Source organism: Propionispora hippei DSM 15287 (genome assembly GCF_900141835.1).
GTDB lineage: Bacteria > Bacillota > Negativicutes > Propionisporales > Propionisporaceae > Propionispora > Propionispora hippei.
Genome location: NZ_FQZD01000005.1, coordinates 1 through 57,671, shown reverse-complemented (window position 1 = coordinate 57,671; position 57,671 = coordinate 1). Strand labels below are relative to the sequence as shown.

The window sequence follows — 57,671 nt, the reverse complement described above, 5'->3', positions numbered from 1 at the left end:
CACCGTCTTGTACGTCCAGGCAAAACCGGCCGCTAGCATAGCAACAATAAGCAATCCGCAAAGATACAATATTGTTTTTCGGCTTAATTTTGACTGGATAGTCTGAAAGTCGGTCATTCAATTCCTCCTTTTTTGGCACCTGTGGAATATACCATAATTATCCCTAGTTGTCAACAGCAAGAGCGTCACACGACATTCAAATTATATGCCGGTCCTGGGTTATTTATGCAAAAAAACTGCAGAGCATCCATCGGAGCCGCAGTTTTTTTATCACATAAGCTACATCTTCATACTACATCATGGATCGTGGATCATAAATCTTGACTAATGGCGAACAGACGCCGCACATTGTCCGACGTAATCCGGGCCAGTTCGGCCAGTTCCATGCCGCGTAACCCGGCAATACACTCAGCCACCAAGCGCACATGGGCCGGCTCGTTTCGCTTTCCCCGGTAGGGGTGCGGTGTGAGATAAGGCGAGTCGGTTTCCACCAGCAGCCTTTCCAGGGGAACCTGGCAGGCAATTTCTTTTAGCTTGGCTGCATTGGTAAATGTCACCGGACCGCCCAGCGACACATAAAAGCCAAGCTTAATCACTTCCCGCGCCATTTCCAAACTGCCGGAAAAACAGTGCAGAACTCCCTGCACCCCTTTTCCCTCATGCTTTAAAATGTGCAGCGTATCCTGATGGGCATCACGGTCGTGGATGATCACAGGCTTATGACACTGCCGCGCCACATCAAGCTGCCGGACAAAAACAACCTCTTGAATCTCACGGGGCGAAAAATCATAATAATAGTCCAGACCGATTTCGCCAATCGCCACTACCTTATCCAGTTCAGTCCATGCCGCCAATTGCTCGTAATCTTCCCGCCGGGCATCCTTAGCATCATGGGGATGAATGCCGACGGCAGCATAGACCATAGCATACTTTTGGCTCAAGGCAATGGACTGCCGGGAAGACTCCATACAGGTTCCGACATTGATGATGCCGCTTATTCCATTGCTGACAGCCCGTTCAATAACCGCCGCCTGATCATCCGTATATTTTTCATCATCAATATGCGCATGAGAATCAAATAACATAACCGCCACCTACTTTACTTTGCTGCCGGGCGGCATATCGGGAGCCGTTGCCAGGGTCAGTTTTTCACCGTCGGAAGCAGCCAGTACCATTCCTCTTGACTCGATGCCGCGAATCTTCGCCGGCTTTAAGTTAACAATCATAACCACATTTTTACCCACCAGTTCTTCCGGCGTGTAATGTTTGGCAATGCCGGACACAATGCTGCGCTGTTCGGAACCCAGGTCAACCGTCAGCAGCAGCAGCTTATCCGCACCTTTAACTTTTTCCGCCGCCAGAACCTTGGCAACCCGCAAATCCAGCTTGGCAAATTCATCAATGGTAACTTCCGGTGTAGCCGGAACTGCTTCTACTGGTTTCTTTACTTCGACGTCAGCGACCGCTTTTCCTGCTCCGGTATCGGCAGTCTTAGTTTCAATCCGGGGAAAGATGGGTTCGGGATGGGCCGCTACCTGTGTACCGGAAGGCAACGAACCCCATTGTTTAGCCGTTTCCAACGTAACCTTGGTAAAATCTTCCGCCAGTCCCAACTGGCTGTATATCTTGGGGGCGGTCAACGGCATAAAAGGAGAAATCAAAATAGCAACAATTCTGAGCGTTTCCGCCAAATTATACAAAACGGTATCAAGACGTTCTTTCTTTGCCGGGTCCTTGGCCAGTGCCCAGGGTCCGGTTTCATCAATATATTTATTCGTGCGGCTGATCAGGGCCCACACATCCTTAATCGCTCCGTTAATATCAAGCTGCTCCATCATGGCCTGATAGGACGACACGGTCTGTTTCGCCAAGCTGATCAGCCCGTCATCAATGGCTTCCGGCACTTGGCCGTTTTGTACCACGCCGCCGTTGAACCGGTGTATCATGTTCAGGGTCCGGTGCAGCAAATTGCCCAAATCATTGGCAAGATCAGAATTGATGCGGTTGATAAGCGCGTCCCGCGAAAAATTGCCATCCATGCCCAGATTGATTTCCCGCAGCAAAAAATAGCGAATGGTGTCGGCGCCAAATTCGTCAATTAAAGCCACCGGATCGATAACATTGCCCTTTGACTTGGACATTTTATCGCCTTCGACTACCAGCCAGCCATGGCCATAGACTTTCTTCGGCAAGGGAACGCCCAGCGCCATAAGAATGACCGGCCAAATAATCGAATGAAACCGGACAATTTCCTTGCCGACCAAATGGATGTCGGCCGGCCAGTACTTGGCAAACTTCTCCCGGTCGTGCATATAACCGGCAGCGGTAATATAATTTGTCAGTGCATCAAACCAGACATACACTACATGTTTGGGATCAAACGGTACCGGAATCCCCCAATCAAAGGTTGTCCGGGATACGCACAAATCCTCCAGTCCGCCTTTAATGAAATTGATCATTTCGTTACGGCGGGAGGTAGGTTGAATAAAGTCAGGGTTTTCTTCAATAAATTGGAGCAGCCTGTCCTGATATTTGGACATGCGAAAGAAATAGCTTTCCTCACCCAGCATTTCTACCGGCCGACCGCAGTCGGGGCATTTGCCGTCCTCTAGCTGCCGCTCCAGCCAGAAGGTTTCACAGGGGGTACAATACCAGCCTTCGTAGGAAGCTTTATAAATATCGCCTTGGTCATAAATTTTCTGAAAGATCGCCTGTACTACTTCCCGGTGACGTTTTTCTGTGGTGCGAATAAAGTCGTCATGGGAAATATGAAGCTTCTGCCATAAATTTTGAAAAGACGCCACGATTTTATCCACATAGGCAATCGGGGTTACCTGTTCTTCCTGTGCTTTACGCTGAATCTTTTGTCCATGTTCATCGGACCCGGTCAAGAAGAATACATCAAAGCCCGCCAGTCGCTTATACCGTGCGATGGCATCGGCCACCGTAGTACAATAGGCATGTCCGATATGCAACCGGTCACTGGGATAATAAATCGGGGTGGTGATATAAAACGTTTGTTTCTCCATCGTAATCCTCCTTAATCAACCTATAAAATTTACCGCTAAAAAAAGCGAAAATTCGAGTTCCAAATGCTTTATTATTTACCAACAAAATACAACATCTAATTTCCAATTATAGTAATCGTATTTCAGCTTGTCAAATCGCTTTTCCGCTATAATACGAGTTTATTCGACAAAAACAACCGTCTTTTGACGACACTATTCGACTTTTCATGGTAAATATATTTTTATATGGAAAAATAAGGTTGACAGCTATTGTAATATTTGGTATCATTTAGTCAGACAAGTTTTGTCGAATAATGTTGTATTTGAGAGGGGAATTTTCAATTATGAAATCAACAGGAATTGTACGCAAAGTGGACGAGTTAGGAAGAGTAGTTATTCCTATCGAACTAAGACGCACACTAGATATAGAAGAAAAAGACGCTTTGGAAATTTATGTAGACAGCGATCGGATCATTCTTCGGAAATACGAGCCTTCCTGCGCCTGTGTATTCTGCGGCAATGCAGACGAAGTAACCGTTTTCAGAAACAAAAACATTTGCAAGGAATGTCTAACCGCCATGACAGAAAAAGCCATCTAACGCTTTTTCCTGGGACAAGTACTTACGCCAGTTTGGACCCCATGTTTTCGCTCAGGAGACCGCTGCCGGTCAGTAGCCGTCAGTGGTCCTTCAGTTCAATGACAGCCTGGTATACCTCACGCTTAGGAAGTCCCAATTCAGATGCCACCAGTCGGATGGCATCTTTTTTATTTTTACCGGAGCGGATTAATTGCTCCACATAGGAAACAGGCGAGAGATTTTCTTGCCGACTTTCCGTCTCTCCTGTAGCCGGACATCCTTCCACAACAAGCGTAAACTCTCCCCGGGGAGACTGCTGTGTAAAGTATTCTGCCAGGCTCTGCAAATCACCGCGCACAAACTCCTCGAATTTTTTGGTAAGTTCCCGGGCGGCAACCGCCCGGCGGCGGCCAAAAGACGCTTGCAATTCGGCCAGCGTTGCCATCAGCCGATGCGGCGATTCATAAAATACCATGGTGCAGGAGTGTGTCGCCCAGCGGCCTAATAACTCCTGCCTTTTCTTTTTTGTCTTGGGCAAAAAACCGAGGAAGGTAAACGCCGTGGTATCCAGCCCGGAACAGACCAGTGCCGACAAGGCCGCATTGGCTCCCGGTACCGGTATAACCAAAATCCCCTGCTCAATCGCCAACCTGGCCAAATCAACACCGGGATCGGAGATTCCCGGCATACCGGCATCACTGACAGCGGCAATATCCTCGCCGTTAAGCAGGCGGGCGACAAGCTCCGGTCCTCTTTGCTCCTTGTTGTGCTCATGATAGCTGACTAGCGGTGTATGAATATCAAAATGGCTAAGCAGTTTCCTGGTGTGTCTGGTATCCTCGGCGGCGATGACCGTCACCTCTTTCAGAGTGCGGACCGCCCGGTAGGTCATATCCTCCAAATTGCCAATCGGGGTGGCGCATAAAAAAAGTCTGCCGTATTCTCTGGTCATCTAAGCATTTGCCTGCCTTCCTTAACTGCCATTTGCCGGATTTCTTTCGGATAATACTGCAACAGGTCCTCCGTATAGCTGCCGTCACCTTCATAGACAATGAGCGGCGGCAGTACCTCCAGGCCTGGTCTGGCACCGCGGATGCCTTCTACCAGCAGCATATTGGGCCCTTTGTTCAGATGAGGATGCACCAGTTGCAACCGTTTTGGCTCCAAACCGGCGGCCCCCATAACACTGAGAATTTCTGCCATCCGTTCCGGCAGATGCACCATGGCGAAACGGCCCCGATATTTTACCAGATAACGGGCCGCCGCCACAACATCCTGCAGCGTAGCTGTAAGCTCATGACAGGCCCGGGCAATCCCCGCCTGGGGACTGATATAGCCGCCACCAACCGGCCGGTAAGGCGGATTGGCAATGACAACTTCATATGCGCCGGCCGCCAGCACACCCTTTAGCTGCCGAAGATCGCCCTGCAAAATAGTAACCTTATCCTGCAGGTAATTTAGGGCCACACTGCGCGCCGCCCTTTCCGATATTTGACGATCAAGCTCAATGCCGGTTACGGAACCAACGTCCCGGGTGGTAAGCAAAAGTGGCATCACGCCGGTTCCCGTACCCAAGTCGACCACCCTGTCACCGGGCCTCAGCATCACAAAATGCGACAATAAGACGGCATCCAAAGAAAAGCAAAATTCATCAGGATGCTGAATAATTTTCAAACCATTGATGCCAAGATCATCCAGCCGTTCTTTTGGCTGCAGCCAGTCTTTATGCTCCATTCGTTTCTTTTTCCACTACATCTTCCCAGGGCACATCAACGGTTTTACCGTCAGTCAGGACTACGGTAGCCAGCTTCTTATTATGGTTGACAGCCACCACCTTCCCCTCGCCTTCAATCGTAACTACGTCAACCCCCACAGGCGGCGGCGTAATCTTCTTGCTGGAGGAGCTGTAGCGGTCGCTCTCATATTTCAGACAACACATCAAGCGCCCGCAAATGCCGGAAATTTTGGTCGGATTGAGCGATAAATTCTGGTCCTTGGCCATCCGGATGGATACAGGCTCAAAGTCCCCCAGAAAGGTTGCGCAGCATAAAGGACGCCCGCAACAGCCAATCCCGCCCATCATTTTGGCTTCATCCCTGACACCGATCTGCCTAAGCTCGATGCGGGTACGAAAAACCGAGGCCAGATCTTTAACCAGTTCTCTAAAATCAATACGGCCGTCGGCGGTAAAATAAAATATGATTTTATTTACATCAAAAGTATATTCTACATCAACCAGATTCATCGGCAGGCCATGGGCCGCGATTTTTTGGCTGCACAGGGTAAATGCTTCAACTTCCTTGGCCCTGTTTTCCTTCACCTTTTCCTTATCGGCCTCCGTCGCCTGACGTTGAACGGTTTTTAACGGCGCAACAATATCCTTGTCGGCCACTTCCCGCACCCCAATAACAATTTCTCCATATTCCAGCCCTCTGGCCGTCTCGACAATCACATGATCACCGGCAGCCAGCTTAAAGTGTCCGGGATCAAAATAATATATTTTTCCTGCTTTCTTAAATCGCACTCCCACTACTACTTGCAAAATGCTGTCCTCCTTTCATCATTTCCATTATATGAATCAATAAAGCTTCCAGGACTAAACGAATATTGCCATTACCCGTCAAGGCCCTTTCCGCCTGGCGAATTTGTCCAAAGGCCGCCAGCAAGGCCGTCTCTTCCCAGTAAAGAGCCTGTTCAGCCAGTTGCTCGGTCAGGTCTATATTAAACAGCAGGCTTTGCTCCCAGTTTACCCGGTATACTAATATATCCCGCAGCAGCAAAGTCACATAGTGCAAAAGCTCCAGCACATCCTGCCTTGTATACTTTTCCAGTTCCTCCGGCAAAGTCCAAAGGGCTTGTCCGCCGGTATCCGTCAGAGCGGCTACCAGGGTAAACGCCTGGTCGCGGACCCGCAAACCGTCCGGCTCCAGCAGCCCCAGTGCCGTGCCCATTTTACCGTTTCCCAACCGCACAGCCACTTCTGCCTCTCTGGCCGGATATCCCTTCGCCACCAGTGCCGCCAGTAACTCTTGCCAGGGCTGAGCCTGAAACCAAACGGTCAGGCAGCGGGATATAATCGTATCCAACAGCATTTGCCGTCTGGCGGTCACTAAAATAAACACAGCGCGTCCCGGCGGCTCCTCCAGAACTTTTAACAGGCTGTTTGCCGCCTGAGTTGTCATTTTATCCGAATTTTCAATAACCACAACGCGCCGGTCTCCTAAATAAGGCACCAAGGACACCTGATGCTGCAGCGCCCTGATTTGTTCAATGCGGATACTGGCTCCTTCCGGGCGGATTAGACTGAAATCCGGATGATTATTCTGGTCAAACTGCCGGCAGGACGGACACCTTCCGCAAGGCTTGTCCGCCGACTCGCATAGCAAGGCGGCGGACAACACCCCGGCCGTAAGCATTTTACCGACCCCCTCGGGGCCGGCAAACAACAACGCGTGGGGCATTCGGTCCGCCTGAAGCATCGCCCGCAAGTTTGCAATTGTAGCTGTATGACCAATTATGCTATCCCAGTTCAAAGTTTGTTCATCCTTACATATATAAATCTACCAGCATGCCGCGAATCGCATCCTGTTTAGCCATAATATCCAACTGGCGCTTCTGCCCCTGCCGTACATCCTCCGCCAATTCTTCCAGTGTGGAATCCACCTTTTTTATAATGGTATATACTTTCTGCCGCCCATAGCGATCCCAGCCGGCCTGAGATTTCAGGCTGTACATATTGCCTACCGCTTCGCCGATAAAATTCCGGACCAATTCACGGTAAGTCTTAAGCTCGGAGTAGGTGGGCACTTGTCCCAACCGCTTTCCCTGCTCGGTAATCTGCTCGAGTAATGCATTCAGCCGTTCCTTAGACTGCCCATCCTGTATTTTCAATAGATCAGAAGCAAAATGGCCATCCGTTTTTTCCGCCTTCCCCCCGGTATCGCGCTCGGTTACAGGAAGTGGATTGCCTGTTCCCATCTTATTAATTTTCACAAAAGAGCCTGCCTTTCTTCTAGCTAATAACAAAACGGTTTACATACTTTTATTGATTATAATTATAATTGTTTTATTTAAAATAAGCAAACCATCCGCTCAGCCGGGGTTATTGGCACCGGTCAGCAGGCTGGCCACCCGGGCATACACTTCTTCGTGAATGTCATCAATGCTTCTTAGCGTTTCATCCTTTACACAGGGTACGATCTGCCAGCCGTAACGTTCGGCAATTTGCCGGTAACAGTCATAACAGCGCGTCAGGTAAGCCTGGTCCTGCTCATGAATATCCTTTTCAGCAAAGCCCGCCTTGCTGGTCCGTTCGGCCAGCAACTTTTGGCTGTAGGCAGGCGGCATATCCAGCAAGATGACCGCATCAGGCACAGGCAGTCCCATTTTAACAAACTCAAAATCCCACAGCCAGTCCAGAAAGCTCTCTCTGGCCGCCGCATCGGCAAGCTTCACCGCCTGATGCACCATATTGGAAGTGGTATAGCGGTCGCATACTACAATCCCCCCGGCCTTCAAAAAGCTTTCCCAGTCTGCCTTGTAGGAGGCAAAACGGTCCACCGCATAGAAGGTGGATGCTGCATAGGGATTGACTGCTGCCGCATCCCGGCCGAAATGTCCCTGCAGGTACATTTTTATCAGCGCCGAAGACGGGCTTTGATAATCGGGAAATTCTACTTTTCTAACCCGGCGGCCTTCCTGTTCCAGCCGGCGGCAGAGCGTTGCCGTCTGTGTCGCTTTGCCGCAGCCGTCGCCGGCTTCAATAATAATCAGTTTTCCTGTCACTTAGTCCACCACTTTTATTGTTTTTAGCGTATAGTCTTCCGGGCCGGAAATATGAAGTCCCGCTGCCTGAAGCTGTGTGCAGTAGTCGATAATATCCTGTGAAATCCGTTCGCCCGGACATAAAAGCGGTATGCCCGGCGGATAAAAGGTAACAATTTCGGCGCAAACAAACCCGGCGGATTGTTGGAACGGCACCATGCAGGTATTGCCAAACAGCGCATCCCGCGGCGATAAAACTCCTTCCGGCGGCGCCGGGTAACGAGTGGCGGCATAGACATCTTCCATAGCGGCAAAATCACTTTTGCCTGAATAATGCTCCGCCATATCCCGCAAAGCCCGCACCAGCGTCTGTACCTCCAGCTCACCGTCGCCCAGGGTGATCAGGAACAATACATTATACATATCGGAAAGCTCTACCTGAATATTATACTTATGACGCAGTATCCGCTCGGCTTCGGCCCCTTGCAGGCCCAGACCCTTGACAGTTACCGTAACTTTAGTCGGGTCGATGCTGTGCACCCCGGGATTGCCGATTTTTTCCCGGCCAAAGCAATACAGCCCCGGAATTTTATTAATTTCGGTCCGCGTCCACTCCGCCAGCTTAATCGCCCGGTTTACCAAATCATAGCCCTGGGTTGCCATCTGCATCCGGGCAACATCGAGCGAAGCCAGCATAATATAGTTAGGGCTGGTCGACTGGACCAGTTGGAGCATGGATTTCAAGTGCGGCACCCGGATGCGCCCCTCCCGGCAGTGTACAATAGAGCACTGGGTCATGGCACCAATAATTTTATGTGTACTTTGAGCGCACATATCGGCACCGGCATCAAGCGCCTGAACCGGCAGACAGTCGCCAAATTTCAGGTGCGGTCCGTGCGCCTCGTCCACCATAACCACCATATTGTGGGCATGTACAATATCAACGATCTTTTTAAGATCGGTGGCTACCCCGTAATAGGTAGGATTGATAATCAGAACACCCTTGGCTTCAGGGTGCAGTTGCACCGCCATTGCCACCGTTTCCGGCGTAACTCCCATCGCCAGACCCAGCTCGCTGTCAACCTCGGGCTGCATAAACACCGGAATTGCACCGCTCAAAATAATGCCGCCAATAATCGAACGATGAGCATTGCGTGGCACGATAATCTTGTCTCCCGGTCCGGCCACTGCCAAAATCATGGCATATATGCCACCGGTAGTACCGTTGACCACAAAAAAGCTATGGTCGGCCCCGTATAACTGAGCGGTCAAATCCTGAGCTTCTTTGATACAACCATGGGGTTCGTGCAAATCATCCATATCTTCCATTAATGCCAAGTCCAGCGCTAAGGTAGCTCTACCCAATATGTTTTCCAGGACGGGATGCATGCCCTTGCCCTGTTTATGTCCCGGTGTATGAAAAGGCATAACGCCATCGGCCACATATTTTTGCATGGCTTTTAATAGCGGTGTATCTGTCTGTCTGGAGTACATCCAATCCCCCCGAACATTGTTAAAATTTGGCTAATTATCTTTCTCGAATATTATATCCTATTTTATTACGCTAATGTTAGAAAAAAATCAATTTAACACAATTTCTTTTCCCTTCGGCAAAGCAAGCAAAAAAAAGTGAGTACTCACAATTCTGTAAGAACCCACTTTATCAATTATTCTACTGTTGAACGTCAATTTGATGGGCCAGCCGGAACTCCAGCATAATCCGCGTCCGTTTAACACCAATCAGCAGGGAGGATGTATTCCGGCTAATCACGCGAACCAGCGCACCGGTTGTCAACCCCATATCCAGCAGACGGATACGATGATCACCGCAATGTCTTATATCAACTACTTTAACTTCCTGTCCGGGACTTGCCATAGTCAGCGGCATATGAGTATCCTTCCCTTCTTAAGCTCCTTCAAGCTGAATCATGGATGCTTCCGATTTACGCAAGGATAAGTTAAACCCTTTTACCTTGATTTCAATCGGATCGCCCAAGGGGGCATATTTCAACACCGTAATATTGGCACCGGGGACAATTCCCATATCCACAATCCGACGGTAAACAGGTCCGTTGCCTTTTACCTTGACAACAACTCCCTGTTCGCCAGGCTTCAACTCGCTCAACTGCTTAGACATACCGCACTCCCCCTACTTCCTCTGTGATAACCATGAATATGATATTCATTATCAACTGAACATATATATTATAAACAAAATGTTCCACCCGTGTCAACAGCCCGGTTCAAAAATTATTAATAAATATTGCTTCAGGTCATAGGGCCCCACTTTCAGCCAATAAAATTTGAACTCAACAATGGCACAGCCGTCAATCCCGCCATTGCCCTATGGGAAAAATCAAAAGGAGCTGCCATAATATTTTTATTACGGCAGCTCCGTTGTGTCAAGGCGTATCTGAAAACTAGCGAAAAGCCCTAAGCAACCTCTATTTTATTACATCAACACCCATATACGGACGCAGCGCTTCCGGTACAACCACCGAACCGTCATCCTGCTGGTAGTTTTCCAATATGGCGGCTACCGTCCGGCCAATAGCCACACCTGAACCATTCAGAGTATGCACAAACTCGGGCTTGGCCTTGGGTTCGCGACGGAACTTGATATCCGCCCGGCGGGCCTGGAAATCCTCAAAGTTCGAGCAGGAGGAAATTTCCCGGTATTTTCCAAAACTCGGCAGCCAGACCTCCAGGTCATAGGTCTTAGCTGAGGAGAAGCCCATGTCGCCGGTACACAATAAAACAACACGATAAGGCAGTCCCAGCAGTTGTAAAACCCGTTCGGCATTATTGGTGAGCTTCTCCAGCTCCTGGTAGGAATCTTCCGGCTTGCTGAACTTAACCAGTTCCACCTTATTAAACTGATGCTGGCGAATGAGACCCCGCGTGTCTCTGCCGGCGGCACCGGCTTCAGCCCGGAAGCAGGCACTGTAAGCCGTATAGCACAGCGGCAGGTCCTTGCCATCCAGAATTTCACCACGATGCAAATTGGTAACAGGCACTTCGGCAGTCGGGATCAAATAGTAGTCCAACCCTTCCAGCTTAAACATATCCTGTCCGAATTTGGGCAATTGTCCTGTTCCGGTCATACTGTCCTTATTAGCAATAAAGGGCGGAAAAAACTCGGTATATCCATGCTCACGGGTATGCAAATCCAGCATGAAGTTAATCAGCGAACGCTCCAGGCGTGCTCCCAGCCCCCGGTAAAAGGTAAACCGTGCGCCGGTTACCTTGCCACCCCGCTCAAAATCCAATAAGCCGAGCTTTTCCCCAATCTCCCAATGAGCCTTGGGTTCCGTGTCAAACTCACGGGGCGTCCCCCAGCGGCGAATTTCCTGGTTCGCCGTTTCATCAGCGCCGATCACTACCGATTGATGGGGGACATTGGGAATATTCATAACAATATCGCTAATGGCACTTTCCATTTGCTTTACCTGACCATCCAATACCGCAATCCGGTCGCCTACAGCCCGCATCTCAGCCACCAGCTCATCGGCATTTTCCTTAGCTTTTTTCAGCTTGCTAATTTCCTGCGATACAACATTTCTTTTATTTTTGAGACTTTCGACCTCGCTTAACACTTCACGGCGCTCTCTTTCCAAAACAATGAATTCGTCTAAATTCATTGTGGAAGCACGGTTTTGCAAAGCTTGCAGCACGGTTTCCGTGTTATCACGGATAAACTTGATATCCAACATTGTTACCCCTCCTAAAACAAAAACTCTCGCCATTGGTAGGGACGAGAGCCTATTCCCGCAAACGGGCGCCGCCATAACCGGCATTTAAAACATAGTATGTAATCGCTCGTAATGTAAGAATATTCTATCCTAATACATTCTACAATATACGCCAAATATTGTAAAGTCTATTCCACTAGTACTTTACAGTAACTAGTCCCCAAGCTGCAACATTTTCAGCAATAGAAAATCTTTCGGCAATAATCAGAAACCCCTGCATACACTTTATTAATTTGATGGATCACCGGGCAAGGAGGGCTTATATGCATTTCAAAAAGGTACTGGCCGTTTTTAAAATTGCCGCTGCCTATGCGGGCACCATCATTGGCGCCGGCTTTGCTTCCGGCCAGGAACTGCTGCAGTTTTTCGTCGTTTACGGCGCCACAGGGCTTTGGGGCATCCTGCTGGCCGGCGTTTTGTTCTCCCTGCTGGGCTATTGCATTCTGGAACTGGGCTACCGGCTGCGGGCCACCGGCTATCATCAGGTGTTATATTACGTATGCGGCCAGAAAATCGCCGTCTTTTTTGACATCATCATTGCCGTATTTCTGTTTAGCGTATTAACCATCATGCTGGCCGGCGCCGGAACCATGTGCGAGGACGTGTTTGCCCTGCCCCGCTTTTATGGCTTAACCGCCATGGCCCTCCTCGCTTTTGGCACAGCCGTCTGCGGCATCCGTGGCATTACCTTCATTAATATGTGCATGCTGCCGCTGCTGGCTTTATCCACATTATCCGTAGGGCTGTATTCTATCGTATATCACGGCATTACGGCCGATCTACTGACGTATTCCATACCTGTCAGCACCTATGATCAGCCGCATTGGATTTTATCCAGCGTATTATATGTTTCCTATAACTTGATCATGGGCTCCACCGTGCTGGCGCCGCTGGGGCCGTTTATCCCCACCCGGCAACTACGGTTTTGGGGCAGCCTGACCGGCGGCTTTTTTATAACCCTGCTGGCCGGCTTTGTCGCCTTTATCGTCATGCTGCACTATCCCGATATTCTCAGCTACGAAATTCCCATGCTAGAAATTTCCAGCACTCAGCCCAGCATTAATTCCATCGCCTACGCCTGCATGTTTCTGACGGCCATGTATACCACGGCGGCCACCACGCTCTATGCCTGCGCCGACAAACTGCGCGTCACTTCAGGTCTGGGGCTCGGCAAGGCCGGTATATTGATTGCCGCGGCCAGTCTTTACTTGAGCCAATTTGGCTTTTCCACACTGATCTCTTTTGTGTTCCCTCTCGTCGGCTATCTGTCGCTTTATTTTATGTTTCGTCTCTGCTATATAGGTTTTTTATCCAAATAGGAAATGGCGCTCAGTACGGCAATTAATCCTTCGCCGGTAGCCTTGGCTATCTGCCAGGGCTTGCCTGTGCAATCACCGGCGGCAAAGACACCGGGAATATTGGTCGACATATCCCTGTTCACCTGGATGACCTCACCGTCCAAGACCAAACCAGGCAGTACATTTTCCACCGGGTCGGACTGGCGTATGATGAAAATACCGCTGACCTTATGCTCCTCCTTATCGGTAACCAATTTTTCCACCTGCGTGTCACCCTCGATAAACCGCGGTCTGCCCGGTACAATCTTGACCTGGGACCGCAGGGCGGCCGGCTGTGGCCGGTATTGGGGAAAATAGAACACGTTACGGCAGATCTCACCAAGAAACTCGGCCTCCGGCTCACCCTCACTGGTATAAGATATGACAGCTACGTCTTTATCCTTATAGAACATGCCGTCACAGGTTGCACAGTAGCTGACACCGCGACCCAAGAAGCTTTTTTCCCCTTTAAACAGAGGCGTGCTCACCACGCCGGTAGCCAAAATGACCGACCTCGCTTCATAGGTGTTAACAGGAGTCAGCAAGGTAAATCCGTCGTCTCCCGGAAAAACAGTAACCACCTTTTCCTGAATCAAGGCAGGCTTCTGGGCCAGACAATGGGCCACAAACTGCTGCATCATTCCCTGCCCGGTAATCTGTGGCATGCCCAGATAATTATCGACAATATGGGCTTTTTGCAATTTTTCACTGTGATTCAAGTGTTCAAACAGAGCAACCTGTTTGTTGCGGACCCTGCCGGTCAAGGCTGCCGACAGACCTGCCGGACCGCCGCCGATGACAGCAATATCAAACTTTTGTGTATCCATAAGCTCCTCCTGGTTTATCAATTTAATGTGAGGTGATTAAAGTGTCGGATTATAACCATATGCTTACGCGCGTGGCCTGTTTTCCTGTATTTTACCTGTTTTTTGCCGCCGGAACCATCGGCGGCGGCCTGCTCGGTCTTGGCCTGGGCATTGCCAATTACGAAACCGTTGGCCTGCTGGGCGGCGCCTTCATCGGCCTGTTTATCGGCCTATTTCTTGGCCTATCCGCTCTAGTGCTGGCCGTCATATTCAATCTGCTGGCCCCCTGCCTGGGCGGCATCCCGGTCAGCCTGGCACCGCTCCCCTCAAAACAAGAGCGGTCCGGCCACACTCACCCGGACGATATCTAATTTTAGACCATTAGTTTCACCGCAATGAGAATTGTTCTTTATTACATATTATTTACGCAACACAGCCGGTGAATCCTGCTGCGCAAAAAAATAAAAAACTGCTATAGTAAGAGTATGCTCCTACTATAGCAGTTTCACATTAGTGCTCCACCAACTCTGAAAGTACAATTTTTTACGGATCTTTTTCCGTAAGCCTTCGTTATTGCCGGCTTGCCCTGCGAAAGAATTGCCGCAAATTCAATTCTTATTTTCAAGTTGATGGAACACTAAGGCATGTATTCAAACTATCCGAAACACTCCCTGGCGGGTGCTCTTTGTGCCATACCTCAATATTTTTTTAAACTGGAGGCCACTATGCGGGCAAGGTTCCGCATACCCTTTAGGGTGTGCGTCCGGCACCAAAATCGCTGCATGAATCATTCCGTCAGTTTGAATACCCGCCTTAGTCACAGCTACCATCCTATTTCTTTGCTTCCAACAGCGCCGTCTTAGCCGCCTCAATAAATTGTTGATACGATATAGTCGCCCCGGAAATGGCATCTACCTTGGCCAGCTCCTGCACCTGAAGCAGTTGCTCAGCATAAGCCGTATTTGCCTTTACGGCAGTTTGTGCTTTCTGGTAAAACGCCGGATTCTCAATCTTGCCGTTAGTTTTTCCATAGTCGGCTCCCTTGAGTTTCCCTTCCGAATCGACACCGACATAGTTTACCGAAACAATTTTGTGATCTTTAACCGAAATGGCAATCCGGCCCTTTCCCATCGAATCATCGGACGAGCTTTCCCCCGTATACGACCCGTCTTTCGTATCAGATAAATCACAACAGGGTGCTTTCTTAGGCGAAGCGGTGTCTTTCACGGCAATATCGGTGGCCGGCTGCTGCCCGCAGCCGGCCAGAAACTGCGCCGACAAGGTCCCGGCCAGCATCAGAAGGGTATATTTCTTCTTTAGCTTCATACTGCTTTACTCACCCCGCTCTCTACAATGCGGCCATGGTCCATGATAATGGCCCGCTCCGCCTCGGCGCCGACTTCCGGCGCATGGGTAACAGTCAAGATCGTATGGCCTTCATCATGCAGTTCATGAAAAATTTGCATAACCAGCTTTTCATTTGCCTCATCCAAATTACCGGTCGGCTCATCAGCCAGAATCAGCACCGGATAATTGATCAGGGCGCGGGCAATGCATACCCGTTGCTGTTCGCCACCCGACAACTGGCTTGGCAGATGCGAAGCGCGGTCTTCCAGCCCGACCCGGGCCAGGGCGGCTAGCGCCTCTTTTTTGTCCGGTATGCTGTGATAGTACTGGGCAACCATAATATTTTCCACAGCCGTAAGATAAGGAATCAGATGGAACTGTTGAAATACCATACCGATTTTATCACGACGCAGCATGGTAAGCTGCCGGTGGCTAACCTCGGTCAGGTCAACCCCATCCAAAATGACCGAGCCGGCTGTAGCTTTATCCATACAACCGATGATATTCATCAAGGTTGTTTTCCCTGAGCCGGAAGGCCCCATCACGGCCAGCCATTCTCCTTTTTCCACCGTCAGATCAACATTATTTACAGCCAATACTTTGCCGCCATAGGCCATTGACACATTTTTCAATTCCAATAAGCTCATGAAAATCCTCCTTATTCACCACGCAAAACAGTGGCTGGCTCAACATTTGTAGCAATGCGTACCGGCAAGAGACTGGCCGCTCCGGTTACGGCAATGGATAGCAAAACGGAAAGCACCGCAATGAGCGGCACAAAAGCAATCGAGCGGTTAAACACCTGCAGGCTGACACTTTGGGCAAACAAATAGCCCAGACCGCTGCCAAGCATCCCTCCGAACAGCCCCAGCACACAGCCTTCCCCGAGGAACTCCAAAATGATATGGCGATTTTCCGCCCCTAACGCTTTCTTCAAGCCAATTTCCTTGCGCCGTTCCGTAACAACGGCCATCATGGTCGTCGCCACACATATCAGCGTAAGCAGCAAAACAACCGCTGTAACCAACAGCACCAGGGCCTGCAATTTACTCAGGACAGTTTCTTCCGAACTGGCAATTTGCTGGACAAGCTGCGGTTCCACGGCAGGAATTTTTTGGCGAATTTCCTGCTGAATGCTTGCCAAGCCGGCGCCGTCGGCAACAACACTGAGCTGCACAAGACTAATTTGCTGCGGTTTTTGCAGTAACTTTTGCAATAGGCTAAGCTCCATAAAGGCAAATTGTTCTTCTTTGCCGCCAGTATGGACAATACCGGAAACAACCATTTGCACTTCCGGCAATTCCGCCCCGCCATTTACAAGAACGGTCTGCCCCGGCTTGATGCCCATCTGCTGAGCAATTTCATCGCCAATCAGAATTTCCTGCTTGCCCGGTTCCGGCCAGGTTCCGTTGATTTGCCAATAAGGGCTGACCTTTCGCAGCGTCGAAAAATTAGTACCTCCCGTAAAAACAGGTTTCTCGTTAATCTTTACCCGCTCATACAAAAAAGGGGCCATCCCGACAATTTCATACCCGTTCAACAGTTTGCCAACTTCCTGCACCGTCGCCTCCGGCAATACCGTCTGATCCTGCCCCGGCAATAACAGCAAATTGGCCCCGTAGGCCCGGAATTCCCGGCCCAGTTGCTGCGGTACTTCATTATAAACGGTAATCATACCCGAAATAATCGTCGCCCCCACAGCAACGGCCAGCAATGCGATCAGCATGCGGGAGCGCCGGCGCAGCAGTGCGTTGACAACCAGAATAACATACATCCTATACTTTTTAATCATTTCTCCTTACCTCCCGTGCAGTACAATAGCCGGACGCAAGGACAACAACATGCGAATGGCCGGCAGACTTCCCAGTAACAGTACGAAGGCCATGAGCACGGCAACGATCGGTATAACGGCCAAATTAACCGCAATGCTTGAACCGAATACGGTATTGCCGATAATTTGCGCAAACCCAAGTCCCATAAAATACCCCAGCGTACCACCAATGATACCGGCGATAAAAATTTCCGTCAGTACCAGCAGGACTACGGCCAGATCTGTCGCCCCCATAGCCTTTAAGAGACCAAGTTCGCGACTTCGTTCCATAATATTGGCGCTTACCAGATTGGAAACCCCCAGAGCCGAACTTAAAAGGCTTAACGCAGTAATGAGCAGCATCAGCAGTTGCGTCTTATCCAAAATTTTTCCTTCCGACTCGGCGATCTGCCGGACAGGATGAGCCACCGAATTTTTCACGACTTCCTCAATCTGAAAAGCAATAGAGCTTACATAGGCCGTACAATACCAAATTTCATATTCTTTTAGCGACAGGCTTTTGGGGTTGACGGCTGCTTTCCGGGCCAGCTCATTTTCCGGTGTGGTAATCGCACTGACTTCAATTTGATCGATTTTCCCCGCTAAACCGGCAAGCTTCTGTACCAAAGCTAACGGCGCCAGAATTCCCCCCTCTTCCGCACCACCACCGCTTACAATTCCGCTTACACGCAACGTTTCCATCTTGCCGTTTGCTTCATATAAGATATCGGTGCCAGGCTGAACATCCAGCTCCTTGGCCAGCTTTTGCCCAACCAATACTGAGTTTTCCTGTTGCTCATCGGGCCACGCCCCATCAATTTTCCACCATGATTTTAAATATTTTTCTCCGGTCGAAATATATTCGCCTGTAGGCAACAGCATGCCATGGTCGAACCATGTGCCATGAATGCTGACCTGGCGGCCATCTTTCAGCGTTAAGGAAGCGTTAAGCTGCGGCGCAAAGGCAACAATATTATTCGTCCAGAAAATTGTCTTAATCTTGCCGACATCGGCTTCTTCCAGGTACTCCCGGTGCGCCGTTGTCGTATCCAGCCCATACACATCTTTCAGTACGGACGAGTTTTTCGGCGTTACCGTAATATTCGCCCCATAGGCCTTCAATTCCTGATTTACTTTCTCACCCACATCGAACATAACATTCAGCATGGCCGCGGCCAGCGATACGCCCAGTGCTACGGTAAGTGCAACCAGCAGCAGCCGGCGTCCTTGCCGTACGACGGCTCCTTTCACCATTTGCCAGAACAAAGCATTTCACTCTCCTTTCTCGCCGCCTTATCTAAAACGCTTGCGCTCCTGTTCAAGACTGGCTTGCGCGATACTGATCCGGCCGTTATCCACTTTATATTCAAGCGGAATCGGATTGCAGCCGCCGCGCATTCCGATGGTAGCCTTATTCATCATCACTTCGCATAATTTACAGATAACCTGACCATCCTTTTCATAGTAGCCGGTAGGACCGCATATTTCGCAGGCATCCAGGCCTACACCATAAGCCGAGCCACCCTTTTGAATGACGATAAACCGCACCAGTTCACCGCCTGAAGCTTTATATACATAACGGTGCAAATGTCCGTCACCAACTTCTGACAAGGGCACCCCCACCTTACCGTCAACCGCATTGATTGGCAGAGCCGGCACCAATTCCATCGTTTTATTGGCATAGACACTGCCAAAGCTGGAGAAAAAAACCATAAAAGCCAAGCAGAAAACGGTGGCGGTTCCCCAACGCAGTTTATGCTGCGCTTGCATGAGAATCTTGCGGTATTGAGCCGGATTGGCATCGGCCGGACGCTCCGGCTTCTTCTGTAAAAATAAAGTCAGCGGCACTAGCAAGGTAACAAAGAACACGACAAAAATAAACCAGGACTGCCGGTCAATCAACGGTGCCATAATTTGCATCAACACACCGCCCGGTAAAAACTGCCGGGCCATCAGAATTTGGGTTATAAAAATGATCTGCTGTAAGAGAATAGCTACCATTTGTACGGTAAATACAAACAGCAACCGGCGATAATATAATGCCGCTGCCGCCTGATGTACCAGATAACCGCCGAGCACCGCCAGGCCGATGCCGCAAACAACGCCCAGCGATTTCATTAATACGGTCAGTGTAAAATAGTCGCCCACCGCAGTGATGGCGATGTTCACCGGCAACAGCCAGATTTCCATCCCATGATACCAAAACAGAGCAATCACTACCGCTAAAATAGATACTTTCAGTTTCTTTTCTACCTGAACTGATTTCTCCTGATTTTTCCGAAAGAAAAGTGCTAATAAACCAAGTTCACCAAAGATAGCAATGCAAACAGCAATCCCTTCAAAAACCTCCCGGCTCACCGCGTTACGGGTGCCGACCTTTACCGCAATAATAAACACGGAACCCCAAAATCCCCAGGACAGAGCACGCCAAAAAACAGTCTTATAGGTAAAAATATTCATCCGCAATAGAATGGCCAGTAAAATTCCCAGCGGCACAGCTAACGCAACACCCTGCTCCATCACCGGAATGAACTGTTGTAAAAAGGTTTGTATCATAAACACTATTCCTTTCTATGAAAAAAGTCCTGTCCGCCAAAGGTTTGCCTAAAACAAACCCTCGCCGGACAGGATACTGCTTCTTCATTTATACCCGTTTACCAATGTCTGGGCACATAATTGAAGGTCCAGTGCATAACAACCGGTTTTTCCCAGAAACGCCCTTCCACGCCGGTTTCTTTATCTACATGCAAGCCATAATTCATCCGCAGCGGGCTGTCAATGGTAAATTCGCAATCGTATGTACCGGCGCCCAGCATTTTGACGTTTGCTCCATAGTGGGGCCCATCATCGGCATTCATCGGCATCAATACGCCTTCCAGCGTTTGTCCGGTTTCTTTTTTCGTCATTTTATAATGTACAGTCAGATAAGGAATCCACTCGCCAACGCCAAAACCTGTATTATTGCCTTCTGTTGCATGGATATCTGTTTCTATATGAATATCGGCTTTATCCGGATCAAGCATCATGCCTGCCGGTTCCATCTGAATCGGTTGGAAATAAACAAGGGCCACTTTAAAATGTTCATTCACTGCTTCTTGCTCATCCCCTATGGGATATTCCTGGAATCCGCCTGCCGAAACAATCCCGCTGAAGGAAAAGAACGTAGCAAAAGCTGCACAAATAGTAAATAACATTTTTAACTTTTTCATAGTCAACCTACACACTCCTTTTCACATTTAAATAGTTTTTTCCAAAGCTTTGCTTTGGTATTTTCTATAATAGACAGTACCTGCAGCAGCACATAGCAAGAACACCTGAATTGCCAAGGTCTCATAAGTTGGATAAATCCCTAAAAGATCAATGCTCGGAACGGGGATTCCCTCGACAGGCGTCATACTGACAATACCTCCTTCCTGCAGTTCTCCAATGCCGCTGCCGGCAAAGCTTATAGCCAGGATAAACATAAAGATGCTGGTGCCGATAAAAAACGGCCGCAAGGGGATTCGCAAGGTTCCATAACGGATAAGCGCGAAAATAATGGCCAAAGCGACACAGCCGGCAAGAAAACCCAGCCAAATCATTTCCACATCACCGGCGGCGCTATTAAACAGGGCCTGATAAAACAAAACCACTTCCGCTCCTTCGCGGTAAACCGCCAGAAAGGCGGCAAACCCGAGAGCCTTGGCCTTGCCGCTGCTGAGCGACGCCTTCACCATGCCCTGAATATACGCTTCCCAGGCCTTGGCATTCGTTTTCCCGCCCATCCAGAAGCTCACTGACAGCAACACAGCAGCCGCCACCAACACGGTTATGCCCTCAACAATTTCCTGGTTGGCCCCCGCGCCGAATTGCTTAGTTAGTAAGTTAAACACATAGGCAGTAACAAAGCTGAAAATGATAGCGGCAATGGAAGAATTATAAACGACATCAAGATATTTGACATTGCCCGATTTCTGCAGATAAGCGATAATCGCCGCCAGCACTAAAATCGCTTCAATGCCCTCGCGGACAAGGATTAGAAACGCCGGCCAGAAAGATGCCCAGCCGCCTTGTGCAGCGTGCCCTTCCAGGCTTTTCACATCATCATTAATCATCTCCGCCAATACATCATTCGCGGCATGTACCTCAGCGCTGTCGGCGCCCTCATTTATCAATTTTTTTATTCGGTAAAATTGATACTCCGTAAGATTGGCATTTTTCACCGCTACCGTAGTACGAATGGCTTTTTCCAGGCCGTCTTTTTCATAAACGCCATAATAGGCATCATTGACAACCTTCTTGGCACCTTCACGGTCACCGGCATCATACAACTGCAGTGCCTCTTTCATCGTCTCCTGAATATGTCCGGCTACTTGTTCCCATTTAGGCGCTGCCTGAGCCGATGGCAGCGCTAAAAAAAATAAGGCAAGTAAAAGAATAATACCTTTTTTCACAGTGTACACGACCTTCTTTTTATTATAATGATACTCATTATCATCATTATTGCAAAAAAAATTACTTCTTTTTAGGAACATTAAAAGGTATGGAAATAATTTTCGTACATTCCATCGGTCGGCCTTGCTGATCCAGCGCCGCTTTAAACGTCCAGCGCCGGGCAGCATCCATCGCCAGCTGATCTACCTCAGGTTTGCCGGAGGTAACGGCGATTTTTGTTTTAATGATTTTTCCATCTTTGCCGATAGTCGCAAAAACACTGACCCTGCCACGAAATTTGACATTGGCTGACGGCGGATAATAGTCCGTAATCAACTTCGGCGGCTGCCCCATTTGTACAGGCACGCTGTCTGCCGGTTCCTTAACAATAACAACCTTATCCAGCTTTTCCGGTTCCTCTGCCAGTTCTTGCAGTTTCGCAATCACCGGTTCATCCTGTTCCGCCAGAATCGGCGCCGTTTCCTCCTGCTCAGCCGGCGGCTGTTCAGGTTTTGCCGGCTCAGGCGGTTTTTCCTCTTTTGGTTCAGGCGGCGGCAGCGGTGTCGCCACAGGCGGCTCCACCTTCTCTTCTGTATCAACATTCTCCCATTCTATGGCCTGTACGGAATCAGGCGCCGCAACTGTCTTCGCCTGTAAATGGGGAAGAATCAGGCTTCCCAGCAGCCAAGCCGTCAAATGAAAGAAAAAAGCCAAGAAAAACGCCATCCGCCAATAAGTCGGATACTGCAAGGCAATTACCTCCCTTTCAGCTCAGTCGCAATCGATACGTGACGCGCGCCGGACTGTTTCAGCGCATCCAAAACCGTCGCCATGTCTTCATAAAAAGCTTTGCGGTCACCACGCAAAACGAATACCGTTTCCGAATCGGCCATCAAAGAGCTTCGAATTCGTTCAGCCAGATTCTCCACCGGCAGAGTATCCTTATCATAGACAACATCCCCCTGCTCCGTGATGGTAATCGAAATCAGGTTCGGTTTTGTTTCTCTTTGCGCTGCCGCAGCCGCCGGCAAATTCACCGGCAGCGTGTTAAGCTGCACCATATAAATGGTACTGACCATAAAAAACACCAATACAAACAGCATAATATCAATCATCGGAATAATCATTATCTTGGGCTGCTCAGCTATACGAAAATCACGCCGCATGACCCTTGTCTCCTTTTTTCCGCTTCAACTCGGACAAAACAACAGACGCCGCAAGATCCAAATCGCTAAGCAGCTTATCCAGTTGCTGAGAAAAATACGTATGTACCAGCAAAGCGAAAATCGCTACACACAAACCGGTTGCCGTCGCAATCAAGGCTTCGCCGATGCCTCCCGTAATCGCCAGCGGCTGGCCTGCCTGCAAATTAAAAATACTGAACGAATCGATCATCCCAAAGATCGTTCCTAAAAGACCTAATAGCGGTGCCATCGTCACCACCATGGACACATAATTAAGCTTTGAGCGCAATTGCATGGCAGCCACCGTATAGGCCGTATCCAAAGCAAGCTCAATATCCTTTTCTTCACAGGCAGCACTTACCCCGGTTTCAGCCAAAAAACCGGCCGCATGTTTCTCCTGCTGAAAAAGCTCCCGCAGTTTTTCCAGAGGATGCTCCCGCAAAATACCCGGCAGCAAAGTCAAGAAAGGCTGCAGCCCCGCCCGCGCCCGCCGGTAAAAAAGAAACCGGTCGATGGCAATCGCCGCAACGCTCAATGAGCAGAGTAACAGCAAATACATAACGGGACCGCCTTTTTGGAAAAGTTCTATACTGTTCATCCCTGAAACACCTTCCTTTTTAAAACAACTGTTTGCTGTTTCATGTCCTGTGGCAGAACATGAATATAATTCTCCAGCCCCTCTGTAATAAAGACTTGCAGTTTATTGGTCACCAAAACCGCCTCGACCCCCGGGAGCTGTTCCAGAAACCGCCTGCTTGCCGCTAGACCAGCAACCATACAGGCCGTTCCGTTAATCGGGAGCAACTGTTCTTTCCTTTTGTAAACCAGTGTTACGCTGATCAATTCACCGGTTTCGTCATCGGCACGGGGATCAAAAATATGGGAATGAAAAAAGTCCTTATTCTGGAGATAACGGCGATAATCACCGGAGGTTTCCACCGTATCCCAATTTTGCAGCGAGACACTGGCCAGTAACGCATTCTGCCGCCGGGGATGCTGGATGCCAATTCGCCAGGGTTCCCGGTCAGGCCTTGCACCGATGGCGCAAATGTCGCCGCCGGCATCAATAATACCGGCTGAAAGCCCTTGATTGGATGCCGTTTGGGCAGCCTCATGCACGGCAAATTCTTTGGCAATCCCGCCTACATCCAGTTTCATGCCCGGCTGCGGTAAAAAAACACCTTCCCTGTTGATATCCAGCAAGCGGTAATTAACAAGGTTCGCTGCTTCTTTACGTTCGCTTACCGCCGGAAGCTTACCTTCCGGCCCGCCAATCGCCCAAAGCTCGGTTACGGCTCCAATCGTCGCATCAAAGGCACCGCCGGTAAAATCCGCAACTTTCTGGGCTGCCAGTAAGATTTTTAATACTTCTGCGTCCACAGCCATCCGCGCCGTGCCAGCCATTTGATTGATTTGCGAAAGTTGGCTTGTTTGTTCAAAACGGCTGCACAATCGTTCAATTCTTTGAAAGATATCCCATGCCGCCGCAAAAGCTTCCGGGCAGTTTCCGGCATAACTGATTATGCGAAGAAACGTGTTCATGCCTACTTTGGACTCTGTATAGCAGTTCCCCGATTCAGTCGTCATTTGTAACCTCATTTATATATATATGATAATGAATATCAGTTTCAAAAGCACAAGTATAATATAGCACTTATTTTTACTTTGTCAAGAAAAAGATGGAATTTCCCCTGCTGCACAACTGCTCCTAAAATAGCTATTTCCTTCTATTTTCCACGGCCCCGGCAAATAAAAATTTTTCATAAAAACCATGGGGGTTCCCCGTTAGCACACGGAGAACCCCCATATCTCAAGATACGTTATGAATTATTAGTACGGCAGATTTTTCACCGCCGGCAAAGAAAAACAGAAACTATGGCTTTATCCAGTAAAAATTACCTGACAAAGGTATGAATGACCATAGCATCACGTAATTTTGGCTCAAACCAGGTGGACTTAGGCGGCATAATCTGACCGGCATCGGCAATCGCCATCAGTTCGTTAATGGAAGTGGGAAACATGGAAAATGCTACGGCAAATTTTCCGCTGTCCACCAGCCGTTCCAATTCGGCCATGCCCCGTATGCCGCCGACAAAATGAATCCGTTTGTCAGTACGGGGATCTGCAATACCTAAGAGCGGCTGTAACACTTGCTCCTGTAAAATACTGACATCCAGGCTCGCTACCGGATTATTGGCCGGAATAATTGTCGTTTTGGCCGTAAGGGCGTACCACTTTCCGGTATTGAGATACATGCCGAAAGTATGGGCGGACTGCGGCTTGTAAGTGCCGGCGGTATATTCGTCAACGTCAAACTTCTCCTTCAACGCCTGCAAAAAAGCCTCCGGTGTGATACCGTTCAAATCAGCAACCACCCGGTTATAATCCATAATATACATCATATCATGGGGAAAAATCACGGCTAAGAAGCGATCCACTTCCGCTTGGCCTGTAGCCCCGCTTTTCTCATGCCAGGCATCAGCGACTCTGGCGGCGGCAGCGGAACGATGATGGCCGTCGGCAATATACATGACCGGAACCTTTTGAAAAGCCGCCTCCAGGTCGGCAATGGCTTTTTCGTCAGAAACCACATATAGTGTATGTCCAATGCCATCTTCCGTAATAAAATCATATACCGGCGTACGCATGTGCGACGCGATCAGTGCATTAATTGACGGATCGGACTGATAGGTAAGAAAAACGGCGCCCGTCTGGGCCTCGGTGGCCGTAATATGATTTACCCGATCCAGCTCTTTATCATGTCTGGTCAGCTCATGCTTTTTGATTATGTTTTGTTGATACTCGGCCACCGATGCCCCGGCTACCAGTCCGATCTGCACATGGTCGCCCATTCTTTGCTTATATATATAGAAGCAAGGCGTAGCGTCCTGGCGTAGAATCCCCTCGGCAATGAAGCGGCGCAAATTATCGGCAGCCTTTTCATATACCTGGGGCCCATGAATATCAACAGTGCGGTCCAAATCCACCTCGGATTTAGTAACCCGGAGAAAACTGTAGGGATTCCGTTCAGTTATTTTTCTGGCTTCCTCCGAGTCCATAACATCATAAGGCAGGGATACCACTTTCTCCGCCAATTCCGGCGCAGGTCTTACTCCGCAAAACGGTTTGATTACAGCCATCTTTTTTCCCTCCTGCTTAACCGGCGTTGAAATTAACTAATTTCGCCCCGAATATTCCGTCTACAGCCTTAATCTTGGCCAATACATCGACAGGGATATCGGAGTCGACCCCTAAGGCCATAATATTGGTGCCTTCCGTCGTGGTCTTCCCTACCTGCATGCTGGCAATATTAATGCCCTCCTGACCTAAGAGGGTGCCCACCTTGCCGATAATGCCCGGGCGGTTAATGTGAGGACTAAGCATGAGCCAGCCGCTGGGATCGACATCCACGCGATGGCCGTCGATGGATACAATCCGGCCTTCCTGGCCAAACAGCGTGCCGCCAACCGTATGATAGCCCTTGTCACTGTTAATTCTTACCGTAATCAAATCGGCAAAATCAGCCGTCTGTTTTATTTTCACTTCCCGGACGGCAATGCCGCGGGTTTTGGCAATCCCGGGAGTGTTGACATAGTTCACTGTTTCCTGCAGGATCGGATTGAGCACACCCTTGACTACTGCCGTAGTCAGCATTTTCGTGTCCACTTCGGTAATTTCACCATTGTATTCCACCTGGATGGAATTGATACGGCCATCGGCGATAGCCACGGCTAGACAGCCCATTTTTTCCGCCAAGGTAAAGAACGGCTTAATCCGTTCCAGCACATCGGCGGGTATGGGTGCCATGTTGACGGCGGTGGCCACCGGCTCACCCTTTAAGGCGGCAATAATGCCATGGGCCACATCGACAGCCACGCCTACCTGGGCTTCCGCCGTGGAAGCTCCCAAATGCGGCGTAACGACCACTTTATCCAGTTTTAACAGCGGATTCTCCGGATCAACCGGTTCTTTTTCAAACACGTCAATGGCAGCGCCAGCCACCTTCCCCGCTTCAATAGCCGCAGCCAAATCGGCTTCGTTAATCACGCCGCCGCGGGCACAGTTGACCAGACGAACGCCGGTTTTCATTTTATCAAACGCTGCTTGATTAATCAGATTTTTCGTCTCCGACGTAAGCGGCAAATGCAAGGTAATAAAATCAGCGTTGGCAAAAACCTCGTCAAGCTCGCCCAGCTCAATGCCCAGTGCTTTGGCCCGTTCCGCGCTAATAAACGGATCATAGGCCAGGATTTTCATTTCCATGGCAATCGCCCGCTTGGCGACACCTGTGCCGATACGGCCAAGACCAATAACCCCCAGTGTTTTGCCGCGTACTTCTACACCGGTAAACTTGCCGCGCTGCCATTCGCCGCGCTTCATCGAAGCATAGGCTTGCGGAATATTTCTCGTCAGCGCCATCATCATAGCAATAGTATGCTCCGTAGCAGCGATAGTGTTGCCCTCCGGTGCGTTCATAACAATAATGCCCTTTTTAGTGGCGGCCTCTACATCAATATTGTCCACCCCAACACCGGCCCGCCCGATGGCTTTTAATTTAACAGCCGCTTCGATGACCGCCTTGGTCACCTTGGTTTCGCTTCTCACTACCAGAGCATCGTATTCGGGAATGATCGCAATCAATTCCTCCGGCGAAAGCTTGGTCTTTACATCAACCTGAAACTCCTTTTGCAAAATTTCAATGCCCTGTACGGAAACAGGATCACTTACTAAAATCTTCATTGTCTACCTCCAAATTTAAGAATTAGGCCAAAGGGACTTCCCTTCAACTAACCATCAGCGAACAACTTGCTTTGCTGTCTCCGCTCGCAAGCATAGAACAGCCAGCTCCTCCTTGGGGGTTATGACCGGAATTCAAACCTGCCGGTCACGCAAAAAAGTCCCGCCCCAAAATATTTGGGGCGAGACTGAAATCCCGCGGTACCACCCAGCTTGCCGCATACGCAGCCTACTTTGACCGCTGTATCGGGCGGACCCGTCATAATTCATCACCAGCCACTCCGGAGCGGAATCATCTGCCCAGTACACCGGTTTGCACCCTCCACCGGCTCTCTGCCGTACTGCGGCTCATGACTTCTCCTTCATTGTGTTCAACAGGCAAAGCAGCAATAGAAACGGCCGCCCGGCAATTAAGTTGATAGACTGATTATATTTTATCCACTTCGTAAAGTCAAGTGTGTTTTCAAAAAAAACATTTATCTACATATTTTTGCTGAAATCTTATATTTACTCTTGGCAAATTACTGTAAATAGTGATATGATTTATTATCATAATTCACACTGGCGAAAAATCACATATTTTCTCTGAGAATAACATACATCATGTCGCACTTTGCGAAATCTGGGAGGTATTCTTTTGTCTAACCGAATCATCAATTTTAATGCCGGTCCCGCCGTACTGCCACTCGATGTATTACAGGCAGCCCAGGAGGAGCTCTTAAATTTTAACAATACCGGAATGTCCATCTTGGAAATCAGCCATCGTTCCAAACCGTATGAAGAAGTAAATCGTGAAGCAGAAGCTAACATGAAAGAATTGCTGGGACTGGGCGACGAATATCGCGTACTCTTTCTACAAGGCGGTGCCAGCACACAGTTTGCCATGATTCCGCTTAATTTTCTGACGTCCGGTCAGACCGCCGACTACATCCTGACCGGTGTCTGGTCGGAGAAAGCACTCAAAGAAGCCAAGCTGGTCGGGCAGACGCACATCGCCGGCTCCACAGCGGAAGGCAACTACCGCCGCACGCCACAGCAGGAAGAGATTCAGCTTAGCGACAAGCCGGCCTACGTCCATATTACCTCAAATAACACGATTTACGGTACACAATGGAAAGAGCTTCCTTCCTTTGGTCCGGTGCCGCTCTTTGCCGATATGTCTTCCGATATCTTATGCCGCCCGTTCGATGCATCCAAGTTCTCACTAATCTACGCCGGAGCGCAAAAAAACCTGGGCCCGTCCGGAGTGACTGCAGTCATTATCCGCAAAGAACTGGCGGAAAACAGCCCCAGGACCATTCCCACCATGCTGCGCTACGACACACATGCCTCGACCGATTCGCTCTACAATACACCGCCGACCTTTGCGGTCTATCTGCTTAATTTGGTGCTGCGCTGGATAAAAGCGCAAGGTGGGCTGACCGCTATGGAAGCGCGCAATGTAACCAAGGCCAGGCTGATTTATGACGCAATAGATAGCAGCAACGGCTTCTATCGCGGTCATGCCGACAAAGACAGCCGTTCGCTGATGAATGTCACCTTCCGTTTGCCCAATGAAGAACTGGAAAAAATGTTTGCCGCCGAATCGGTTGCTGCCGGCATGTCCGGTCTGAAGGGACACCGTTCGGTAGGCGGACTAAGAGCTTCTATTTACAATGCGATGCCGGTAGCCGGCTGTCAAACGCTTAGCCAATTCATGAAAGAATTCTGCCGCAAGCACGGTTAACACCTTTACCTGCTATAGGGCAATCAGTGCCCAACAAATTTTCACATTACTCACCAGGAGGCCGCCCATGACGAAAGATGTTGCCTATAATGAATTGAGTGCCAAGGCCGTGGAAACTCTCAGCAAAGGCGCTTTTTTAACTACTGCCTTCGGCGATAAGGTAAATACCATGACGATTGCCTGGGGTTCTATCGGCTTTGCCTGGCAAAAGCCTATTTTCATGGCGATGGTGCGCCCATCCCGCTACACCTTCGATCTTATCGAGAAAAGCAATGAGTTCACCGTAAGCATCCCCTTTAAGGATATGCGCCAGGCCTTGGCCCTTTGCGGCTCCAAGTCGGGACGGGATATCGATAAATTTGCCGCCGCCGGCCTGCAGGCCGTGCCGGCCAAAAAGCTGGCTACACCGCGTATAGCCAATTGCGGCTTGCATTATGAATGCAAGGTCGTTTTCAAACAGCCGATGCAGCCTGACCAGGTCACAGAGGCCATTGCCAATACCTGTTATCCCAGCGGCGATTATCACACGCTCTATTTTGGTGAAATTGTTGCCAGTTACGTAGACGAAACGGAAACTGCCGAATAAAAAAATCCGGTGCCAATGCACCGGATTTTTTTTATTCGACAGAAGCGGCTTGATGCTTCTTGAGGTCACGGGTATCCTGCCAGGCATCCCGTGCCATCTCCAAAATTTTCTTTTCCATTTTCGCCTGCGGATTGGAAACCACCCGGTTATAAAATAGCAAGGCTTCATCCAGTTTATCGGTGCGCCGGAAAAGTTCTCCCAATAAGTACATAAGCTGCACCTCCGACATACCGCCAATCGGGAAACGCTCATAAATCATAGCCTTTTCAAATTGTTCGGCAGCTTTCGCCAAAGCAGCCTGCTCGTCTTCCGCCTGCTCGCCTTCACGGTACAGCCAAGCTAACCGTAAATAAAGCGTTGCCAGCTTGCTTGCCTGAATACCGGCCATCTCACCATAAAAAATCCCCAAACGGTAGGTATTGAACGCCTGTTCGCGGGTTCTTACACCGCTAAAGTTTATATTGACTTTTTTCCCGGCCAAAAACTTTCTTACTTTGTCATGAACGAAACCGCCGAATTCAGTTTCCGGGGCGGCAAAACCACAATGCGGACAAACCCATACATAATAATAGTAAGGGTTGATGCCTTGATAATAAGTGCAAAAATCCGTATCCTGCTTCACCATGGTCAGCCGGCTGCGCACCTTGGTTACCATCACCGCGCCTTCACAGACCGGACAGGTCTTTTCTACTTCATATGTTAATTCCGCCATGTTTTCCCCTCCAACTATACCTTACCACAAATTTCCGGGAGGTCAAGACATATTATTAAGTGGCTCGTCCAGGCAAAGTGGACAAGCCACCGGATCGTATCATTTTCCGGCTAGATTGCCAGACTGCCCCTGAACGGCAAACCGTTCCACCTGCTTAGCCGTTACCCGGCAGTCGGACAGCACTCCCGGGCCATTGACACAGCCGCCGCTGCAGGCCATTCCCTCTACCAGTTCGGCTTTTATCTTACCTCGCTTCACCTGAGTAAGCAGGGTCTTACAGTTTTCCAGACCGTCACACTGTTGGGTAGTAATAGCAGTATTCATCCCCATAGCCGCCGTAGCGCTGATAACCGCTTTAGCCACGCCGCCGGCACAAGCAAATAAATTGCCCTCATAGGTGGCCTGAGTTCCGTAGCCCTCTTCCGGCATATCGGCAAGCTGTACACCGGCCCCTGCCAATATGGCGTCCAGTTCTTCAAAGGTAAGGGAGAAATCAATGATACCGCCTGATTTTTTCGTCTCCATTTTTTTGGCGGTACAGGGTCCGATAAAGACAACAACGGCCGACGGGTCCTCAGCCTTAATTTTTTTCCCCAGCATAACCATCGGTGAAGGTGTTGTAGAAACATGCTCCACTAAATCCGGCATATGCTTCTCTACCATGGCCACAAAAGCCGGACAGCAGGACGTAGTCATAAACTCTTTTGCGGCCGGAACGGCCTCGTTCAGTTCCAGCGCCTCCGCCATAGCCACCGCATCAGCACCGACGGCCACTTCCCGCACTTCATAAAAACCGATTTTTTTCAGGCCATTCACTACCTGTCCCGGTTTTATTTTCACGCCAAACTGACCGACAAAGGACGGAGCCAAAATGGCATACATCCTTACGCCTGAACGCAGTTGCTGGATGACCTGCACAATAAACGACTGCTCGTCAATGGCGCCGAAGGGGCAGGCCAGCTTACAGTTGCCGCAAGCCACGCAACGGTCATAATTGATGCTGACCCGCCGCTCATCGGCCGAATTGATGGCCCCCAGTGAGCATGACCGTTCACAGGGCCGGCCAATTTCAATGATGGCACCATACCGACAGGAACGTTTACAGAGGCCGCACTCAATACACATGGCTTTATCAATATAAGCCCGGTTCTGAATAACCTTAATGGCCTTCTTGGGACAACTGGCAATACAGTTATGAGCCAGGCAATTGCGGCAGGCATCGGTAACAATAAACTTATCAATCGGACATTCATCACAAGCCTCGGGAATGACATTGATCACTGGCATATTAGTCTTATGCTGCTCCAATGCCCGGCGGGCAGCCTCCTGCAGCGGCAGTGTCATATCCTGGCTTAACGCCAAATTAATCCGTTCTTTTAGCACGGCCCTTTCTTTATGGACACAGCAGCGATAGCGTGAGCCATTCTCAGTCACTACGGTAGTCAAAATATCCTGAACCTGTTCCACCAGACTATGTGTAAAGGCCAGGCGTGACAATTCGCTCAACACTTTTCGCCGTATTTGCGTAATTTCCGTCTCATGCAGCATGAAAACATCTCCCGTAACCCATATAATTATAAATCATGTTTTTTGTATACATTATCCTCGACTAAAAAAATCTGTATTCTCAACAGATATCAAATAAGCCGCTTCTTTTCACCACAAGAAGTATAATAGTAAAACTGCACTTTTGTCAAGAAAGATCTGCCTATTAAAGTTAATGGGTAAACCCATTTTTTTCTCAAGAAGGAAAGAATCGCACTTCTTTCCCGTACTGATACTTTTTCAGCCGGCAGACAAGAAAATCACCGGCTCAGGTAAAAAGGCTGTACGACCTTCTGGTCGGTACAGCCTTTCCAAATCCAGCCTCAGCGGTGACAGCGTTCAACCAGAGTGGCCAGCCGCTCTGCCAGCAAGGGAGTCCACGCTTCCTGCCGGCAGCGCCACTGCCAGTTGCCGCCTAAAGTGCCAGGGCGGTTCATCCGTCCCCGGCTATCCAGACATAAAAGATCCTGCATCGGAACAATTGCCGTATTGGCGTTACTCTCATAGGCATACTCGATAAACCGCCAGCAAAAGGTTTCACTATCAGTGCCTTCCGGCAAATCCAGGCAAGTCAGCATGAATTGAACCATCTCCGGCTCCGCGCTTAATGCCTGTTGATACCAGCCAACCGAAGTATCATTATCATGGGTCCCGGTATAAACCGCCGCATTCTGTTCAAATACCGGCGGCATACAAGGTCCTGTCTTATCGCGGTAAAAGGAAAACTGCAGCACCTTCATGCCGGGAAAACCGCAGGCATGTTTTAAATCCTCCACAGCCTTGGTAATCACCCCCAGGTCTTCCGCGATGATCGGCAATGGCCCCAGATACCGTTTAATCGTTTGAAAGAATCCGACCCCCGGCCCCTTAACCCATTTACCATTAGCTGCTGTAAGTTCGCCGTAAGGAATTTGATAATAATTTTCAAAGCCCAGGAAGTGATCAATTCGAATCCGGTCAACCTGTTTTGCCAGTACGGAAAACCTGTCCCGCCACCAGGCGTAGTCGTCTAGCTCCATCCGGGACCAGTCATAATGCGGATTGCCCCAGAGCTGTCCGTCTGCCGTAAACCGGTCGGGCGGTACGCCGGCAATCGTAACAGGCTGGCAGCTTGCATCCAGCTTGAACAAATGACGATTGGCCCATACGTCGGCACTGTCATAGGCGACAAAGATCGGTATATCGCCAATAATCCGAATGCCCCGCTCATTGGCATACCGTTTTAGTCCGCCCCACTGCTGATAAAAAACATACTGGAGAAACAGATGATAATCAATCTGCTTTTTTAACAGTTTCCGGTAGCGTTCGAGCGCCGCCGGTTCACGCAAAGCAATATCCGGCTCCCACTCATTCCAGGCCTTTTGCTCAAAATGATCCTTCAACGCCATAAACAGGGCATAGTCCTCCAGCCAGAAGGAATTCTCCCTGATAAAGTTCCGATAGGTCTGTTGCGGCCGCTGCTGGCTAAATCGGTAAAAAGCCTGGCTCAGCAGCTTTTCTTTACTTACTTTAACGCTCGCAAATTCTACCTGATCGGTAACCGGGAGTTTGTAGGACTCCAGCTCCTCGCTCAATAGCCAGCCCTCTTGGGCCAGCAATTCCGGCGATATGAGCAGCTTGTTGCCGGCGAAGGCCGACAGGCATTGATAAGGAGATTCGCCAAAACCCACCGGATTGAGCGGAAATACCTGCCAAAGCTTCTGCCTGGCGACCGCCAGGAAATCAACAAAAAGATAAGCTTCTTTCCCTAAATCACCGACCCCGTAAGGAGACGGCAAAGAGGTCGGGTGGAGCAAAACGCCGCTTTCCCGGGGAAAGGTGCTTTCCTCCCGTCTTAGCCATACCTGGGCTTCCAATGGTTTAAGCACCATATTCAGCTTTCCTTCGTGCACGGTAATAGGCTCATAATCCTGCAGCAAGCTGGTAAATGTTCCGTACAGATTATCAAGCCGGTCCAGCGTGACCGGAATGGTCCGGCGTGGATTGCGATTGAACAGCACCAGCGCCGCCGCATCCGGTTCGGCCGCGCCAAACACATCGCGGCCATTCTCGATCCGCCGGACATAACCGTAAATATCACCGCTGGCATAAAGTAATTCCCAGGTGCCGGTGGAAAAAACGGGATGCGCTTTACGGAGGGCAATAATTCTCTTATACCAGGCCAAAAGCGCCTGATCTTCCCGCCCCCAGGGATAGGTCCCGCGGTTGTAAGGATCCCGATAACCCTCCAGACCGGCCTCATCGCCGTAATAGACTGCCGGCACGCCGGGAAAAGTCATCTGCCATAAACTAAGCAGCTTAAGCCGGGCCAGTGCCAACTGCCGTTTTTCGCTGTCCAGCCGGAACTTTGCCTGTTTGCCTACGGAAATGGTGTCTCCCGGCGGTGCTTCACCCAGCAAAGTAATAATGCGCGGTACATCATGGCTGCCAATCAGATTCATTAAGGCATAAAAATTTTCTTTCGGATAATTTTCACACAGACTTAACAGCGCACTATGGGTTTCCTCCGCATCCTTAAGCCCCAGCACAAAATCCAATAGGATTGTCCGGAACGGGTAATTCATAACCGAATCCAATTCATCGCCCCATAGGTACTCCCTAAGCTGACTATAGGCAGTCTTGAGCGAAGCATCCTCCCATACTTCACCTATCAGCACATTGTCCGGGTCAATCTGTTTTAAGTGGGTCCGCAGTTTTTTAATAAACGCATCGGGCAGCTCATCCGCTACATCCAACCGCCAGCCCCGAGCTCCTTTTTTCAGCCAGTGCTTCACGACACTGTCTTCGTTTTCAATGATAAAGTCAACGTAGGTGGGTTCCATCTCCCGTACATTAGGTAGTGTGTCAATCCCCCACCAGGCTTCGTATTTCTCCGGATAATCGGTAAAGCGATACCAGGAATAGTACGGTGATTGCGGTGACTGGTAAGCGCCGGTACCGGGATAACGCCCTTCCTTGTTAAAATAGAAGCTGTCACTGCCGGTATGACTGAAAACACCGTCCAGAATAAAGGAAATGCCTCTTTTTTTAGCTTCCCGGCACAACTCTTCAAAAACAGCCTCATCGCCCAGCATAGGATCAATTTGGTGATAATCACCGGTATCATAGCGATGATTACTGGCCGATTTGAATATAGGATTCAGGTAAACCACATCAATGCCCAATTCCTGCAAGTAAGGCAATTTTTTTATAATTCCCTGCAGATTGCCGCCGAAGAAGTCATAATACATGATTTCCTTGGTATCACAATCCCGGACATAGTACGGGACATTACTCCAGTCGGTATGAATCAGACTGTTAGCAGGAGCGCCGCTCACCTGGCCATCTTTGCCGTTATAGAAACGGTCGGGGAAAATCTGATACATCACACTCTGTTTAAACCAGGCCGGTGTTACCGCTCCCTGTTGATAGACCGTTATCTGATAAGACGACGGTGGTTCCCGGTATATCCGGCCACAGCCGCCCTGATTACGCGGATTATTCCCGTAATAATAGGTGCGTTGATATTCTTCGACAATAAAATAATACCATAACAGGCCCGGATTCTCCGGTGCCGTCAATTCACCCTGATAAATGCGGCGCTCCCCGGATTCGTCCAGGAGCTGCATGTCAATTTGCCGTTCTCCTGTCTTATCCTGCCACAACCGCAGTACAACCCTCGTTGGTTCCAGCCAATTGCCGACAGCCAGCCGGATCACGACCTTCGTACCACAAGCCACGGCACCAAAGGGGTTACGAAACTCCATTAAATGAGAATTGTGCAACATCCACTCTTGCTTCACTTGCAGTTCCCTCTCTTTCGGCATACAGTTCCTTCATTACGGCAGCATTTCCACCCCTACCGGAGGATACCGCCGATGCAGCCTTGCCGTCCGATCCTCTCTTATACTTATGCGGGTACAACTTAGATATGCAAGATCAGTCCATCAACGATACATCACCGCCAATGGACTGACACTTACTACTTATAGTTCATGATTGACAAGTTTTTGATAGACATCCAAATACGCCTGAGCCGAAGCATGCCAGCTAAAGTCCTTGGCCATCGCATTGCGAACAATCTTCAGCCAATTTTCCTTATCATAATAGTACCGGATGGCTCTCCTGATGGTAAACAGCATATCATGGGCGTTATAATTATCGAAAGTAAACCCGGTTCCCTGACCAGTTATTCTGTTAAACGACTGTACCGTATCTTTCAAACCGCCTGTTTCGCGGACAACAGGCAGAGCTCCGTAACGCATGGCAATCAACTGCCCAATACCGCAGGGTTCAAATAGCGATGGCATTAAGAACAGGTCTGCACCGGCATAAATCTGATGAGCCAATGCGTCGTCAAAGAAAATGTTGGCCGAAACCCGGTCCGGGTACCGCCAGGCTGCATGCCTGAACAGTTCCTCGTATTTACCCTCACCAGTGCCCAACACCACAAGTTGAATATCTTCCGAACCTAATAATTCAAAAAGAATATTGGCAACCAAGTCGAAGCCTTTGGGGCCGACCAGACGGGACACAATGCCAATAACCGGAATATCAACCCGGGGAAGTCCCAACTTCTCCTGCAGGCTGCGCTTATTCTTCTGTTTCAGTTCCGGTGAGTTGGCATCATAGTGAGTGTGCAGCACTTCATCGGCAGCCGGATCGTATTCGTTATAATCAATGCCATTGATGATACCAATCAACTGCTTCCGTCGATGCCGCAGCAAACCGTCCAGCCCCTCCCCGAAGAAGGGGTATTGTATCTCTTCGGCGTAACTGCGGCTGACAGTGGAGATCAGGTCGGCAAATATCAGGCCGCCTTTCATAAAGTTGACACTGTCATGATATTCGATGCTGCCGTTATTAAAATATTCCCAATCAAGTCCCAAAATATCCGGTACAATCTCTTTGGCGAAACGGCCCTGATACCGCAGGTTGTGAATGGTAAACAATGTTTTCATCTGCTGGTAGAAAGGATTCAAACGGTATTGGGCCTGCAAGAACACGGGAATCAGTGCCGTATGCCAGTCGTGGCAGTGTAAAATGTCCGGCTGGAAATCAAGGACCGGCAGGCACTCAAGCACCGCCCGGCAGAAATAGGTATAGCATTCGGCTTCGTCATGATGTCCGTACGCTGCCGGTCGGCTGCCAAAGTAATATTGGTTATCGACAAAATAACAGGTAATCCCTTCATATTCCAGTTCTTCAATGCCGCAATACTGCTTGCGCCAGCTAACAGCCACCTCCAGGGTTTGTTTAAGAACCATCTGCCGTTTATACTTTTCCGGAATAACACCATGTTTCGGCAATATAACGCGCACATCGACGCCCTGTTTTTTCAATTCGCGCGGCAATGTACCGATCACATCGCCTAACCCGCCGGTCTTAACAAACGGGACTGCTTCAGCTGCAGCAAACAATACTTTCAACACGATTAGATCACCATCCCTTTCTTAATAACAAATGGATAATGGGCATCCCCTCTCAAATGCTTCCCTGCGGCCACTTGAACATCCTTATCGCACACTACGTTTTCTAAAACAGTGCCGGCAGCAATCTCACACTTTTGCATAATGATACTGTTTTTAACATAGGCACCCTCAGCCACTTTGACGCCTCTGAACAGGATGCTATTTTCCACCTTGCCGGCAATCCGGCAGCCACCGGATACCAGCGAATTAGAAGTTTCAGCGCTTTCAAAATACTGAGAGGGCGGTTCATCCTTGACTTTGGTATAAATAAAGCCTTCCCGGAAGAACAATTCCTGCCAGACTTCGGGTTTTAGTAAATCCATGTTATGTTTATAATAGCTTTGCAACGAGTGAATCCGGGCCACATAACCATTATAAGGATAACCGCACATGTTAAGGTTACCGATATTTTTTATAATACAATGTTTAATAAAGTCATAATCGCCATGAGATACGCAGTCCCTGATCAGACTGATCAATAATTTCTTCTCCATAACGAACATTTCCATACAAAGCTTCTTGTTATGAGAAACATGGGGCTTTACCTGCATATCAACGACCCGGCGGTCCTGATCAACCTCGACCATCAGCGACTGACTGGCGTCCTCTTCGGAACAATCCTTTTCACTGTAAATGATAGTGATATCAGCGCCCCTTTTCTCATGGTAATCGATAACCTGCCGGTAATTCATATTGCAGACCGTGATGGCGCCGGAAATAACCACATATTTCTGCCTGTTGCGAATTAAATAGTCCATATTGCTCAAAAAGTTTTCCACATCACCGCGGTGCACCTCGCCGGGATAAGCCGAAGTAGCCGGTGGCAACAAGAACAGTCCGTCCCGTTTGCGGGCCAGATCCCACTCCTTGCCTGAACGCAGGTGGTCCATAAGGGAACGGTATTTATGCTGGATCAGAATACCTACATTGGTAATTCCCGAATTTACCAGATTAGACAGGGGGAAATCAATCAGCCGGTACCGTCCGCCAAACGGTACGCCGGCAGGAGGACGGTATTGTGTCAATTCATGGATATACCCATCCGGATCGTTAAGATTAATAATACCCATTGCATCCATGCTATCGACTCTCCTCTTCGTCGTCTTCCGGTTCCGCCACCGGTTCGTTCTTGTTTACCGCCGTATAGCCGGCAATCACTTCATCGCCGCCAACCATGACAATATCCCGTTCTGTCCCGCGCAGTTCTCCCTCTACCGTACTGCCTTCCTTCAATATCGCCTTTTGACCGATAATAGCTTTATTGAGCGTTACATTGGCTTCAATCTGCACATGGGACATGACGATAGAGTCTTTGATCTTCGCGCCTGATCCGACGTAAACACCGGGGAAGAGGATGGAGTGCTCGACTTCACCAAACACCATGCAGCCTTCGCAGACCATTGACTGTTTTACCTTGGCAGTCGGCGCGATGTACTGTGAAGGATGAGTCGGATTGACCGAATAGATGCGCCAGTCGGAATTATAGATGTCTAACTCCGGTTCAGGCTCCAACAGGTCCATATTGGCTTCCCAGAAGCTGTCCACCGTCCCTACGTCCTTCCAATAGCCGTTGAAGGCGTAGGCAAACATCTTTTGGCCGCCTTTGAGCATCTTCGGAATGATATCCTTGCCGAAATCACGACTGGAAGCTTCATCCTTGCCATCTTCCAGTAAATACTGCCGTAAGACAGGCCAGTTAAAAATATATATCCCCATCGACGCTAAATTGCTTTTAGGGTTTTTGGGCTTTTCTTCAAATTCAATAATACGCCCTTCCTCATTGGTATTCATAATACCAAAACGGTCGGCTTCGTTCCAGGGAACCTCGATGACCGCAATGGTAGCATCGGCATCCTGTTCTTTATGATGCTTAAGCATCAACGAGTAATCCATCGTGTAAATATGGTCACCGGAAAGAATTAATACATAATTGGGTTGGAACATCTCCAAAAAGTTAATATTCTGATAAATAGCATCCGCCGTGCCTCTGTACCATTCCGCTTCCTTTTCCTTTGCATAAGGCGGCAGGACATATACGCCCCCGTCTTTCCGGTCCAAATCCCAGGCACTGCCAATTCCGATATAGCTGTTCAGCGCCAGCGGCTTATACTGTGTTAAGACGCCTACTGTATCAATACCAGAATTATTGCAATTACTTAATGCAAAATCAATAATGCGATATTTCCCGCCAAATGGTACGGCCGGTTTAGCCAATTTTTGCGTTAAAATCCCGAGTCTGCTACCTTGCCCACCTGCTAACAACATGGCTACACATTCTTTTTTCATACCATCGCCCCTTCCAAGTACGTAACCAGTGCCAAGTTGAACTAAACTGTTATCACCTCACTTTTTTTCTTTATCGGGCTTTATATATATAGTGGCTAACGGAGGAATCCGCAACGCCAGCAAATATGGCTGGTTATGCCAGGCAATGGCTTGTGCTTCCAAGCTTGCCGGATTCTGCTGCCCTGAACCTCCGTAACCTTCCCGGTCACTGTTAAAAATCTCCCGATAGATGCCTTCTGACGGAACACCAATCCGGTAGTCTTCCCGTACCACAGGCGTGAAATTGCAGACTATAATCAGGAAATCTTCCGGGTCTTTGCCCCGGCGGATAAAACTGATCACACTTTGCGAAGCATCATTGCAATCAATCCACTGAAAACCATTCCATTTAAAATCAATCTCCCACAGCGCTTTTTCCGTTTGATACAGATGATTCAAATCCCGCACATAGTCCTGCAGTTGACGATGCTTGTCATGTTCCAGCAGATGCCAGTCCAGGCTGTAGCGGTCCCGCCACTCGACAAACTGGCCGAATTCGCCGCCCATAAACAGCAGCTTTTTGCCGGGATGACTCATCCAATACCCGTAGAATGCCCTTAGATTGGCGAACTTCTGCCAATAGTCGCCAGGCATTTTATCCAGCAGGGATTTTTTTAAATGCACCACTTCATCGTGCGATAAAGGCAGAATAAAATTTTCGGAAAAAGCGTACATCAAGGAAAACGTCACCAGGCTATGATGCCATTTCCGGCTTAGCGGATCAAGAGTCATATAACGCAGCATATCGTTCATCCAACCCATGTTCCATTTGAAATTGAAGCCCATACCTCCCTTATCGGTCGGCCAGGTAATCATCGGCCAGGAAGTGGATTCTTCGGCAATCATCAAAACTCCGGGGTGATTGGCGAAAATCACCTGATTGGCACGGCGCAGCAGTTGCATAGCGTCCAGGTTGCCATCTTCTCCGTATTGGTTCGGCGACCATTCCCCTTCCTTTTTGCCGTAGTTCAAATACAACATATTGGCAACCGCATCCACCCGCAGCCCGTCAATATGATATTCATCAAGCCAGAACAGCGCGTTGGAAATTAAAAAACTGTTAACCTCAGGCCGGCCAAAATCAAAATTACAGGTTCCCCATTCCCAGTTCTCGCTGCGCTGTGGATTATCCGATTCATACAGGCAAGTCCCGTCAAACAGGCGCAAGCCATGAGAATCCTTGCAAAAATGGCCGGGAACCCAGTCCAAGATGACCCCGATTCCCCTCTGATGGCACAAATCAATTAAATACATAAAGTCTTCCGGACGGCCATACCGGCTGGTGACCGAATAATACCCCGTAGCCTGATAGCCCCAGGAGGCATCCAACGGATGCTCGGCTACCGGCAACAGCTCAATATGGGTATAGCCCATATCCACCACATAATCCACCAATTGATCGGCAATATCGTGATAGGTCATCCAGTCATTTTCCAGTGTCCGGCGCCACGAGCCCAGATGAACCTCATAAATGACCACCGGCTTTTCCAGAATCTGATTTTCCCGTTTTGCTTTTTGCCAGGCTTCATCCTGCCAGGCATACTCATTCAGGTTATATACAACCGATGCTGTGTCGGGACGCAGTTGGGAAAAAAATGCATATGGATCAGCTTTAAGAAAACTGCTGTCACTATAGGTATGAATTTCAAACTTATACAGATCGCCCTTGGTTAAGCCGGGAACAAACAGTTCCCACACCCCCGACTGAGGCACCCGCTGCATAACATGATAAATCCCGTTCCAGACATTGAAATCACCGACTACTCTTACCTCTTTGGCGTTAGGTGCCCATACGGCAAACCGCACACCGCTCACACCATCCTCTTCAACAAGATGAGCCCCCAACAGCTGATAACTCCGAAAGTTGCTGCCTTCATGGAATAAATACAGATTTTCTTCCGTCAACAGGGAAATATTCATCTGATCATCAACCTCCTTGTCACTTTCTGCCCTGCAGATTAGCCGGACAGCCTGGCGCCATGGTCTTAATAACAAACAAGGAGATATGTCGGCAATTCTCATGCTTACTATATCTCCTTGACAGGGTTCAGGCTATCTTATTAGCAGCTTTCTCTACAAACGGGGAATCTCAGCAGGTTTTACGTTCCAAATACCAATGGCATACTCGGCAATACTGCGGTCGCTGGAAAAAATGCCGGCATGGGCGATATTATGAATACTCATTTTAGACCAGACGCTTTGTTCCCGGAATCTTTGGTCCAGGCGCTCCTGGGCTATTGCATAATCATCAAAATCCTTCAATACGAAAAACTCATCGTTATCACGGAGCAACGAATCGAAAATCGGTCTGAATTCATCTTTACCGCCAGGCAGGTATCCATTGACCAGTTGATCCAGAATCAACTTGATCCGCTTGTCATTATTGTAACAATCATAAGACTTGTAACCGCCATAGCGGTAAAAGTCAATAACCTGGTCGGAATTAAGACCGAAAATAAATATATTGTCATCGCCAACAGCGTTCCTAATTTCCACATTAGCGCCATCCATCGTACCCATCGTAACCGCACCGTTCAGCATGAACTTCATATTGCCTGTTCCCGAAGCTTCCTTGCTGGCGGTGGAAATCTGCTCGCTGACGTCGGAGGCCGGGAAAACCATCTCGCCCAGGGATACACTGTAATTTTCCAGAAAGACAACCTTCAGCTTGCCCTTAATTGAAAGATCGTTATTAATTTTATAGGCCAGCATATTAATCAGCTTAATAATTTGCTTGGCCAGATAGTAGCCGGGAGCTGCCTTGCCGCCAAACAAAAAGGTGCGCGGCACAATATCCAGGTCAGGATTGTCCTGCAGGCGATTATACAGGTCCATCACATGCAGTACATTCAGGAGCTGCCGTTTATAAGCGTGAATCCGTTTGATCTGTACATCAAAGATGGAAGCAGGATCGATCAGCACATCATATTTCTCTTTAATATGTCTGGCCAGATGCTCCTTGTTCTGCAGCTTAACCTGTTTGAGTTTTTCCTGTACCGAGGCATCGGAGTCGTACTTCAGTAAATTGGTTAAATCCTCCGGATGCTCCACCCAGCTCTTACCAATGGTCTCAGTCAACACCTCCGCCAGGCCCCGGTTGGCTTTCAGCAGCCAGCGGCGGTGAGTAATCCCGTTTGTTTTATTATTAAATTTGTGAGGCATATCTTCATAATAATGGTGGAACAAATGTTTTTTCAATATATCCGTATGGAGCGCCGCCACACCGTTGACGCTGAAGCTGCCCACCACGGCCAGCCGCGCCATATGGACCTGTTCATCGGCGATAATGGCCATCTGGGCGATTTTGTCCCAGTTACCGGGATAGCGCTGCCATAAACGGCGACAGTATCTTTCATTAATCTCTTCAACAATCATATAAATGCGGGGCAGTAAGGTTTTAAACATCTGCACCGGCCATTTTTCCAGCGCTTCCGGCATGATGGTATGGTTCGTGTAGGACACGGTTCGGGTAGTAATATCCCAGGCATCGTCCCAGCCCAAACCTTCCTCATCCATCAGTATGCGCATTAATTCCGGTACGGCAACAGCGGGATGAGTATCGTTGATATGGATGGTAACCCGGTCAGGCAAAGTCCGGATAGGGCCCCGCCGCTTCTTGAAGCGCCTGATGATGCTTTGTATGCCGGCAGAAACGAAGAAATATTGCTGTTTGAGCCGCAACAGGCGGCCTTCATAAAAATTATCCTCCGGGTAAAGAATTTTGGATATTCGCTCCACCGAATGCTTGTACTCCACGGCTTTTAAATAGTCGCCCCGGTTAAAAGTAGGCAAATCAAACTCGCCTTCAATCGGTTCCGCATTCCAAAGGCGCAACGTGTTGACCGTATTATTCTCATGGCCGATGATCGGAACATCATAAGGTACGGCTAATACCGGCTCATAGCCCTCATGGATGAAGGTCAGCTTATTGCCGGTCGCCTCGCTACGGACATGCCCGCCAAAACGGACTTCCGTCGCCCGGTCACCGCGACGGTATTCCCAGGCATAGCCGTCCTTCAGCCAATTATCCGGCAATTCCACCTGATGACCGTCAACAATTTTTTGTTCAAACAGACCATAGCGGTAACGAATTCCGTTGCCATGGCCAGGCAGTTTCATAGCCGCAATGGAATCCATAAAACAGGCTGCCAGACGTCCTAAACCGCCATTACCCAAGCCGGCATCAGGCTCGGCTTCCGTCAGTTTATCTATATCAATATCCAGTTCTGCCAGCGCGTCGCGGCAGACATCATGAAGTCCCATATTAATCAGGTACATGGGGAGTAACTTGCCTAAGAGAAATTCCATCGAAAAATAATATACCTGCTTACGGCTCTTTTCACTGTAATCCCGGTTGGTAGCCACCCAATTCTGACTGATCCGGTCCCGCAGCACACTGACCAACGCTGTATACTTATCATTATTACTCGCTTCTTCCAGTTCCTTGCCATGCAAAGTCTGTAACTTGTACAAAAAATCCAGCTTGAATTTCTCCGTCTCCCGCAAATGCTTCTTCGTCTCTCTAGCCATGATTAACCCTCCAGCCGCAGCAATATGTACCTTTGACTTCTGTTTGGAATTATAGTATGACTAATGGAATATTACTGATAAGTCTTCGCTACAGCCCAGGAAAATCCTTCTATTTACGATAATGTTACATAGGGCACAAAAGCTGCACAATTGTGCAGCTTTTTGTATTGCCTTATTTAGTTATTGAAAAGGATAGCCTTCAGGTATACGAACAGTTTTTTTAACCTTGGCCGCCTCTCTCGTTTGTTTTTCACTAGCCGAAAAAGGCAGCGTATCCGGTCTGATATGCCAAATGTCGGTGGCATACTCGGCAAACGTTCTGTCACTGGAAAACCTGCCGGAATGAGCAATATTGGCGCTACACATCTTGAGCCAGGTTGGGCGGTCCTTATATCGTTCGTCCAGAACCCGGTGAGCCGCTTCATAGGAAGCAAAATCTTTCAACACGAAAAAGTGATCGCCCTGGTACAGAAGACTGTCAAAATGCCCACGGAAAAGATCGCCGGCGCCGGGGAAAAAGCCGTTGATCAACTGATCGACCACCTGTTTGAGCCGCTCATTGCCTTGATACACCTCCCAGGGATTGTACCCGCCGCCACGGTAGTAGGCAAGCACCTCTTCGGCAGTCAAGCCAAATACGATAATATTATCTTCGCCTACGGCCTGCTTTATTTCAATATTGGCGCCATCCAGTGTGCCGATGGTCACCGCTCCGTTCATCATGAATTTCATGTTTCCCGTTCCGGACGCTTCATAACTGGCGGTAGGAATCTGCTCACTGACATCGGTGGCCGGAATAATCAATTCGGCCAGAGACACATTGTAGTTTTCCAGAAAGACCACTTTTATTTTATCCCGGATGCTTTTATCATTGTTGACAAGGTCGGCCAGGCTATTAATCAATTTGATAGTATTTTTGGCTATATGATAATTAACAGCCGCCTTTCCGCCAAAAATAAAGGTGTGAGGCTCGATATCCAGCAGAGGATTTTCCTTCAGGCGATTGTATAACGCCATGATATGCAGCACATTCAAGGTTTGCCGCTTATAGGCATGAATTCTTTTGATCTGGGAATCGAAAATCGAATTGACGTCCAGGGTAATCCCGTGCTTTTCTTTCACATATTTGGCCAGGGCCACCTTATTCTGCAGCTTGACTCTAAGCAGGTGGTGTTGAAAAGCCGTATCCGCGCCGTGCCGCTCCAGTTGAGCCAGTTCCTGGGGGTGCTCAACCCAACGCGGGCCAATGGTATCGGTGATGAGCTGCGCCAGCGCCGGATTGCATAGGGAAACCCAACGCCGCTGGGTTACGCCATTCGTCTTGTTATTAAACTTGGCGGGAGAAAAATCACAAAACTCTTTCATGATCTTATTCTTCAATATATCGGTATGCAGCTCGGCCACGCCATTCACACTGTGGCAACCGGCAATCGCCAGATGAGCCATATGAATCCGGTTATAGGAGATAATAGCCATCCGGCTGATTCTGTCCCAGTCACCGGGATAAGTTTCCCACAAAGACCGGCAGTAATATTCGTTAATGTCCCGGACAATCAGGTAAATCCGGGGCAGCACGGTGCGAAACAGGTCTTCCGGCCAGGTTTCCAGCGCCTCCGGTAAAATAGTGTGATTGGTGTAAGACATGGTCTGAACGGTAATGTTCCAGGCTTCCTCCCAGGTAAGCTGCTCTTCATCCAGCAAAATCCGCAGCAGTTCCGGGATGCATAGCACCGGATGAGTATCATTAATATGAATGGCTATTTTGTGCGGAAACTCCCGCAAATGTCCGTTATTTTCCCGGTAATTGCGAATGATGCTCTGCAAGCCGGCAGATACCAGAAAATACTGCTGTTTCAGCCGTAACGCCTTACCTTCATAGGTTGAATCGTCGGGATAAAGTATGTTGGACAGTTCCTCTACCGTTTGGCTGTATTCCACCGCCTTTTGGCAGTCGCTGCCACCCTGAGGGGCGCAAACCACTTCACTTAGCCTGGCTTCGGCACTCCAGAGGCGAAGCGTATTAATCGTACCGTTACGATAGCCGACAACCGGAACATCATAAGGAACGGCCAGCACCGTTTCATAGCCCTCGTGAATATACTGGGTTTTGCCATTGCTCTTTATCCGGACATTGCCGCCAAACCTGACCTCAACTGCTTCTGCCGGCTTGCGCACGTCCCAGTAGAACCCGTCCATCAGCCAGTCATCAGCATACTCACGTTGGTATCCGTCAACAATCCGCTGCTCAAACAAACCATAGCGGTAACGCATTCCCATGCCATGCCCCGGCAAGCCCAGGGAAGCCATGGAATCAAGATAACAGGCCGCCAGCCGGCCCAAACCGCCATTGCCCAAGCCGGGGTCCTCTTCAACCTGCCGGAGCGTCCGTAAGTCCATTCCCAGTTCGCCCAGCGCCTGTTGGCAGACTTCATTCAACCCCAAGTTATACAAATTGGACCCTAACAGACGACCCAGTAAAAATTCAATGGAAAAATAATATACCTGCTTAGACCCTGTCCGCCGGTACTTTTCCTTGGTATTCAGCCAGGGCTCGGCCAGATAGTCACGAACCAGCGACACCAGGGCATTGTACTTGTCCAGATCGGAAACCCGCTCCAGTCCGTCGCCGTACATCCGCTCCACTTTATTCCGGTAATCCTGTTTGAACTGTTCCACCGTGATTTCGCTGTCGGCCGTTCCGGCCTGAGCCGCGCCAAAGACACCCGTTCCCGGTTTGACACCTATAGGCTTTATTGATGGCCGGCCGCTCAAGTTTCTCTCCGTATCCATGTACCGCGCCTCCTTTACGATGTAAGCTATCTGAAATTTTGCTGCCTGAATACCTTGCGTCACCTGAAGGCAGGGATCATCTTGCGGGATTTTCCGTTCTCTCCGTTGTCATAAATCCACGATGTGCGCTTCCTCCGCCTTGGGGGAACGGAAAAAATCCCCGTAAGCTCATCTTTTACTTTAAGTAACGCAAGGTACCAGCAACGGATTTTGCCAGGTTCCGGACAACTGCTGTCCGGCAGCAATAACCGTCCGGCTGTCACATACCGCATAATCAACAATCGCTCCCGGTTCAACCCGGGTCCCCGGCAAAACCAGACTATTTCTAACGACCGCCCCACGGCTCACCTGCACGCCTTTGAATAAAACACTATTTTCAACCACACCCTCAATCCGGCAACCTCCGGCAATCAATGAATGAGCAACTTGTGATTGAGCGGTATATTTCGCCGGCGGTTCATCGCCGGTTCTGGTATAAACAGCCCGGAGCGGGACAAACAGGTCCCGCCGGATCTTCGGCTCCAGCAAGGCCATATTGGCCTGATAATAGCTCGGCAGGGAATACACCGGAAACACATGATGATTAACGCCAAACCCATAGCAGCGATACCGAGATATCTGCGGCAGCAGGCAGTTGCGGATAAAGTCCTGTTCCGCCGCCATCTCACGCCCTTCCAGCAAAGTGACAAACAATTCCTTGTCTAACAGAAAAACCCCTGTGGCCAGTGAATTGTCAGACACTCCGCTTACGGTATCATTCCAAGCGTTAATCCGGCCGTCCGAGTCGCAAACCGGCCGTAAAAAGCCGGCAGGCATTTCGCCGCTCCAGGGTTGTCCGGCATAAATCACAGTTACTTCTGCAGCCCGTTCTTGATGAAACCGCAGTACCTCACCATAATCAAGCGGACAGACGATGCTGTCGCCGCTAAAAGCAACGTAGTTTTGCCGGCTTCGCCTGATCCATTCCAGTTGCCGGCGCAAACCGCCGATATCGCCACCGCGCTCCCCCGGCTGGGTAACCGACCAGGGGAACACCCGCAAGCCTTCCTGCTTGCGCTCCAGATCCCAGTCCCGTCCCGAACGCAGATGTTCAAACAGGAGCGGATGTGGCCGCTCCATAAACACCCCTACATGGGAGATACCGGAATGCACCATGTTGGATAAAATAAAATCAATCAGACGATATTTACCGCCAAAGGGCAAAACTGCCCGCGGCGGCTGCTCACCTGCACTTCCCAGCAAGGATTCGCTGCTGTCCAGACTGACAATTCCCAGAATGTCCATATACATTCTCCTAGCTGCCGGGCGAAAACCGCCGGCCTTTATTGCTGATTAAATACGGTGGCACGGGGAAAGAACATATGGCTGCCGGTCAGGGTAATACCGGCTGTCACATCAGCTTGTCCGATCCTGCACCCCTGTTTGAAAACACAATTTGCTCCAATAACGGCATGTTGAATATCCACTTCACTGCCAATGTCAGTCCAGGGCATGACGATGGAATTTTTTACACAAGCCGATTTAGCCACCGTCACACCGGGGAAGATCACTGAGTTTTCCACCGTGCCAAAAACGTTGCAGCCTTCGCTGATAATCGAAGCGGCGACCTTGGCTGCCGATGCGATGTAATGGGGAGGATGCAGGGAATGCCCGGAATAAAGCGGCCACTCCTCATCATAAAGATCAAATTCAGGACTGTCTTTTAATAGATCCATATTAGCCTGCCAGAAACTATCCACCGTACCGATATCTTTCCAATATCCTGTAAAGGGATAGGCATAGAGCCTACGGTTTTCGGCCAACATCCTGGGCAGCAAGTCCTTGCCGAAATCATGGGATGAGGCAGCCTCCTGGCTGTCCCGCAACAAGTATTTCTCCAGTGTCCGCCAGGTAAACACATAGATTCCCATTGACGCCAGGTTACTTCGCGGCTGACGCGGTTTTTCCTCAAACTCACCGATCCGGCTATCTTCCGTCACGTTCATAATGCCGAACCGGGAAGCCTCCGTCCAGGGGACTTTTATGGCGGCAATCGTAACATCAGCCTTTTGCTGACGATGGTATTCCAGCAGCAAGCTATAATCCATCTTGTAAATATGATCACCGGATAAAATCAAAACATACTCAGGCAAAAAAGAGTTGACAAAATTCAAGTTCTGGTAGACGGCATCGGCCGTACCGCGATACCATTGTCCACCTCCGTTCCTGACAAAAGGCGGCAAAATAAACGCGCCGCCCCCCTTCCGGTCCAAGCCCCATGCACTACCTGTTCCAATGTAGCTATTAAGCGCCAGTGGTTTATACTGTGTTAAAACTCCAACTACATCTACTCCCGAGTTCTGGCAATTGCTTAGAGTAAAATCAATGATACGATATTTGCCGCCAAAGGGCAGCGCCGGTTTAGGCAGCCGTTTCGTTAATACCCCCAGACGGCTGCCCTGTCCTCCGGCCAGCAGCAGGGCCACACATTCCTTTTTGCGCATGAACCAGCCGATTCCCCCTTCCATCAAACTATCCGGATTCCTATCTAGCGTTTATTTTGCCTTTTCACAGCCGCTTTATACCGTCCAGACAAAAACACACCGTTGCCAAAAAATGTGGCCGTCATACAGACCGGCCACATTACAATGCTAACCAGTTATAATAACAGGCTTAATCTTCCAAATTCCCACCGAATACTCCGACCCCATCCGGTCACTGGAAAAAATTCCCGAGTGGGCAATATTCATCATCGCCATTCTTTGCCACTCCTGGCGGTGGCGGAATTTATTTTCCACCACCCGTTGCGCGTCACAATAGGCGGCAAAATCCTTTAACACAAAAAACTCATCGTTATTATGCAGCAAATCATTATAGAGTGGCCGGAACTCTTCCCGCTCCTCCTGGAAAAAGCCGTCGACCAACTGCTCCATAACGGTTTTGATGCGCGGATCATTGTGGTACATATCCCAGGCGCTATAGCCTCCGTAATGGTAGTAATCAAACACCTGCTTGGCTGTCAGGCCGAAAATGACGATATTGGCATCCCCTACCGCCTGCTTTATTTCAATATTGGCTCCATCCATCGTGCCGATGGTAATGGCGCCGTTCATCATAAACTTCATATTGCCTGTGCCGGAAGCTTCCTTGCTGGCGGTGGAAATCTGCTCGCTCACATCGGCGGCCGAAATAATCATTTCGGCTAGAGAGACACTGTAGTTTTCCAGGAACACTACCTTAAGCTTTCCCTGGATGGCGGCATCGTGATTGATTTTTTCCGCCAGCACATGAATGAGCTTGATGGTTTGCTTGGCAATATAGTAACCGGGCGCCGCCTTGCCGGCAAAGATAAACGTTCGCGGCACCATGTCCAGTTGGGGGTTCTCGCGTAATTTATTGTATAGATGCATAATGTGCAATACATTGAGAATCTGCCGCTTATAGGCATGGAGACGTTTTACCTGCACATCAAAAATCGAATCCACATCCACCTGAATATCATATTTATCACTGATAAACCGGGCCAGTTTCAGCTTATTCTGACGTTTAATAGCGGCAAGCTGCTGCTGCAGGTTTTCATCCTGGGCATGATTTACCAGTTGGATTAAATCACAGGGATATTTAATCCAACTGCTGTCGATCGTCCGGGAAATCAGTTCCGCCAATGCGGGATTGGACTTGATCAGCCAGCGGCGATGGGTAATTCCGTTGGTTTTGTTATTAAATTTATACGGATACAGCCGGCTGAAACCGGCAAAGGTATGATTTTTTAAAATTTCGCTGTGAATCTGGGCGACGCCATTGACGCTGTAGCTGCCGACAACCGCCAGTCTGGCCATATGAACCTGCCCGTCGTCAATAATTGAAATCTCGCGCACCGCATCCCAGCTTTGCGTTTTATCCCATACCGTCCGGCATAGCCGTTCATGAATTTCCTGGATAATCAGATAAATCCGCGGCAACAGCTTCTCCAGCATGTCTACAGGCCATTTTTCCAACGCCTCCGGCATAGTGGTATGGTTGGTGTAGGATATGGTGTTGACGGTAATGTTCCAGGCCTCTTCCCATTCCAGCCCCGCCTCATCCACCAGCAAACGCATCAATTCCGGAATAGCCAGCGCCGGATGGGTATCGTTGATATGCACGCCAACCTTTTCCGGCAGGGTTCGCCAGGGCAACGCCCTCTGCTTAAAGCAGCGCAAAATACTTTGCAAACCGGCCGAGACAAAAAAATACTGCTGCTTTAAGCGTAAAAGCCGGCCCTCATAGTGAGTATCGTCAGGATAAAGAATCTTGGAAATGCGTTCGACTGAATGGCGGTACTCCACAGCCCGTGAATAATCGCCCCGGTTGAAGGACGACAGATCAAAATCAATGGCCGCCGGTTCCGCGCTCCAGAGCCGCAGGGTGTTCACCGTCCGGTTTTGATAACCCACAATGGGGATATCGTAAGGGACGGCCAGGACCGGTTCGTAATCTTCGTGAATAAACAACCATTTGTCGGGCTGAATAATTTGGGTAATTTTGCCGCCGAACCGGACCTCCACTGTTTTATCGGCTTTGCGGTACTCCCAGATATAGCCGTTTTTAAGCCAGTTATCAGGCAGTTCCACCTGGTGGTGATCGACGATTTTTTGCTCGAACAGACCGTATTTATAGCGAATGCCACAGCCATGACCGGGCAAATGCATGGCGGCCATGGAATCCAGCAGACAGGCTGCCAGGCGTCCAAGCCCGCCGTTGCCCAGCCCGGCGTCGGGCTCCGCTTCGGCCAGCGCCGCCAAGTCAATGCCCAGCTCCGCCAATGCCTGACGGCAGGGTTCTTTCAAACCCAGATGGATTAAATACATATCCAATAATTTGCCCAGCAAGAATTCCATGGAAAAATAAAAAACCTGCTTTTCATTTTTTGAACGGTATTGCTGCCTGGTCCGTATCCAGTTTTGACTGATCACTTCCCGGACACAAGCGCCAAAGGCCATGTATTGTTCGTATAGATCGGCTTCCTCCAAGCCCTTGCCATACATGGACTGCAACTGATTAATAAAACTGTTCTTAAATCCGGCTTTATCAAAATTCACGTCCCGCTCTCCTTTCCTTGTCTTGCCAAAGCAGGCCAGCCTGACGCTGCCGCTCCGCCGCTGAAGGTCTTGCACCAAATCTGCTTACTGCGGCAGCGCCGCGCCGGAAACGACCATGGCCAGCCCGGCCGTTCCTTTTAGACAATTCCCCCGGGAAATATGAACATCTTGATCACAAATTACATTCTCCAGCCGGGCATAGCCTGCAATATGACAACCAGGCATAACGATGCTGTTTTTTATAATCGCCCCAGGCTCTACTGTCACACCATGAAAAATGACGCTATTTTCAATAACACCGCCAATCAGGCTGCCACTGGCGACAATGGCATTGCGCACCCGGGCTCCCGTCAAATAAACGGCCGGCGGTTCCTCCTGATCGCAGGTATAGGTCATACCTGCCTCAGAGAAAAATTGCTGCCACTTTTCCATGGTCAGAAGCTCCATATGGTGGCGGTAGTAGCTTTGCGCCGAACCGATGCCGGCCACATAACCCTTATGGCGGTAGCCGTATACACGCAGCCGGCCTGCTTGTTGCAAAACTCCGTCCAGTATTGTATCGTAAGCACCATCCCGGCAGGCGGCGCTCACCAACTCTAAAAATAAGGACTTACTCATCAGACACATATCCAGTGAAACCATCCCCTGGGTGTCAAGTCCCCGGACACGACCATCTGCGTCCAGCCGCAAAGCTGTGTCTCCCCCTGCTTTTTCCGCCAAACCTTTATCTCCTACCACCAGAGTTACATCAGCCTTATGCAATTGATGAAAATGCTTTACCCGGCGATAGTCCAGGCTGCAGACCAGATGCCCTCCCGCCAACAGTATATAATCCTGACAGCTGGCTTCAATGCAGTCCAGATTGTGGTAAAACCCGGTTACATCACTGTCTCCCTCGTTCCGGAGCGGTAAAAAAAGCAACCCGCCCCGCTTCCCGGCAAGCTGCCAGTCCCGGCCGGAACGCAAATGATTCATAACCGCCCGGTACTGTCCTTGCAGCAATACTCCGACATTCTCTATACCGGAATTAACCATACTGGATAAAACAAAATCAATCACCCGATACTCACCGCCAAACGGCAACACCGCGACATGTCGTATTCCGCTTATTTCAACCGGTGCCGCCTGCTGCCGGCCGAAGGTAATAAGCCCCATTACATTTTCCATAATCCGCTCCTTTATTGAACTGTTTTTTGCTTGCCGGCTACCCTACCTGCTTCTGCGGCAGAACAGCTTCCGGTTGATGTCCTCGCGTCTCATTTCCCGTCTTACCGGCAATCACAATCGGCTCGCCTTCGCTGCCTATTTGGACACCGCTGCCGATTCTGGCCTGACTGTCGACAATGGCCCGGTTGATTTGAGCCTGCGCACCGATATAGGCATCAGGCATGAGTACGGAATTTTTTACCTTCGCCCCTTCTCCAACATAGACTCCCGAAAAGACTACGCAGTGCTCCACTTCGCCTAAAATGGTGCAACCCTGATTGATTAATGAATCGCTTACCCTTGCTGATGAGCCAATAAAATGAGGCGGCTGGATTTTGAACGGAGAATAAACAGGCCAGCGGCCGGCCCGTAAATCAAGCTCCGGGTTGGACCCCAGCAAATCCATATTAGCCTCCCAAAGACTGTCTATCGTCCCCACATCCTTCCAATAGCCGGCATGGGTATAGGACTGCATGATTTCTCCTTCCGCCAGCATGGCAGGTATGACGTTTTTGCCAAAATCATGTTCTGACCGTTCGGTCAATGCATCGCGTTCCAAATAGCGCCGCAGTTTATCCCAGGTGAAAATATAGATTCCCATGGAAGCCAGATTACTGCTCGCCTGCGGGGGTTTTTCCTGGAACTGGGTAATCCGGCCGGTCTCATCTACTTGCATAATGCCAAATCGACCCGTATCCTCCCAGGGAACCCGGATGACACCAATAGTTACCGCCGCCTGCTTTCTTTTATGTTCCTCCAGCATTTTCCGGTAGTTCATTTTATAAATATGATCGCCGGAAAGCACCAGCACATAGGCGGGCCGGTGGGCCTCGATGAAATGAATGTTCTGGTAAATGGCATCGGCGGTTCCCTTGTACCATTCGGCACTCCGCTCCCGAGTGTAGGGCGGCAGGATCGCTACACCGCCATGTTTTCTATCCAAATCCCAGGCACTGCCTGAGCCGATATGGCGATGCAGCGCCAGCGGTTGATACTGTGTCATTACACCCACAGTATATATGGCGGAATTCCGGCAATTGCTCAACACAAAATCAATAATCCGGTATTTTCCGCCGAACGGCACCGCCGGCTTTGCCATCCTTTTCGTTAAACTTTCCAAACGGCTCCCCTGCCCGCCTGCCAGTATCATGGCCACACATTCTTGACTTGACATGCACCTACTCCTCCCAGTCATTATCATAAAATCGTCCTGTTGAATGAAATTCTGCCAGGCGTTTATGCAATAGGCGCGAGGCTCGCTGCGCCCGTACATACAATGTCTATGCCGCAGGTGCCGCCGCTATGACAAATAAATAATGCCGGACAGCGTGCCGGCCGGGCCAAACAGAGGATTTTAACATATTCCGTAGAATTATGTTGTAATTTACCTGACTTAATCATTTACCGGCGTCGATTTACTAGGAGGCCTTACCGATGTACCTACTATGGATTCATGCCCTGGCGGAGAAATTGGCTAAAAACCGTTATTGCCTGGCAGTCCGTCGCAGTTTGATCGTTATTTCCCCGGCTGCCGTAGCCGGTTCCTTTGCCACCATGATCACTTTTTTCCCCGGACTGCCCTTTCAGCAATGGATGACTTCCCTATTCGGGGAGTCCTGGTATCGCGGTGGTCAGGCCTTGATAAACAGTTCATTTTCCATCATATCCATCCTTTTTGTTGTAGCCATCAGCTACTTTTTGGCGGAAACTCATCCCCGTAACAGTCAGGAAAAAGTGCATCCCCTGATTGCCTCGTTTGTTTCCCTATCCTGCTTCATCCTGCTGCTGCAGCCTTTTGCCCAGGCTGAGCCGGGCGGCCCCTGGCTGGGCAAAAGCGGTCTGCTTTTGGCCATCATTACGGCCTTTGTCATGACCGAAGCCTTTCTTTTTCTTTGCTCGCTGCCGGCCATCAACATCTCCCTGCTGGCCGATGAGGAGGAATCGCTAATCATCGGCCAGGCTGTCTCGGCCATCATCCCCTACCTGCTGCTGCTTGCCGGCTGCTTTGCCGTCAAAGTCCTGTTGCACTGGCTGAGCGTATATGACATACACGCTTATCTCAGTACGCAGCTCAGTCATCTGTTTACTTACATAACCTGGCCGCTGGGCCGGGCCTTGCTGTTTGTCCTGCTTGTGCAAATCCTATGGTTTTTCGGCATCCATGGCAATGACCTGCTGTTTCCCGTTATGCGCGAGGTTTACTCTCCTGCCGGGTTGGCTAATCAGGCGGCAGTCTCGGCCGGATTGCCGCCGCAGGAAATATTCACCGACTTTTTTTTCAATCAGTTTGTCTTTCTGGGCGGCTCCGGCGCTACCCTATGCCTGATTGTCTGCCTGCTGTATATCGCCAAGCACAAAAGCACACTGCGCATCGCCCAGCTTTCTTTTATTCCCGCTCTGTTCAACATCAATGAACTCCTGTTATTCGGCCTGCCGATTGTAATGAATCCGCTTTACTTCCTCCCCTTTCTCCTGGTTCCCGCCCTGTTAACCTTTATCTCTTATGTCGTGATTAGTGCCGGTCTGGTTCCCACTCCCAGCTATTATGCCACCTGGACCACACCGGCCTTATTCGGCGGTTACCTGGTCACGGCATCCTGGCAGGGAGCCTTGCTGCAACTGGCAAATCTGCTGTTAGGACTGTTAATCTACCTGCCTTTTGTTAAAGAAGCCGAGAAAAAGAAAGAGACTGAAATTCACAACTCTTTTATTTCCTTAATTCAAACCGCCGATTATTGGCATACACCTGCTCCCCAGCATTTGCTGGAAAAAAATGACCGTCAGGGCACCATGGCCCGTTCGCTGGCCCGTGATCTGCTGCAGGCATTGGGAAGCAACGAGCTGTTCCTGGAGTATCAGCCCCAGGTCGACGCCACCGGCCGGGTCATCGGCGTCGAAGCCCTGCTGCGCTGGACCCACGAGACCTATGGCAGAATACCGCCGCCGGTCATTATTACGCTGGCTGAAGAAGCGGGTATCATTGACCGGCTGGGAAAATGGATCATTGACACAGCCTGCAACCAGCTAAGAACCTGGAAGCAGGAAAAGTTTCCTTCGTTGCGTCTGTCCATCAACGTCTCGGTGTTGCAGCTCTATCAGAAAAACCTGCTGGAAGATATCGCCATTGCCATTGAGCGGAATCAGTTGGACCCGCATGAATTGGAAATAGAAATAACCGAAAAATTCGCCTTAAGCAATGATCAACGCTCTCTATCCACACTGGAGGCCCTCCATCGCTGCGGCGTCCGCATTGCTATCGATGATTTCGGCATGGGTCACAGTTCGCTCCAATATATTAAATATTTTCCCGTCGATACGCTTAAGATCGACCGCTCGCTTAGCCACGATGTGCTGGAGGACAGAAGCTATCAGGAAATTATTACCTCCATTGTCTCATTATGCAGCTCCTTGAACATTGATGTCATTGTGGAGTATGTGGAAACCAACAAACAGCGGGACCTGTTAAAAGAACTGGGTTGTCTGCGCTATCAGGGTTATTTGTACAGTCCGGCGCTGCCGGCCGGCGAAATTCCCGACTTCGTGCGCCGGCATCCCCACTAACCAAAAGATAGCTTTACAATCTACCGCTTCCGCAAAAGCTCTGAATTACTAACATAGCCAGCCTGCCTGGCAAGCTAAAAGGGGAGCCGGCCTGATCAAATCAGGCCGGCTCCCCTCAGCTTGTTGAAAAAGTATATAGTATGAAAATGGTTTTTGAGGGTCCATGTAGAATTAATTCTGCATGGACCTAATTTTGTTAGGAGGTAGAGTATGCTTAAAGAACGAGCACCTCAGCAGATGAAATTCGAATTAGTTTGTATTGATCAATTAGTTCCTGAAGATCACCTGCTTAGAAAGATAGATAAATACATAGATTTTTCGTTTATATACGAGAAGACCACCCCCTACTATTGTCAAGATAATGGACGACCACCCGTAGATCCGATTGTCCTTTTCAAAATGATCTTTATTGGCTATCTTTATGGCATCCGTTCCGAGCGACAG

48 protein-coding genes (1 of these 48 running past the window's edge) are annotated in these 57,671 nt (G+C 49.5%); 7 read left to right on the top strand and 41 right to left on the bottom strand.

The window, feature by feature from the left end; genetic code table 11:
- From F3H20_RS02195 to metG, 3 genes are all read right to left on the bottom strand, one after another.
- Window positions 1–117, bottom strand: the 5' end (the start) of a protein-coding gene (locus F3H20_RS02195; RefSeq protein WP_149733344.1) for a 3D domain-containing protein. The gene continues 870 nt to the left of window position 1, outside the view; the window shows 117 of its 987 coding nt (coding positions 1–117); the start codon lies at window positions 115–117; its stop codon lies off the left edge, out of view.
- A 194-nt stretch (window positions 118–311) separates the two neighbouring features.
- Window positions 312–1,085 (bottom strand): TatD family hydrolase, encoded by a 774-nt coding sequence (locus F3H20_RS02190; protein WP_149733343.1) that lies wholly within the window; start codon window positions 1,083–1,085, stop codon window positions 312–314.
- A gap of 9 nt (window positions 1,086–1,094) precedes the next feature.
- Window positions 1,095–3,029 carry a methionine--tRNA ligase gene (gene metG / locus F3H20_RS02185; protein ID WP_149733342.1) on the bottom strand — a complete coding sequence of 645 codons (1,935 nt, stop codon included), beginning with the start codon at window positions 3,027–3,029 and terminating at the stop codon, window positions 1,095–1,097.
- 323 nt (window positions 3,030–3,352) lie between these two features.
- Between metG and F3H20_RS02180 the strand changes: the two genes are divergently transcribed.
- Window positions 3,353–3,607: an AbrB/MazE/SpoVT family DNA-binding domain-containing protein gene (locus tag F3H20_RS02180; protein WP_091743837.1), complete on the top strand. Its 255-nt coding sequence runs from the start codon at window positions 3,353–3,355 to the stop codon at window positions 3,605–3,607.
- A gap of 79 nt (window positions 3,608–3,686) precedes the next feature.
- Here F3H20_RS02180 and rsmI read toward each other — a convergent pair whose 3' ends face one another.
- From rsmI to serS, 10 genes are all read right to left on the bottom strand, one after another.
- The gene (gene rsmI, locus F3H20_RS02175; protein WP_149733341.1) at window positions 3,687–4,538 is read right to left on the bottom strand and encodes a 16S rRNA (cytidine(1402)-2'-O)-methyltransferase; all 852 of its coding nucleotides are present in this window, start codon (window positions 4,536–4,538) and stop codon (window positions 3,687–3,689) included.
- A complete protein-coding gene (locus tag F3H20_RS02170) occupies window positions 4,535–5,320 on the bottom strand; it encodes a tRNA1(Val) (adenine(37)-N6)-methyltransferase (protein WP_149733340.1) in 786 nt (261 codons plus the stop codon). The genes rsmI and F3H20_RS02170 overlap by 4 nt, the downstream gene beginning before the upstream one ends.
- The gene (locus tag F3H20_RS02165; RefSeq protein ID WP_149733339.1) at window positions 5,310–6,128 is read right to left on the bottom strand and encodes a PSP1 domain-containing protein; all 819 of its coding nucleotides are present in this window, start codon (window positions 6,126–6,128) and stop codon (window positions 5,310–5,312) included. The genes F3H20_RS02170 and F3H20_RS02165 overlap by 11 nt, the downstream gene beginning before the upstream one ends.
- On the bottom strand, window positions 6,100–7,119 hold the full coding sequence (gene holB / locus F3H20_RS02160; protein WP_149733338.1) for a DNA polymerase III subunit delta': 1,020 nt from the start codon (window positions 7,117–7,119) through the stop codon (window positions 6,100–6,102). Before holB ends, F3H20_RS02165 begins: the two co-directional genes overlap by 29 nt.
- A 13-nt stretch (window positions 7,120–7,132) precedes the next feature.
- Window positions 7,133–7,579 (bottom strand): YaaR family protein, encoded by a 447-nt coding sequence (locus F3H20_RS02155; protein ID WP_394349555.1) that lies wholly within the window; start codon window positions 7,577–7,579, stop codon window positions 7,133–7,135.
- Window positions 7,580–7,678: 99 nt separating this feature from the next.
- A complete protein-coding gene (locus F3H20_RS02150) occupies window positions 7,679–8,371 on the bottom strand; it encodes a dTMP kinase (RefSeq protein ID WP_149733337.1) in 693 nt (230 codons plus the stop codon).
- Window positions 8,372–9,844 carry an aminotransferase class I/II-fold pyridoxal phosphate-dependent enzyme gene (locus F3H20_RS02145; RefSeq protein ID WP_149733336.1) on the bottom strand — a complete coding sequence of 491 codons (1,473 nt, stop codon included), beginning with the start codon at window positions 9,842–9,844 and terminating at the stop codon, window positions 8,372–8,374.
- 178 nt (window positions 9,845–10,022) lie between these two features.
- Window positions 10,023–10,238: a FeoA family protein gene (locus tag F3H20_RS02140; RefSeq protein ID WP_149733335.1), complete on the bottom strand. Its 216-nt coding sequence runs from the start codon at window positions 10,236–10,238 to the stop codon at window positions 10,023–10,025.
- A gap of 18 nt (window positions 10,239–10,256) precedes the next feature.
- Window positions 10,257–10,487: a FeoA family protein gene (locus tag F3H20_RS02135; protein WP_149733334.1), complete on the bottom strand. Its 231-nt coding sequence runs from the start codon at window positions 10,485–10,487 to the stop codon at window positions 10,257–10,259.
- Window positions 10,488–10,794: 307 nt separating this feature from the next.
- On the bottom strand, window positions 10,795–12,063 hold the full coding sequence (gene serS / locus F3H20_RS02130) for a serine--tRNA ligase (protein WP_149733333.1): 1,269 nt from the start codon (window positions 12,061–12,063) through the stop codon (window positions 10,795–10,797).
- Between the two features lie 302 nt (window positions 12,064–12,365).
- Between serS and F3H20_RS02125 the strand changes: the two genes are divergently transcribed.
- Window positions 12,366–13,421, top strand: a complete 1,056-nt coding sequence (locus tag F3H20_RS02125; RefSeq protein ID WP_149733332.1) for a YkvI family membrane protein — start codon at window positions 12,366–12,368, stop codon at window positions 13,419–13,421.
- On the opposite strand, the gene F3H20_RS02120 is transcribed toward F3H20_RS02125, so the two are convergent.
- Entirely contained in the window at window positions 13,397–14,266 is an 870-nt protein-coding gene (locus F3H20_RS02120; RefSeq protein ID WP_149733331.1) for an NAD(P)/FAD-dependent oxidoreductase, read from the bottom strand. The two genes, F3H20_RS02125 and F3H20_RS02120, sit on opposite strands and share 25 nt — an antisense overlap.
- A gap of 41 nt (window positions 14,267–14,307) precedes the next feature.
- Here F3H20_RS02120 and F3H20_RS02115 point away from each other — a divergent pair, with 41 nt between their 5' ends.
- Window positions 14,308–14,616 carry a hypothetical protein gene (locus F3H20_RS02115; protein ID WP_149733330.1) on the top strand — a complete coding sequence of 103 codons (309 nt, stop codon included), beginning with the start codon at window positions 14,308–14,310 and terminating at the stop codon, window positions 14,614–14,616.
- Window positions 14,617–15,076: 460 nt separating this feature from the next.
- Here F3H20_RS02115 and F3H20_RS02110 read toward each other — a convergent pair whose 3' ends face one another.
- The 13 genes from F3H20_RS02110 to serA form a co-directional block, all read right to left on the bottom strand.
- Window positions 15,077–15,571, bottom strand: a complete 495-nt coding sequence (locus F3H20_RS02110; protein WP_149733329.1) for an FMN-binding protein — start codon at window positions 15,569–15,571, stop codon at window positions 15,077–15,079.
- The gene (locus F3H20_RS02105; protein ID WP_149733328.1) at window positions 15,568–16,239 is read right to left on the bottom strand and encodes an ABC transporter ATP-binding protein; all 672 of its coding nucleotides are present in this window, start codon (window positions 16,237–16,239) and stop codon (window positions 15,568–15,570) included. The genes F3H20_RS02110 and F3H20_RS02105 overlap by 4 nt, the downstream gene beginning before the upstream one ends.
- 11 nt (window positions 16,240–16,250) lie before the next feature.
- A complete protein-coding gene (locus F3H20_RS02100; protein WP_149733327.1) occupies window positions 16,251–17,384 on the bottom strand; it encodes an ABC transporter permease in 1,134 nt (377 codons plus the stop codon).
- 6 nt (window positions 17,385–17,390) lie between these two features.
- The gene (locus F3H20_RS02095) at window positions 17,391–18,668 is read right to left on the bottom strand and encodes an ABC transporter permease (protein WP_149733326.1); all 1,278 of its coding nucleotides are present in this window, start codon (window positions 18,666–18,668) and stop codon (window positions 17,391–17,393) included.
- A 27-nt stretch (window positions 18,669–18,695) separates the two neighbouring features.
- Window positions 18,696–19,958 (bottom strand): DUF2318 domain-containing protein, encoded by a 1,263-nt coding sequence (locus F3H20_RS02090; RefSeq protein WP_149733325.1) that lies wholly within the window; start codon window positions 19,956–19,958, stop codon window positions 18,696–18,698.
- Window positions 19,959–20,056: 98 nt separating this feature from the next.
- Window positions 20,057–20,596 (bottom strand): iron transporter, encoded by a 540-nt coding sequence (locus F3H20_RS02085; RefSeq protein ID WP_223191586.1) that lies wholly within the window; start codon window positions 20,594–20,596, stop codon window positions 20,057–20,059.
- A gap of 42 nt (window positions 20,597–20,638) precedes the next feature.
- A complete protein-coding gene (locus F3H20_RS02080; protein WP_149733323.1) occupies window positions 20,639–21,835 on the bottom strand; it encodes an FTR1 family iron permease in 1,197 nt (398 codons plus the stop codon).
- Between the two features lie 61 nt (window positions 21,836–21,896).
- On the bottom strand, window positions 21,897–22,565 hold the full coding sequence (locus tag F3H20_RS02075) for an energy transducer TonB (protein WP_149733322.1): 669 nt from the start codon (window positions 22,563–22,565) through the stop codon (window positions 21,897–21,899).
- A 5-nt stretch (window positions 22,566–22,570) separates the two neighbouring features.
- Complete coding sequence (locus tag F3H20_RS02070) at window positions 22,571–22,981, bottom strand: ExbD/TolR family protein (RefSeq protein WP_149733321.1); 411 nt, start codon at window positions 22,979–22,981, stop codon at window positions 22,571–22,573.
- Complete coding sequence (locus F3H20_RS02065; protein ID WP_223191567.1) at window positions 22,971–23,558, bottom strand: MotA/TolQ/ExbB proton channel family protein; 588 nt, start codon at window positions 23,556–23,558, stop codon at window positions 22,971–22,973. Before F3H20_RS02065 ends, F3H20_RS02070 begins: the two co-directional genes overlap by 11 nt.
- Before the next feature lie 35 nt (window positions 23,559–23,593).
- Window positions 23,594–24,586 (bottom strand): FAD:protein FMN transferase, encoded by a 993-nt coding sequence (locus tag F3H20_RS02060; RefSeq protein WP_188128169.1) that lies wholly within the window; start codon window positions 24,584–24,586, stop codon window positions 23,594–23,596.
- Between the two features lie 308 nt (window positions 24,587–24,894).
- A complete protein-coding gene (locus F3H20_RS02055) occupies window positions 24,895–26,139 on the bottom strand; it encodes a DUF1015 domain-containing protein (protein WP_149733318.1) in 1,245 nt (414 codons plus the stop codon).
- Window positions 26,140–26,155: 16 nt separating this feature from the next.
- On the bottom strand, window positions 26,156–27,739 hold the full coding sequence (gene serA, locus F3H20_RS02050; protein WP_149733317.1) for a phosphoglycerate dehydrogenase: 1,584 nt from the start codon (window positions 27,737–27,739) through the stop codon (window positions 26,156–26,158).
- 634 nt (window positions 27,740–28,373) lie between these two features.
- Between serA and serC the strand changes: the two genes are divergently transcribed.
- The gene (gene serC / locus F3H20_RS02045; RefSeq protein ID WP_149733316.1) at window positions 28,374–29,462 is read left to right on the top strand and encodes a 3-phosphoserine/phosphohydroxythreonine transaminase; all 1,089 of its coding nucleotides are present in this window, start codon (window positions 28,374–28,376) and stop codon (window positions 29,460–29,462) included.
- 67 nt (window positions 29,463–29,529) lie between these two features.
- Window positions 29,530–30,048: a flavin reductase family protein gene (locus tag F3H20_RS02040; protein ID WP_149733315.1), complete on the top strand. Its 519-nt coding sequence runs from the start codon at window positions 29,530–29,532 to the stop codon at window positions 30,046–30,048.
- A gap of 31 nt (window positions 30,049–30,079) precedes the next feature.
- Here F3H20_RS02040 and F3H20_RS02035 read toward each other — a convergent pair whose 3' ends face one another.
- The 14 genes from F3H20_RS02035 to F3H20_RS01970 form a co-directional block, all read right to left on the bottom strand.
- Window positions 30,080–30,760 carry a DUF2225 domain-containing protein gene (locus tag F3H20_RS02035; RefSeq protein WP_149733314.1) on the bottom strand — a complete coding sequence of 227 codons (681 nt, stop codon included), beginning with the start codon at window positions 30,758–30,760 and terminating at the stop codon, window positions 30,080–30,082.
- 99 nt (window positions 30,761–30,859) lie between these two features.
- Complete coding sequence (locus F3H20_RS02030; protein WP_149733313.1) at window positions 30,860–32,308, bottom strand: 4Fe-4S dicluster domain-containing protein; 1,449 nt, start codon at window positions 32,306–32,308, stop codon at window positions 30,860–30,862.
- 320 nt (window positions 32,309–32,628) lie between these two features.
- A complete protein-coding gene (locus F3H20_RS02025; protein ID WP_188128168.1) occupies window positions 32,629–36,111 on the bottom strand; it encodes a bifunctional glycogen debranching protein GlgX/4-alpha-glucanotransferase in 3,483 nt (1,160 codons plus the stop codon).
- 159 nt (window positions 36,112–36,270) lie between these two features.
- Window positions 36,271–37,716, bottom strand: a complete 1,446-nt coding sequence (gene glgA, locus F3H20_RS02020) for a glycogen synthase GlgA (RefSeq protein WP_149733312.1) — start codon at window positions 37,714–37,716, stop codon at window positions 36,271–36,273.
- A gap of 2 nt (window positions 37,717–37,718) precedes the next feature.
- Complete coding sequence (gene glgD, locus F3H20_RS02015; protein WP_149733311.1) at window positions 37,719–38,834, bottom strand: glucose-1-phosphate adenylyltransferase subunit GlgD; 1,116 nt, start codon at window positions 38,832–38,834, stop codon at window positions 37,719–37,721.
- Between the two features lies 1 nt (window position 38,835).
- Window positions 38,836–40,041 (bottom strand): glucose-1-phosphate adenylyltransferase, encoded by a 1,206-nt coding sequence (locus F3H20_RS02010; RefSeq protein WP_149733310.1) that lies wholly within the window; start codon window positions 40,039–40,041, stop codon window positions 38,836–38,838.
- Window positions 40,042–40,098: 57 nt separating this feature from the next.
- A complete protein-coding gene (gene glgB, locus F3H20_RS02005) occupies window positions 40,099–42,000 on the bottom strand; it encodes a 1,4-alpha-glucan branching protein GlgB (protein ID WP_149733309.1) in 1,902 nt (633 codons plus the stop codon).
- Window positions 42,001–42,153: 153 nt separating this feature from the next.
- The gene (locus F3H20_RS02000; protein WP_149733308.1) at window positions 42,154–44,610 is read right to left on the bottom strand and encodes a glycogen/starch/alpha-glucan phosphorylase; all 2,457 of its coding nucleotides are present in this window, start codon (window positions 44,608–44,610) and stop codon (window positions 42,154–42,156) included.
- A gap of 180 nt (window positions 44,611–44,790) precedes the next feature.
- On the bottom strand, window positions 44,791–47,400 hold the full coding sequence (locus F3H20_RS01995; protein WP_149733307.1) for a glycogen/starch/alpha-glucan phosphorylase: 2,610 nt from the start codon (window positions 47,398–47,400) through the stop codon (window positions 44,791–44,793).
- Between the two features lie 180 nt (window positions 47,401–47,580).
- Window positions 47,581–48,684 carry a glucose-1-phosphate adenylyltransferase subunit GlgD gene (gene glgD, locus F3H20_RS01990; protein WP_188128167.1) on the bottom strand — a complete coding sequence of 368 codons (1,104 nt, stop codon included), beginning with the start codon at window positions 48,682–48,684 and terminating at the stop codon, window positions 47,581–47,583.
- Window positions 48,685–48,722: 38 nt separating this feature from the next.
- Window positions 48,723–49,883, bottom strand: coding sequence for a glucose-1-phosphate adenylyltransferase (locus F3H20_RS01985; protein WP_149733305.1), 1,161 nt, complete (start codon window positions 49,881–49,883; stop codon window positions 48,723–48,725).
- Between the two features lie 147 nt (window positions 49,884–50,030).
- The gene (locus F3H20_RS01980) at window positions 50,031–52,460 is read right to left on the bottom strand and encodes a glycogen/starch/alpha-glucan phosphorylase (RefSeq protein WP_149733304.1); all 2,430 of its coding nucleotides are present in this window, start codon (window positions 52,458–52,460) and stop codon (window positions 50,031–50,033) included.
- A gap of 84 nt (window positions 52,461–52,544) precedes the next feature.
- Window positions 52,545–53,627 (bottom strand): glucose-1-phosphate adenylyltransferase subunit GlgD, encoded by a 1,083-nt coding sequence (glgD, locus tag F3H20_RS01975; protein ID WP_149733303.1) that lies wholly within the window; start codon window positions 53,625–53,627, stop codon window positions 52,545–52,547.
- Between the two features lie 37 nt (window positions 53,628–53,664).
- A complete protein-coding gene (locus F3H20_RS01970; RefSeq protein ID WP_149733302.1) occupies window positions 53,665–54,840 on the bottom strand; it encodes a glucose-1-phosphate adenylyltransferase in 1,176 nt (391 codons plus the stop codon).
- Between the two features lie 260 nt (window positions 54,841–55,100).
- On the opposite strand from F3H20_RS01970, the gene F3H20_RS01965 reads away from it, so the two are divergent.
- The gene (locus tag F3H20_RS01965; protein WP_149733301.1) at window positions 55,101–57,227 is read left to right on the top strand and encodes an EAL domain-containing protein; all 2,127 of its coding nucleotides are present in this window, start codon (window positions 55,101–55,103) and stop codon (window positions 57,225–57,227) included.
- Window positions 57,228–57,437: 210 nt separating this feature from the next.
- A partial coding sequence (locus F3H20_RS01960) for a transposase (RefSeq protein WP_149733300.1) occupies window positions 57,438–57,671 on the top strand: 234 nt, incomplete at its 3' end.

Bases quoted from the DNA above. Each gene is read 5' to 3' on its own strand.
- F3H20_RS02190 (WP_149733343.1), bottom strand. From the start codon at position 1,085: ATGTTATTTGATTCTCATGCGCATATTGATGATGAAAAATATACGGAT.
- metG (WP_149733342.1), bottom strand. From the start codon at position 3,029: ATGGAGAAACAAACGTTTTATATCACCACCCCGATTTATTATCCCAGT.
- F3H20_RS02180 (WP_091743837.1), top strand. From the start codon at position 3,353: ATGAAATCAACAGGAATTGTACGCAAAGTGGACGAGTTAGGAAGAGTA.
- rsmI (WP_149733341.1), bottom strand. From the start codon at position 4,538: ATGACCAGAGAATACGGCAGACTTTTTTTATGCGCCACCCCGATTGGC.
- F3H20_RS02170 (WP_149733340.1), bottom strand. From the start codon at position 5,320: ATGGAGCATAAAGACTGGCTGCAGCCAAAAGAACGGCTGGATGATCTT.
- F3H20_RS02145 (WP_149733336.1), bottom strand. From the start codon at position 9,844: ATGTACTCCAGACAGACAGATACACCGCTATTAAAAGCCATGCAAAAA.
- F3H20_RS02140 (WP_149733335.1), bottom strand. From the start codon at position 10,238: ATGCCGCTGACTATGGCAAGTCCCGGACAGGAAGTTAAAGTAGTTGAT.
- F3H20_RS02135 (WP_149733334.1), bottom strand. From the start codon at position 10,487: ATGTCTAAGCAGTTGAGCGAGTTGAAGCCTGGCGAACAGGGAGTTGTT.
- serS (WP_149733333.1), bottom strand. From the start codon at position 12,063: ATGTTGGATATCAAGTTTATCCGTGATAACACGGAAACCGTGCTGCAA.
- F3H20_RS02125 (WP_149733332.1), top strand. From the start codon at position 12,366: ATGCATTTCAAAAAGGTACTGGCCGTTTTTAAAATTGCCGCTGCCTAT.
- F3H20_RS02120 (WP_149733331.1), bottom strand. From the start codon at position 14,266: ATGGATACACAAAAGTTTGATATTGCTGTCATCGGCGGCGGTCCGGCA.
- F3H20_RS02110 (WP_149733329.1), bottom strand. From the start codon at position 15,571: ATGAAGCTAAAGAAGAAATATACCCTTCTGATGCTGGCCGGGACCTTG.
- F3H20_RS02105 (WP_149733328.1), bottom strand. From the start codon at position 16,239: ATGAGCTTATTGGAATTGAAAAATGTGTCAATGGCCTATGGCGGCAAA.
- F3H20_RS02100 (WP_149733327.1), bottom strand. From the start codon at position 17,384: ATGATTAAAAAGTATAGGATGTATGTTATTCTGGTTGTCAACGCACTG.
- F3H20_RS02090 (WP_149733325.1), bottom strand. From the start codon at position 19,958: ATGATACAAACCTTTTTACAACAGTTCATTCCGGTGATGGAGCAGGGT.
- F3H20_RS02085 (WP_223191586.1), bottom strand. From the start codon at position 20,596: ATGTTATTTACTATTTGTGCAGCTTTTGCTACGTTCTTTTCCTTCAGC.
- F3H20_RS02070 (WP_149733321.1), bottom strand. From the start codon at position 22,981: ATGCGGCGTGATTTTCGTATAGCTGAGCAGCCCAAGATAATGATTATT.
- F3H20_RS02065 (WP_223191567.1), bottom strand. From the start codon at position 23,558: ATGTATTTGCTGTTACTCTGCTCATTGAGCGTTGCGGCGATTGCCATC.
- F3H20_RS02060 (WP_188128169.1), bottom strand. From the start codon at position 24,586: ATGACGACTGAATCGGGGAACTGCTATACAGAGTCCAAAGTAGGCATG.
- F3H20_RS02055 (WP_149733318.1), bottom strand. From the start codon at position 26,139: ATGGCTGTAATCAAACCGTTTTGCGGAGTAAGACCTGCGCCGGAATTG.
- serA (WP_149733317.1), bottom strand. From the start codon at position 27,739: ATGAAGATTTTAGTAAGTGATCCTGTTTCCGTACAGGGCATTGAAATT.
- F3H20_RS02040 (WP_149733315.1), top strand. From the start codon at position 29,530: ATGACGAAAGATGTTGCCTATAATGAATTGAGTGCCAAGGCCGTGGAA.
- F3H20_RS02035 (WP_149733314.1), bottom strand. From the start codon at position 30,760: ATGGCGGAATTAACATATGAAGTAGAAAAGACCTGTCCGGTCTGTGAA.
- F3H20_RS02030 (WP_149733313.1), bottom strand. From the start codon at position 32,308: ATGCTGCATGAGACGGAAATTACGCAAATACGGCGAAAAGTGTTGAGC.
- F3H20_RS02025 (WP_188128168.1), bottom strand. From the start codon at position 36,111: ATGCCGAAAGAGAGGGAACTGCAAGTGAAGCAAGAGTGGATGTTGCAC.
- glgD (WP_149733311.1), bottom strand. From the start codon at position 38,834: ATGGATGCAATGGGTATTATTAATCTTAACGATCCGGATGGGTATATC.
- F3H20_RS02010 (WP_149733310.1), bottom strand. From the start codon at position 40,041: ATGAAAAAAGAATGTGTAGCCATGTTGTTAGCAGGTGGGCAAGGTAGC.
- glgB (WP_149733309.1), bottom strand. From the start codon at position 42,000: ATGAATATTTCCCTGTTGACGGAAGAAAATCTGTATTTATTCCATGAA.
- F3H20_RS02000 (WP_149733308.1), bottom strand. From the start codon at position 44,610: ATGGCTAGAGAGACGAAGAAGCATTTGCGGGAGACGGAGAAATTCAAG.
- F3H20_RS01995 (WP_149733307.1), bottom strand. From the start codon at position 47,400: ATGGATACGGAGAGAAACTTGAGCGGCCGGCCATCAATAAAGCCTATA.
- glgD (WP_188128167.1), bottom strand. From the start codon at position 48,684: ATGGACATTCTGGGAATTGTCAGTCTGGACAGCAGCGAATCCTTGCTG.
- F3H20_RS01985 (WP_149733305.1), bottom strand. From the start codon at position 49,883: ATGCGCAAAAAGGAATGTGTGGCCCTGCTGCTGGCCGGAGGACAGGGC.
- glgD (WP_149733303.1), bottom strand. From the start codon at position 53,627: ATGGAAAATGTAATGGGGCTTATTACCTTCGGCCGGCAGCAGGCGGCA.
- F3H20_RS01970 (WP_149733302.1), bottom strand. From the start codon at position 54,840: ATGTCAAGTCAAGAATGTGTGGCCATGATACTGGCAGGCGGGCAGGGG.
- F3H20_RS01965 (WP_149733301.1), top strand. From the start codon at position 55,101: ATGTACCTACTATGGATTCATGCCCTGGCGGAGAAATTGGCTAAAAAC.